Annotated in this window: 49 protein-coding genes (2 of these 49 cut by a window edge); 34 read left to right on the top strand and 15 right to left on the bottom strand. The window is 41.0% G+C overall.

The annotated features are described in order from the left end of the window. The 3 genes from PR709_RS16460 to arnT all read left to right on the top strand — a co-directional run. Positions 1-1,205, top strand: the 3' portion of a protein-coding gene (locus PR709_RS16460) for an aromatic amino acid transport family protein (RefSeq protein WP_004925994.1). It extends 43 nt beyond the left edge of the window; only the last 1,205 of its 1,248 coding nucleotides appear in the window; its start codon lies off the left edge, out of view; the stop codon is at positions 1,203-1,205. A gap of 608 nt (positions 1,206-1,813) precedes the next feature. Continuing rightward, the gene (locus tag PR709_RS16455) at positions 1,814-3,088 is read left to right on the top strand and encodes a bifunctional O-acetylhomoserine aminocarboxypropyltransferase/cysteine synthase (protein WP_004925996.1); all 1,275 of its coding nucleotides are present in this window, start codon (positions 1,814-1,816) and stop codon (positions 3,086-3,088) included. 480 nt (positions 3,089-3,568) lie between these two features. Then, on the top strand, positions 3,569-5,218 hold the full coding sequence (gene arnT / locus PR709_RS16450; protein WP_004925999.1) for a lipid IV(A) 4-amino-4-deoxy-L-arabinosyltransferase: 1,650 nt from the start codon (positions 3,569-3,571) through the stop codon (positions 5,216-5,218). 56 nt (positions 5,219-5,274) lie between these two features. Here the strand turns inward: arnT and PR709_RS16445 are convergent, their stop codons facing one another. Genes PR709_RS16445 through PR709_RS16430 form a run of 4 tightly spaced genes read right to left on the bottom strand, consistent with a single transcriptional unit; the run spans position 5,275 to position 10,113 of the window. Continuing rightward, positions 5,275-5,451, bottom strand: a complete 177-nt coding sequence (locus PR709_RS16445) for a hypothetical protein (RefSeq protein ID WP_004926002.1) — start codon at positions 5,449-5,451, stop codon at positions 5,275-5,277. Next, positions 5,448-8,552 (bottom strand): MexW/MexI family multidrug efflux RND transporter permease subunit, encoded by a 3,105-nt coding sequence (locus PR709_RS16440; RefSeq protein ID WP_004926005.1) that lies wholly within the window; start codon positions 8,550-8,552, stop codon positions 5,448-5,450. Before PR709_RS16440 ends, PR709_RS16445 begins: the two co-directional genes overlap by 4 nt. Positions 8,553-8,562: 10 nt before the next feature. Next, entirely contained in the window at positions 8,563-9,672 is a 1,110-nt protein-coding gene (locus PR709_RS16435; RefSeq protein WP_004926007.1) for an efflux RND transporter periplasmic adaptor subunit, read from the bottom strand. A gap of 12 nt (positions 9,673-9,684) precedes the next feature. Next, on the bottom strand, positions 9,685-10,113 hold the full coding sequence (locus PR709_RS16430; protein ID WP_004926011.1) for a DoxX family protein: 429 nt from the start codon (positions 10,111-10,113) through the stop codon (positions 9,685-9,687). Positions 10,114-10,272: 159 nt separating this feature from the next. On the opposite strand from PR709_RS16430, the gene soxR reads away from it, so the two are divergent. From soxR to PR709_RS16370, 12 genes are all read left to right on the top strand, one after another. Further along, positions 10,273-10,770, top strand: a complete 498-nt coding sequence (gene soxR / locus PR709_RS16425) for a redox-sensitive transcriptional activator SoxR (RefSeq protein WP_004926014.1) — start codon at positions 10,273-10,275, stop codon at positions 10,768-10,770. Positions 10,771-11,325: 555 nt separating this feature from the next. Beyond that, positions 11,326-12,972, top strand: coding sequence for a Na+/H+ antiporter (locus tag PR709_RS16420; protein WP_004926020.1), 1,647 nt, complete (start codon positions 11,326-11,328; stop codon positions 12,970-12,972). A 65-nt stretch (positions 12,973-13,037) separates the two neighbouring features. Next, positions 13,038-13,712, top strand: coding sequence for a hypothetical protein (locus PR709_RS16415; protein WP_102780966.1), 675 nt, complete (start codon positions 13,038-13,040; stop codon positions 13,710-13,712). A gap of 1,035 nt (positions 13,713-14,747) precedes the next feature. Further along, complete coding sequence (locus PR709_RS16410) at positions 14,748-15,017, top strand: helix-turn-helix domain-containing protein (protein WP_004926025.1); 270 nt, start codon at positions 14,748-14,750, stop codon at positions 15,015-15,017. A 197-nt stretch (positions 15,018-15,214) separates the two neighbouring features. Continuing rightward, positions 15,215-15,766, top strand: coding sequence for a fimbrial protein (locus PR709_RS16405; RefSeq protein WP_004926028.1), 552 nt, complete (start codon positions 15,215-15,217; stop codon positions 15,764-15,766). Between the two features lie 60 nt (positions 15,767-15,826). Beyond that, on the top strand, positions 15,827-16,408 hold the full coding sequence (locus PR709_RS16400; RefSeq protein WP_223854619.1) for a fimbrial protein: 582 nt from the start codon (positions 15,827-15,829) through the stop codon (positions 16,406-16,408). 58 nt (positions 16,409-16,466) lie between these two features. Beyond that, positions 16,467-18,983, top strand: a complete 2,517-nt coding sequence (locus PR709_RS16395) for a fimbria/pilus outer membrane usher protein (RefSeq protein WP_272571004.1) — start codon at positions 16,467-16,469, stop codon at positions 18,981-18,983. A gap of 53 nt (positions 18,984-19,036) precedes the next feature. Beyond that, positions 19,037-19,774, top strand: coding sequence for a fimbrial biogenesis chaperone (locus PR709_RS16390; protein WP_036942049.1), 738 nt, complete (start codon positions 19,037-19,039; stop codon positions 19,772-19,774). A 39-nt stretch (positions 19,775-19,813) separates the two neighbouring features. After that, positions 19,814-20,221 carry a hypothetical protein gene (locus PR709_RS16385; protein WP_040132733.1) on the top strand — a complete coding sequence of 136 codons (408 nt, stop codon included), beginning with the start codon at positions 19,814-19,816 and terminating at the stop codon, positions 20,219-20,221. After that, complete coding sequence (locus tag PR709_RS16380) at positions 20,214-20,741, top strand: fimbrial protein (RefSeq protein ID WP_004926035.1); 528 nt, start codon at positions 20,214-20,216, stop codon at positions 20,739-20,741. The genes PR709_RS16385 and PR709_RS16380 overlap by 8 nt, the downstream gene beginning before the upstream one ends. Continuing rightward, complete coding sequence (locus PR709_RS16375; RefSeq protein WP_061064659.1) at positions 20,741-21,262, top strand: fimbrial protein; 522 nt, start codon at positions 20,741-20,743, stop codon at positions 21,260-21,262. The genes PR709_RS16380 and PR709_RS16375 overlap by 1 nt, the downstream gene beginning before the upstream one ends. Before the next feature lie 47 nt (positions 21,263-21,309). After that, positions 21,310-22,380, top strand: coding sequence for an adhesin (locus PR709_RS16370; protein ID WP_272571003.1), 1,071 nt, complete (start codon positions 21,310-21,312; stop codon positions 22,378-22,380). A gap of 511 nt (positions 22,381-22,891) precedes the next feature. Here the strand turns inward: PR709_RS16370 and chiP are convergent. Further along, positions 22,892-24,277 (bottom strand): chitoporin ChiP, encoded by a 1,386-nt coding sequence (gene chiP, locus PR709_RS16365; protein ID WP_169342291.1) that lies wholly within the window; start codon positions 24,275-24,277, stop codon positions 22,892-22,894. Between the two features lie 314 nt (positions 24,278-24,591). Here chiP and PR709_RS16360 point away from each other — a divergent pair, with 314 nt between their 5' ends. From PR709_RS16360 to PR709_RS16335, 6 genes are all read left to right on the top strand, one after another. Further along, positions 24,592-25,908, top strand: coding sequence for an MFS transporter (locus PR709_RS16360; RefSeq protein WP_040132737.1), 1,317 nt, complete (start codon positions 24,592-24,594; stop codon positions 25,906-25,908). A 2-nt stretch (positions 25,909-25,910) separates the two neighbouring features. Next, positions 25,911-27,683, top strand: a complete 1,773-nt coding sequence (locus PR709_RS16355; RefSeq protein WP_004926047.1) for an SDR family NAD(P)-dependent oxidoreductase — start codon at positions 25,911-25,913, stop codon at positions 27,681-27,683. A 10-nt stretch (positions 27,684-27,693) separates the two neighbouring features. Then, entirely contained in the window at positions 27,694-29,364 is a 1,671-nt protein-coding gene (locus PR709_RS16350) for an amidohydrolase (protein WP_151207882.1), read from the top strand. A 63-nt stretch (positions 29,365-29,427) separates the two neighbouring features. Beyond that, positions 29,428-30,567 carry a class II histone deacetylase gene (locus PR709_RS16345; protein ID WP_014656896.1) on the top strand — a complete coding sequence of 380 codons (1,140 nt, stop codon included), beginning with the start codon at positions 29,428-29,430 and terminating at the stop codon, positions 30,565-30,567. Positions 30,568-30,627: 60 nt separating this feature from the next. Next, the gene (locus PR709_RS16340; RefSeq protein ID WP_014656895.1) at positions 30,628-31,680 is read left to right on the top strand and encodes a RidA family protein; all 1,053 of its coding nucleotides are present in this window, start codon (positions 30,628-30,630) and stop codon (positions 31,678-31,680) included. A gap of 20 nt (positions 31,681-31,700) precedes the next feature. Next, the gene (locus PR709_RS16335; protein WP_004926053.1) at positions 31,701-32,489 is read left to right on the top strand and encodes a MoaF C-terminal domain-containing protein; all 789 of its coding nucleotides are present in this window, start codon (positions 31,701-31,703) and stop codon (positions 32,487-32,489) included. Here PR709_RS16335 and PR709_RS16330 read toward each other — a convergent pair. After that, a complete protein-coding gene (locus PR709_RS16330; protein ID WP_004926055.1) occupies positions 32,477-33,532 on the bottom strand; it encodes an AraC family transcriptional regulator in 1,056 nt (351 codons plus the stop codon). The genes PR709_RS16335 and PR709_RS16330 overlap by 13 nt on opposite strands. Positions 33,533-34,004: 472 nt before the next feature. On the opposite strand from PR709_RS16330, the gene PR709_RS16325 reads away from it, so the two are divergent. Then, complete coding sequence (locus PR709_RS16325; protein ID WP_014656892.1) at positions 34,005-34,427, top strand: DoxX family protein; 423 nt, start codon at positions 34,005-34,007, stop codon at positions 34,425-34,427. A gap of 56 nt (positions 34,428-34,483) precedes the next feature. Here PR709_RS16325 and PR709_RS16320 read toward each other — a convergent pair whose 3' ends face one another. From PR709_RS16320 to PR709_RS16300, 5 genes are all read right to left on the bottom strand, one after another. Next, complete coding sequence (locus PR709_RS16320; RefSeq protein ID WP_014656891.1) at positions 34,484-35,083, bottom strand: glutathione S-transferase family protein; 600 nt, start codon at positions 35,081-35,083, stop codon at positions 34,484-34,486. 50 nt (positions 35,084-35,133) lie between these two features. Next, a complete protein-coding gene (locus PR709_RS16315) occupies positions 35,134-35,832 on the bottom strand; it encodes a helix-turn-helix transcriptional regulator (RefSeq protein WP_004926059.1) in 699 nt (232 codons plus the stop codon). Between the two features lie 117 nt (positions 35,833-35,949). Next, a complete protein-coding gene (locus PR709_RS16310) occupies positions 35,950-36,741 on the bottom strand; it encodes a nucleotidyltransferase domain-containing protein (RefSeq protein ID WP_036942019.1) in 792 nt (263 codons plus the stop codon). Between the two features lie 9 nt (positions 36,742-36,750). After that, the gene (locus tag PR709_RS16305) at positions 36,751-37,977 is read right to left on the bottom strand and encodes an RtcB family protein (protein ID WP_004926062.1); all 1,227 of its coding nucleotides are present in this window, start codon (positions 37,975-37,977) and stop codon (positions 36,751-36,753) included. 3 nt (positions 37,978-37,980) lie between these two features. Then, complete coding sequence (locus PR709_RS16300; RefSeq protein ID WP_272571007.1) at positions 37,981-39,102, bottom strand: slipin family protein; 1,122 nt, start codon at positions 39,100-39,102, stop codon at positions 37,981-37,983. A gap of 476 nt (positions 39,103-39,578) precedes the next feature. On the opposite strand from PR709_RS16300, the gene rtcR reads away from it, so the two are divergent. Both rtcR and rnz read left to right on the top strand, forming a co-directional pair. Further along, positions 39,579-41,159 (top strand): RNA repair transcriptional activator RtcR, encoded by a 1,581-nt coding sequence (rtcR, locus tag PR709_RS16295; RefSeq protein ID WP_004926065.1) that lies wholly within the window; start codon positions 39,579-39,581, stop codon positions 41,157-41,159. 99 nt (positions 41,160-41,258) lie between these two features. Continuing rightward, positions 41,259-42,173, top strand: a complete 915-nt coding sequence (gene rnz / locus PR709_RS16290) for a ribonuclease Z (RefSeq protein ID WP_040132740.1) — start codon at positions 41,259-41,261, stop codon at positions 42,171-42,173. A 93-nt stretch (positions 42,174-42,266) separates the two neighbouring features. Here the strand turns inward: rnz and deoR are convergent, their stop codons facing one another. Both deoR and deoC read right to left on the bottom strand, forming a co-directional pair. Next, complete coding sequence (gene deoR / locus PR709_RS16285; RefSeq protein ID WP_004926067.1) at positions 42,267-43,046, bottom strand: DNA-binding transcriptional repressor DeoR; 780 nt, start codon at positions 43,044-43,046, stop codon at positions 42,267-42,269. Between the two features lie 46 nt (positions 43,047-43,092). After that, complete coding sequence (deoC, locus tag PR709_RS16280) at positions 43,093-43,761, bottom strand: deoxyribose-phosphate aldolase (RefSeq protein WP_141173199.1); 669 nt, start codon at positions 43,759-43,761, stop codon at positions 43,093-43,095. 171 nt (positions 43,762-43,932) lie between these two features. Between deoC and rbsK the strand changes: the two genes are divergently transcribed. After that, the gene (gene rbsK, locus PR709_RS16275) at positions 43,933-44,853 is read left to right on the top strand and encodes a ribokinase (protein WP_272571002.1); all 921 of its coding nucleotides are present in this window, start codon (positions 43,933-43,935) and stop codon (positions 44,851-44,853) included. 90 nt (positions 44,854-44,943) lie between these two features. Here the strand turns inward: rbsK and PR709_RS16270 are convergent, their stop codons facing one another. Beyond that, complete coding sequence (locus tag PR709_RS16270; protein WP_060560915.1) at positions 44,944-45,348, bottom strand: DUF2750 domain-containing protein; 405 nt, start codon at positions 45,346-45,348, stop codon at positions 44,944-44,946. A gap of 190 nt (positions 45,349-45,538) precedes the next feature. Here PR709_RS16270 and PR709_RS16265 point away from each other — a divergent pair, with 190 nt between their 5' ends. The 6 genes from PR709_RS16265 to dusA all read left to right on the top strand — a co-directional run bounded on the left by PR709_RS16265 (position 45,539) and on the right by dusA (position 52,639). Continuing rightward, on the top strand, positions 45,539-46,558 hold the full coding sequence (locus PR709_RS16265) for a mechanosensitive ion channel family protein (protein ID WP_004926073.1): 1,020 nt from the start codon (positions 45,539-45,541) through the stop codon (positions 46,556-46,558). A gap of 271 nt (positions 46,559-46,829) precedes the next feature. Next, positions 46,830-48,989, top strand: coding sequence for an ornithine decarboxylase (locus tag PR709_RS16260; protein WP_014656883.1), 2,160 nt, complete (start codon positions 46,830-46,832; stop codon positions 48,987-48,989). 102 nt (positions 48,990-49,091) lie between these two features. After that, the gene (uriH, locus tag PR709_RS16255; protein ID WP_004926079.1) at positions 49,092-50,027 is read left to right on the top strand and encodes a uridine-preferring nucleoside hydrolase UriH; all 936 of its coding nucleotides are present in this window, start codon (positions 49,092-49,094) and stop codon (positions 50,025-50,027) included. A 78-nt stretch (positions 50,028-50,105) separates the two neighbouring features. Then, positions 50,106-50,585, top strand: a complete 480-nt coding sequence (locus PR709_RS16250; RefSeq protein WP_036942011.1) for a DUF6882 domain-containing protein — start codon at positions 50,106-50,108, stop codon at positions 50,583-50,585. Between the two features lie 50 nt (positions 50,586-50,635). Further along, complete coding sequence (locus PR709_RS16245) at positions 50,636-51,430, top strand: inositol monophosphatase family protein (protein ID WP_014656881.1); 795 nt, start codon at positions 50,636-50,638, stop codon at positions 51,428-51,430. Between the two features lie 198 nt (positions 51,431-51,628). After that, positions 51,629-52,639 carry a tRNA dihydrouridine(20/20a) synthase DusA gene (gene dusA, locus PR709_RS16240; protein WP_004924554.1) on the top strand — a complete coding sequence of 337 codons (1,011 nt, stop codon included), beginning with the start codon at positions 51,629-51,631 and terminating at the stop codon, positions 52,637-52,639. Between the two features lie 42 nt (positions 52,640-52,681). Here dusA and PR709_RS16235 read toward each other — a convergent pair whose 3' ends face one another. Next, positions 52,682-53,665, bottom strand: a complete 984-nt coding sequence (locus PR709_RS16235) for an NADPH:quinone reductase (RefSeq protein ID WP_036942008.1) — start codon at positions 53,663-53,665, stop codon at positions 52,682-52,684. Positions 53,666-53,994: 329 nt separating this feature from the next. On the opposite strand from PR709_RS16235, the gene dnaB reads away from it, so the two are divergent. The 3 genes from dnaB to PR709_RS16220 form a co-directional block, all read left to right on the top strand. Further along, positions 53,995-55,404 (top strand): replicative DNA helicase, encoded by a 1,410-nt coding sequence (gene dnaB, locus PR709_RS16230; RefSeq protein ID WP_004924545.1) that lies wholly within the window; start codon positions 53,995-53,997, stop codon positions 55,402-55,404. 141 nt (positions 55,405-55,545) lie between these two features. Continuing rightward, positions 55,546-56,628: an alanine racemase gene (gene alr / locus PR709_RS16225; RefSeq protein ID WP_060560917.1), complete on the top strand. Its 1,083-nt coding sequence runs from the start codon at positions 55,546-55,548 to the stop codon at positions 56,626-56,628. Between the two features lie 69 nt (positions 56,629-56,697). Continuing rightward, positions 56,698-57,671, top strand: the 5' portion of a protein-coding gene (locus tag PR709_RS16220; protein ID WP_060560918.1) for an amino acid aminotransferase. The gene runs 223 nt beyond the window's last position; only the first 974 of its 1,197 coding nucleotides appear in the window; its start codon is at positions 56,698-56,700; its stop codon lies off the right edge, out of view.

Raw genomic sequence — 57,671 nt, 5'->3', positions numbered from 1 at the left:
ATTTTACATGGGTCTTATCTTTATTCGGCACCGCGGTTGGTGCGGGTGTGTTATTTCTACCGATTAAAGCAGGAAGTGGCGGTTTTTGGCCGCTGGTAATACTTGCATTGATTGCGACGCCAATGATTTGGTTAGCACATAAAGGATTGGCTCGTTTTGTTTTATCCGCGAAAAATCCCAATTCAGATATTACGGATACGGTAGAAGAGCATTTTGGTAAAACGGGGGCGAACATTATCACGTTTGCCTACTTTTTCGCTATTTACCCAATCGTTCTGATTTACGGTGTGGGTATCACTAACACGGTTGACTCCTTTTTAGTTCACCAGTTACACATGGAGCAGATGCCACGTTGGCTACTGTCTGGGATATTAATTGGTGCGATGACGGCGGGTGTGTTGTTTGGGCGTGACTTGATGTTACGCCTGACTTCCGTGATGGTTTATCCTTTAGTTTTCATTTTGTTAGCTTTGTCCATCTACTTTATCCCTAGATGGAATACCTCTATGCTAGAAGTGAGCCCCGATTGGGCCGCAATGCCAGTCGTTATCTGGATGGCGATCCCGCTTATCGTGTTCTCATTCAACCATAGCCCGATTATCAGCCAGTTTACAAAAGATCAGCGTCAGCAATTCGGTGATAATGCGGTCATTAAAACGGATATGATCACAGGCGGCGCAGCATTGATGCTCACTGGATTTGTGATGTTTTTTGTTTTTTCGGTGGTCTTGTCATTAAGTCCTGCTGAGCTTAAAACCGCAAATGACAAAAACATTAGTGTGTTATCTCATATGGCGAATATTGACTCATCGTCGATTATCTCTTACCTCGGGCCGATTGTTTCTTTTACCGCTATCGTATCAAGTTACTTTGGACACTTCTTAGGGGCCCATGAAGGCTTAGTTGGGTTAATTAAATCTCGTACTTCTTTCTCAGTGAGAAAAATTCAAACGGTATCCATGCTGTTTATTGTTCTCACAACATGGATTGTCGCTATCAAAAACCCAAATATTATCTATATGATTGAGACGCTGGGTGCGCCAATGATAGCTGCTATTTTGTTTATTCTGCCAGTCGTTGCGATGCGTATTGTGCCGGCGATGAAAAAATTCAGCACATCAATTGTTGCGCAGATCTTCACCATTATTTGTGGTTTAGCGGCTATCACTTCCGTCCTTTATGGTCTATTGCAACAATTACTCTAACAACTCCCCTCCTGTATGAGGGGGCTCACCCTAATAGGTACATAACGCTCTGATATTTAGGCCCGTAAACGGGCCTTCAGATAGAGGAGCGTTCACTACGCAAAGATGCGTCTCGTATTCTTACTCACCATATCGACAGCGTTCCCTCTACATCAAAATGCGCTATAGCGATATTTAAATTGCCAAAGCGTTCACTTTTCTTTCAGATATTCTGTCGAATGTGTGCCTTCTGCATTTCGGTGAAAAATAATAGGATATTCACACTTCCATCTAGTAAACGCTAAGCTTTTCGCGTTCTCCATTAGGGGCCTTTTTGATTTCTTTTTTAATCTTTGTGATTGCTAGGTCGCGGCTGTTTTAACAAATTAAAAGAGGCTTTTTATATTTTAAAGTTATGATTAAGCACTTAATAAATCACGAATGACACGGCGTTACTCCTTCGCCCTTGTTAATCAATAGGATATTCAGCTATGTGAAATAATTTCACATTGAGATGGGTTGTCTGCTTAATACAATTAGATAATATCTATTGATATAACAGATACGTAGTAAATACAGATATGCTATATCAGGTCATATTGTTTACTGCGGCATAATAAGGATAACAAATGAAATTAGAAACATTATCGATTCATGCCGGCTACTCACCCGATCCAACCACCAAAGCGGTTGCTGTTCCTATCTATCAAACAACGTCTTACGCTTTTGATGATACACAACATGGCGCAGATCTGTTTGACTTGAAAGTCGCAGGAAATATTTATACCCGTATTATGAACCCTACCAATGATGTTTTAGAGCAACGCGTTGCCGCCTTAGAAGGCGGGATTGCTGGGCTGGCTGTAGCATCTGGGATGGCGGCAATTACGTATGCTATCCAAACTATCGCACAAGCGGGCGATAATATTGTTTCGGTTGCCAAATTGTACGGTGGTACTTATAACTTAATGGCGCATGCACTACCTCGTTTTGGTATCGAAACGCGTTTTGCAGAACATGATGATTTAGCCGCTTTGGAAGCTCTGATTGATGATAAAACCAAAGCCGTATTTTGCGAATCTATCACTAACCCTGCTGGGTTTATTGTCGATATTGCGGCATTAGCGGAAGTGGCTCATCGCCATGGTGTGCCTCTAATTGTGGATAACACGGTGGCAACGCCTTATTTATGCCGTCCATTTGAACATGGTGCTGATATTGTCGTGCATTCCTTGACTAAATATATTGGCGGTCATGGCACTTCTATTGGCGGAATGGTCGTAGACTCAGGTAAGTTCCCTTGGACTGAGCATGCAGATCGTTTTTCGTTATTGATTGAGCCAGATATTGCATACCATGGAGTTAGCTATACTGAGCATTTTGGTGCGGCAGCTTTTATTGCTCGCTGCCGCGTAGCACCATTACGCGGAACGGGTGCCGCGCTTTCTCCATTTAATGCCTTTTTGATTTTACAAGGGCTAGAAACGTTGGCTTTACGTATGGAGCGCCATACAGAGAATGCGTTGAAAGTCGCACAGTTTTTGGAAAAACACCCTCAAGTGGCTTGGGTGAAATACGCGGGGCTGCCTAGCCACCCTGAGCATGCGTTGGCGCAAAAATATATGAATGGCAAGCCTGCCAGTATTATGTCGTTCGGTATTAAAGGTGGGCAGGACGCTGGGGCGCGTTTTATTGATGCTTTAAAATTAATCGTCAGGCTGGTCAATATTGGTGATGCTAAATCATTGGCGTGCCATCCAGCTTCAACAACTCACCGCCAGCTTAACGATGCTGAATTAGCGAAAGCGGGTGTTTCACGTGATATGATCCGCCTTTCTATTGGTATTGAACATATTGATGATATTTTGGCGGATCTTGAACAAGCGCTGCATGCTGCGCAATAAAGCCATCTACTGAATCAAGCTACTTAATATGTGCGATTATTGATAATACAATATTTATCGATAATCGCTTTTTTGTATCGCTTTATTTTATTTAAGTCTATTACTCCATTGATGGGTATTTGTCATCGTTAATTGATGTTATCGAATTAAGAGAGTAATTAAACGAATGATTATGTCTTAAATATTTTATGGAATAATGTTTTAACGTTGAACTATTTTAAACCACTCCAGTCTTACATTACCGAAAAGCTTGAAATGTGCGTTAACACTTTATTTTATATTCATTTATTGATTGTTTAAGAACGGCAAATTAATTTTTTATTTGTTTATATGAGGTTTACTCACACTGATGATAATAGTGTGATTAACCTGATTAAAGCTAAATAATAGCCCGATGTTATGTCACTTTAAGGTGAACAATAATATTCAGGTTTATATCTAATTATTATTAAACATTTATCGAAAGAATGGTTGAGAAACATGATTATGGCAAATAATAAGGTTGCCTACCTTAAGTGGTGCCTGCTATTTGGGTTTGTATTACTCACTTATTTTATTCCTCTTCCGGGGCGGCTTCTTTGGCAACCTGATGAGTTACGTTATGCTGAAATAAGTCGAGAATTGATTCTAAGTTATAACTGGAGCGTACCTGAACTTCTCAATATTCGTTATTTTGAAAAGCCCATTTTTGGGTATTGGGTAAACGCATTTTTTCAAATGCTGTTTGGTGAGAACAACGTTTCCGTTAGGCTTGGTGTTGTTTTTAGTACCTTAATCAGTGCATTGTTTGTTTATCTCAGTGCAAAAAGGGCATGGCAAAAAGCCGATCTTGCATTTAATGCCACACTGATTTACCTCTCAATGCTCATGATACTCGCGATGGGAACATACAATATCCTTGACCCGATATTGACCGCGTTTATCACGATGGCGATTTTCTTTTATCAGTGGGGGCTAACAACACAGGTTTTTTCACAAAAGCTAACCGCCTTTATCTTATTAGGTATCGCAGGTGGATTGGGGCTGATGACAAAAGGCTTTTTGGTTTTAGTCATCCCAGGCTTAGTGATTTTTTTAACGTCAATTTACTATAAACAGTTTAAGGAAGTTTTCTGCTTTGCCTTTGTGGCTTTGTGCAGCATGTTTATTGTCTGCTTGCCTTGGGCCATCATGATTGCTAGTCGCGAGCCAGATTATTGGCGTTATTTCTTTTGGGTGGAACATGTGCAGCGCTTTATGTCAGAGAACGCCCAAAACCGTTCACCTTTCTGGTTTTATATTCCAATAATGCTTGCAGCAGTATTACCTTGGCTGGGCTATTTTTTTGCTTCACTGATAAACAGTGTTCGCCAAAAAGGGCTACATCTCTATTTCTTGCTGTGGTTCTTAGTTCCTTTCATCTTTTTTAGTATTACGAAAGGGAAGCTACTGACCTATATTTTGCCTTGTATTGCCCCCGTTGCGATCTTAATGGCCGCGTATATTGATAAGATACAGCAACAACAACAGACTGGCGCTATCCGCCTGAATGCCATTATCAATATTTGTATTGGCTTATTTACGGCAGCGGCAATCTTCTTTTTACCTTACTTTGGGCAACTCGATATTTATGCGGCAGATGAAGATAATAAGCGGTTACTTGCAGCAAGCGCATTTTTATTTTGGGGCGTGATTGGCATCATTTCATATCGCAGACGTTTTTGGGCGTGGGCAGCGGCATGTACTTTGGTATTGAGCCTCAGTGTGGGGTATGTGATCCCAAATCATATCGCCAGCAATAATACGCCACAAAAGCTCATCGAAAAATATCGCCCTCAGCTATCGAATAAAACCTATTTATTGACGAATAATGTGGGGTTAGGTACGGCACTCGCATGGGTCTTAAAGCGTAGTGATATTACGATGCTCCATCAAAGTGGTGAATTGAGTTATGGGTTGAAATACCCAGATGCAGCAAACCGCTTCTATCGGTTAGATCAGTTACCTACCTTGTTAGAGCAACATAATTATCAGGATGTTGCGGTCGTTGTTGAAGGCACGCAAGATAGGATATTAAATTCGTTACCGGGGAAGCCGATTATTATTCGAGAGGGGAATTTAGTTTTAGTCCTCTATGAGGGCCGAAAATAATCGCATGCTCAACAAAAAAGCCGCATAGTGACTATGCGGCTGATTATGTATTTAGGCTATCTCGTGGCCTTATAGAAGGTTGGTACCTCTTTTTCATGCGAGGATTTAGCTTCGCTACTTGTTAGCCCATGATAAATCATTAGCATAGCAAAGCTATTGTTCATCGTACTCATTTCGTTGCCACTGATACCTCGACTATTTTTCGAATGACGATTCGTTATGCTGTGGTTCATGATGCTTTCTCCTCATCTTCTTTTAGCAGGCGGTTCGCTTCGGCAAGCTCATAACGCCTTGGTGTTAATGCGGTTGCACTGTGATTACGTGCAAGCAATGAGTAAATGGTTGGTAAAACGAACAGTGTGAACAGGGTTCCAACTAACATACCTGTGACAATCACTAAGCCCAGACCGAAACGGCTGTTTGCGCCTGCACCTGTCGCAAATAACAGGGGAACTAAGCCAATCACCATCGCGGCAGTTGTCATCAAAATGGGGCGTAAACGAATTTGAGCGGCTTTCAAAATAGCTTGGCGCTTGTCGAGGCCCTCGTGAGCTTGTAATTCGTTAGCAAACTCCACCATCAAAATACCGTGTTTACTGATGAGGCCAATGAGCGTCACCAAGCCAATCTGGGTATAAATATTGAGGGTGGCATATCCCAAGGCGAGAGGAATTAATGCCCCACAAATTGACAACGGTACGGTGATTAAAATAATCAGTGGGTCGACTAAGCTTTCATACTGTGCAGCAAGAACCAGATAAATGATGATGAGCGCCGCCATAAACGCAAAGGCGAGGGTATTGCCTTCTTGCTTATATTGGCGCGAATCAGATTGCCAGTCATGGCTGAAACCTGCGGGTAGTGCACTAGCAATACTCTCTAAGTAAGAAACGGCTTGTCCTAATGTGACGCCCGGTGCAGGGATAGCTTGGAAAATCGCCGCATTTTGCTGATTGAACTGAGTTAACTTGTTCGGTTCAATTTGCGTATTGATCTCAACAACTGTTGATAGCGGGATCATTGTGCCATCTTGTGCTTTGACATAGTGACGAGCAAGCGCATCGGGTGTTAATCGTTGGCTGCGTACACTTTGAGGGATCACATCATATGAACGTCCGTCCATACCAAAGCGGTTAATATAGTTTTCACCAACCAATAATGTGAGTGATTCACCGATATCTTGCATGCTGATACCAAGACTATTGGCTTTGGAGCGGTTAATTTTGACTTCAACCACAGGGTTGTTGTAGTCAAGATCACTGTCTACGACCATAAACAATCCACTTTCGCGAGCTTGTTGCTTGATCTCTTCCATGGTTTTATACAAAACGGGGTAACCTTGTGGGCTACGCAGCACCATTTGTACTGGCAAACCGCCTGTAGAGCCAGGTAGAGCCGGTAACTGGAAGACAAAGATACTGTTACCTTCAACGTCACCTACTTTAGCTTGTAAGTCTGATTGAATGGCAGAAGCAGGGCGATCTCGTTTCTCCCATGAGGTGAGGTTAGTTCCCCCAAAGCTTGATGAGATACCGTCTGTGCCATTGATGATCCAAGTACTTTCCGTCTCAGGCAATTCCATCATCACATCATGCAGTTTATGAGAAAAACGCTCTACATACTCTAAGTTAGCGTGTTGGGGTGACTTAATTGCCGTCAATACGGCAGACTGGTCCTCAACCGGCGCGAGTTCACGGGGGGCTGATTGGTACAGGAGAGGTAAGCTGATGAAGACAAATACCGCGATAATGCCGGTGATCCAACGATGCCTCAGTGAGAAATTCAGCCCTTTGGTATAGTAATGAGCGAGGAAAGCGAAGAACTTTTCCGCCATATGTGCCATGCGGCCTTCATTCTGTTTTGAGTTCAACATAAACGAACTCATCACAGGTGATAAAGTTAAGGCCACAATACCTGAAACAATCACGGAGCCTGCGAGCGTCAAGGCAAACTCTTTAAACAACGCCCCTGTTAGACCAGACATCAAGCCAATCGGTGCATACACCGCTGCTAATGTGATGGTCATGGCAATCACAGGCCCTGCCACTTCACGAGCGCCTATCAGTGCAGCGAGAACTGGCGATTTACCTTCCTCAATATGACGATGGACGTTTTCCACGACAACAATGGCATCATCCACCACCAATCCGATGGCAAGCACCATGGCAAGTAACGTTAATAAGTTGATACTAAAGCCAAACGCCATCATTAGTGCGGCGGCCCCTAACATTGACAATGGGATCGCCAATATAGGAATAATAACGCTGCGAATAGAGCCTAAGCATAAATAAATAACAGCAATAACAATCAATAATGCTTCCACCAACGTATGGAATACCTGATCGATTGAGGCTTTGATAAAGCGAGAAGTTTCAAATGCCATCTCTACTTTAACGTTCGGTGGTAACGTTTTAATGATATCAGGCATCAATTTATTCATACCATCGACAATCACCAACGGGTTCCCGGTTGGGGTTGCAAATAGGCCTAAATAAATTGCAGGCTCTCCATTCATCAAACCACTGGTTTCAGTGGCTGCGGCACCTAGCTCTATAGTACCAACATCACGTAAACGAACTAACCCATTACCATCGTTGCGTATGACTAAGTCTTGGAATTCAGAGACGTTAGTCAGATCTGTATTCACATAGACGTTAGAAATCACATACTCGCCTTTCACTTTACCGGGCGCCGCTTGGTAGTTATTTTGGCGAACCGCTTGCGCAACATCTGCGGCAGATAATCCTCGACCCGCAAGTTTATCGGCATCTAACCATAAACGCATGGCTAACTGTTGACCACCAAACACTTGTACTTTTGCTACACCTTCGATGGAGGAGTACATCGGCTCAACAACCCGAGATAAATAGTCCGTCAGTGCCGGAATAGAAAGGGTTGTACTGGAAAAACCGATATATGCAACAGCGGTAGATTCACCGGAAGACAGCTCTATAACTGGGTCATAAGCTTCTTTTGGAAGCTTGTAGCGAACCTGATTAACTTTCGCCATGACTTGTGCAAGTGCTTGCGTTGAATCACGGTTAAGCTCCATTCGCACGGTCACTAAGCTACTGCCCTGTACAGAGGAAGAGGACAAGTAATCGACCCCTTCGACAGAAGAGACAGCTTGCGCAATAGGCTGAGTCACAAAGCCCTGCATCAACTTAGCGGATGCGCCGGGGTATTGTGTAGTGATAGTAATGGTAGAACTTTCCAATTGTGGATACTGGCGAATAGGCAATTTACTTAATGCAAACAACCCTATCAATACAATCAATGAACTCACAACCAGCGCCAAAACGGGTCGGCGCACAAAAACATCAGTAAATTTCATTGCGCCTTCCTTATGAATCCTGAGCGGTCTTAACCGGTGATTCTGCTAATGTATCTTGTGCGACAGGGGTGATGGCGGAGCCATTGTTAAGACGTAATTGCCCTGAGGTGATCACTTTGTCACCCAATTTTAGCCCTTGCTCAATTTCGATTTTGCCATCCCAGCGTTGGCCCGTTTTCACAGAGACTTGTTTTGCCGTCATTTTTTCGCCGCTGCCTTCAGCGATGAAAACTGTGTCACCATAGGCCGTATAAGTCACTGCCGTTTCAGGTATTGTTAGTACCTCACTGTTTGCTTGGCGTACGACATTCACATTGGCATACATACCCGCCTTTAACTCCCCGTCACTATTTTCAAGCGTGGCTTGTAATTGGATGGTACGCGATTTACCTACTAATGGGTCGATGGCACTGATACGTGCAGGGAAGGTTTTACCTGGATAAGCATCGACATGAATATCAACAATTTGGCCAACATGTAACTCTGGCGCAGCTTGCTCATCAAGGGAAAAATTAAGTTTTAATGTTTTGGTATCGACGAGGCTTGCAATGGCTTCGCCGGGGCTGAGGTATTGACCCTCGTGAACCTGACGAATACCGATAGTGCCGTCAAATGGAGCACGGATCGCCTTTTGTGCAATCAACGCTTGTGTTTGCCGGATCAAACCTTGCGCGATATCACGTTCTGCACGAGTGCTATCGACCTGTGCTTCTGCAACGAGATGTTTAGCAGCCAAGGTACGGGTTCTGTCGTACAAACGTGCCGCATTGCGCAACTGAGCCTGATAGCGAGCTAAGTCAGCTTGTTCAACTGCATCGTTGAGTTGAACCAGAAGCTGGCCTTTTTTCACTTGTTGACCCGATTCAAAATTGATTTTGGTAATGCGGCCACTGGTTTCCGCCGCAACAAAGACTTGGCTGCCAGCCTCTAATTCACCGACACCATAAAAAGTGCGTGGTGCATTGTCTTGAGTCACTGGTGCTAATGCGACTTTCACCGGTGGATATTGGTAAGCCGCCTGTTCGTCTTTTCCGTCTTGGGCGTAGGAGGTGTAAATCGCTGCGCCACCACCAGCAACAATCAGCAGTGAGCACAGCGTGACAATTGTTTTTTTATTCATTATAAATACCTACTATTTCTGTGCCTTAACAGCGAAATAAAGATCACGGAAATGACCTGCGATGGCGACAGCCATTAATCCCCCAATGACAGAGGTGTGCTCAATAGCCCAAAACATCGCGAGTTTGGCTTCTTCACCGGTATAGCTCCAAAAAGTATGAACAATCACGATGGTCAGGAATAAAAATACGGCGAGTGCGCCAGTTCCAAGCCAAAGTAGGCGGTTAAAGAGTACTAATAGCGAGCCTACTAGCAGCACAAATGCAGAGGCGATGTTGAAGAACCAGTCTGGATGTAAACCTGCTGCGCGCATTTCTGCTAGGCTATTTTCATAGTCAAAAACCTTTGCTAAGCCAGATGAAATAAACAGAATTAATATCAGCAAGCGAGCGATAATCCATAATGTGTTACTTTCTAAAATTTTGGCAATTACCGATGGCATAGCCTATCCCCTTTAAAATCAAGTTAGCCTGCATGTCACAAAATAAGCGCTGTCACCACCTCATGCAGAAAATAGAATGGAATAATCTGAATTGACAAATTCAGTGGCTAGAACTATAAAACCTTAAGTTAAGTTGAGGTCAAGAGCAGGTAGTCAAAAATGGCTGAGAAAAACACGAAAACGACAAAAAGGCGTGGAGACGGTGAACATAAGATTGATTTCACAAGGGCATTGACTGTCGGAGAGGTTGCTAAACGCTCTGGTGTTCCCGTTTCTACCGTGCATTTTTACGAGTCAAAAGGATTGATCCAAAGTACGAGAACACAAGGCAACCAACGACGTTTTCCGTCGGTGGTATTACGTTATATTGCGATTATCAAAGTGGCACAGAGCACAGGGATACCTTTAAAAGAGATCCAAGATGCGTTAGGTAAGTTTCCGGCTAACAGTAAACTGACTTCAGAGCAGTGGAAAGAGATGTCGACGGAGTGGAAAACCTCGTTGGATAGGCGGATCCGGCAACTGACTCGCTTACGTAATGAGTTAGACCATTGTATTGGTTGTGGCTGTTTATCTCTGAGTGAATGTCCACTGCGTAACCCTGATGATATTTTAGGGCGTAAAGGGCCGGGGGCTCGAATTTTAGAACGCCCATAACAAGTGGCGTGATGACTGGTGAAGTGAAATGTTATCGACTTGACCAGTCAACCCGCTTTGCGGGTCAGGGAAAGAGTCACTGAAAAATAGCACATTGAAAGATGAAAGCAGTAATAGGTAATTTAAATGATTTTAACGTTTTATGTGTTTGTTGATTTTTGAACAATAAAGTAATAGTGAGTATGGCAATGATGATTGTGACAACTTTTATTGTCAGTACCCTTTTATATGACTTAAATATAGCCTTAGGTGATTACGACAGATGTAAGTGAATACAAGATGGTATAAGAAAAATAGCAAAACAGATAAAACCAACGAGTTATTGATAATTTATCACGAATAATCGTTATAACTATTTAATTATCATCATAATAGGATTTTATTAAGCTCGGCTCGATAAAGTTTGTAATATTCTGTAACAGAATGATTGTACTGATAGTTTTCTGAAAATTCTGTTTTTTTATTTTCTAGTAAATAGATACTTTACATTGATTCAATTTATCTATTTACTTCACTACTGATAACTTCTGCTTAGCTTAATACTGGAGCAAATCCATGTCAGTTGTGACCCTTGTGTTAGTTTTTTTATTGGCCGTTATTGTGAGCGTATTTGTCTCTCGGCTACTTAAGGATATTATTCCTTTACCTATTATTCAGATAGCGCTAGGTGCAGCGTTGTCAGCTTTTGGTTTTGTGGTTGAATTTGAACCGCATCTCTTCTTGTTTTTGTTTATTCCTCCATTACTGTTCTTGGATGGCTGGCGTATTCCTAAGGAAGCGTTATTCCAAGAGATTAAGCCAATTATGTCATTGGCGATAGGTCTTGTGGTGGTGACAGTGGTTGGGATGGGCTTCTTTATTCATTGGTTGATCCCTGCAATTTCATTAGCCGTTGCTTTTGCGCTGGCGGCGATTTTGTCACCAACCGACCCCGTGTCTGTTTCTGCAATGACAGTCAATTCACCACTCCCTTCACGTATGGCACATATTCTTGAAGGTGAATCTCTGCTCAATGATGCGACAGGCTTGGTGTGTTTTAAATTCGCTGTAGCGGCAGCATTAACAGGTACCTTCTCTTTAACATCCGCAACAGGAGAATTTGCCCTTGTCGCGTTTGGCGGGATCTTAATTGGTTTATTAGTGGCTTGGGTTATTGGCTGGTTAAACCAATTTTTGGTGAAACGTACCGGTGAAGAGCCGGCAATCCAAATCATGATCAGCCTATTGATGCCATTTAGTGCTTACTTATTGGCTGAACATCTTCATGTCTCTGGGATCCTAGCCGCAGTGGTTGCGGGTATCGCTATGCACTATGAAAAAATTGCAGGGCGCATGCAGGCGGCAACTCGTATGCAAAGTAAAGCGGTATGGGATACGGTGCAAACGGCACTTAATGGGATGATCTTTATCTTATTAGGGGAACAATTACCAGGTATGTGGAATAACATGCCGCAAGTCGCGGAAGCGGCGGGAGCAAGCCACCCTTGGATGCTATTTGTGTATGTGATTGTTATCACCGTCGCATTAGCGATTTTACGTTTTGCTTGGGTTTGGATCTCAATGACCTTAACCGTATTTAACAACCGTCGTCGTGGTAAAGAAGCGGATGTTTTACACATTCGCATGATGGCGGTAATGGCAACAGCGGGGGTTCGTGGTGCGATTACTTTGGCGGGTATCCTAACATTACCACTGCTAATGCCGGATAATAGCCTATTCCCAAATCGTGATGTGGCTATCTTCTTGGCAATGGGGGTGATTTTGTGTTCATTGTTAATCGCTAGCGTTGCATTGCCTATTTTGACGAAAGGGTTGGTACAGGATTTACCGTATGATAATGATGAGATCCGTGCTCGTATGGCTCTCAATGAGGCTGCAATGGCACATTTACGTGAATTGATGAACCATCCTTCAGAAGATGTTGATGAAATTGCAATGCGCACCGAAGTAGGCTCTCAATTATTGGAAATCTATGGCAGACGCTTAGATAATACTGATGAAACTGAGTCTGATGTCTATGACCTACACAAAATGATTGATATGGAACGGGAAATGTCTCGCTCAGCTTTACAAGCGAAACGCGATGCCTTGTATCTCATGCGTAAAGGTAAGAATATCAGTGAGCGCGTATATCATCGCTTACGTGATGAATTAGATCTTAAAGAAGAAACGCTCAATCATCATAAAAGCAAAAAACACTAATTAAAATAGCGGCTAGAGTTTCGATTCTAGCCGTTTTTTTAATGTCCAATAGGAGGGAATAAGGCATGGAAAATAAGCAATTTTCAGATCAAGAATTAGATGAGCTATGGAAAAAAGCGTTATTTATTTCCCGTGATAATGAAGGAAAAGGCTTCCGCAAGGATGAACAGGGAAACTGGATCTGTCGTCATGAATATGGCAATCGGAAAAGTGAATATGGTTGGTTTCCAATGAAAATAGAACACAGCCAAGGTACCAATCAGCTTAATGATTATACCCCCGTGCATTGGAAGGTCGTTGACAAGTTAGGTCAGCCTTCTGAGCCGAAATATCGTTTAAAAATGCTACCAATAGAAAGTATCAGTGCTGAGCGGATTAACCAATTATGGCAAATGGCAGTAAAACACTCCGCGGATAATGAGCAAAAAGGGTTTCGAGTAGATATTTTTGGTCAGTGGGTTGGTCATAAGAACTATGGTGAGCAAAATAGCCCATATGGTTGGGCCGCGGTGTTAGTTGATGATATTTCCAATAAAGGCGCAGATAAAAAACTCGGCGTACTCCCCATTAACTTACAACTTCTGTTGACGTTGCAAAATGAGATGAATAAAGATGAAGAAGGGTGGACAGTGTGGGATACAGCTTGCTTAAGCGTTAATGCCTTACAGTTTGGTTTTGATTTTATTGGCGCTTCTTTTAGTGCCGCTTTCTCGGCTCCATTTTCTTTTTTTGACATATAGCACTCGTCGTTTCATAGACTCTATTTAAGCGGTTAGTTGGTATCGGCTAGATATGCTAAACGTTGCAGCTTGTACTATCTCTGAGTGGTAGAAATAAGTTGCACTCATCGCCCGCCAGATAAAGCGGGTTTTTTTGTTGTATTAAAGAGGGAAGCCCATGAATGGTCATACGGAGTGAAGTGAACATGGTGGAATAACATTATGGAATTTCTTCGATAAATGGGGCGTGCTTAAATTGAAATTCATGTTATATGCTTAAAATAGAAAAGCGCAACAGTTAATTTCAGTCAGATTATGATTGGTTTTGGTTTTCAGTAGTAAAATAAAAGTTTAAATAGAGCATAGTCATACTATGGTTCTTTATTAAAAATTATTTGATATAAAATGGATAATGCCATGGTTGAAATATAATTAAATAATTAGTTTCTATATAAAAATACATCTTAATAATAATGGTGTATTTTAAATCAACGATAGTTTTATTTTAATTATTCTATTTTTATTTAATATTTTTCTATCCTGACTTTACTCTATAATGGTGTAATTTCAATTTCTTATGTTGTAAGTGTTTTTTATTTAGTTTTCTTGAGTGGGATTATTAATTTTCTTAGCTTTAATATACTGTTTTATATCCTATAGTTTTGATTTAAATAATTACTTTAGATAAGTGTATTTTTATCTGTTTATTTTCACTATTTTTATTGAAATAGCAAGAAAATTAATTGCAAAAAACATTATTCAATATTGAAGCACATTTTTTAACTATTTGATAATAATGATTTTATATTATTATCCCATCGTGATAAACGATCGATTTGCTTATTTTTGATAGGATTTAACTATTAATAATTAGGTGTTTGATCGATATAAACGTATTTACACATTTAATTGATAAATCTATATTTTAATAAAATTATATTTTTATTTATTATCAGTGAATCCATTTGCTAATTTAATTATTAGTAATAAGAGAAGGCTATTTGAAAATAGTGACTTTATTATGAAACTTAAATATCTGACGATTGGTTTTTTAATATGAGCAAAAATAGAATTTTATTAAGACAAGATATTGGTGATTTTTTAAGAGCAGCGAGAAGAGGTAAATCTTTAACTGGTCTTCAACTTGGAAAAATGTTGCATATTAGCCAACAACAAATTTCCCGTTACGAACGAGGAGAAACAAGTATCAGCATTGAAACATTAGATGTTTTATTAAAAGGATTAGATATGGATTGGTCAGACTTTTTTTTCAAAGTGATGGCAAATTATTCGGCTGAAATAGCGGAATTAAAACTCTACAGATAGCCTCCAGTAGCAGAATTTAACGACGGTAATTTATACGCGAAGCGCCATTGCGTATACAAGGAGACGAAAGCGGTTTGATCAGGGATGATTTTTTTATTGTTACCTATTAAGAATCAATTAGTAAATTCCATCATATCAATGCCTTATGATGAATTTATAGCAATTTAAGTCTTATTTTATATTGAAAGGAAAAACACATGAAACTAGTAAAATTCACGCAAGTGGTTGTTGTTGCTACATCTGTTGCCTCTTTCAACACGACTGCGGATAACTTAGGTACAGTGGATTTTATCGGTACAGTCGTCAGTACCCCCTGTAATATCGCCCAATCATCATTAAAACAAACTATTGATTTCGGACAGCTTTCTCGTCGTGCACTTGAGAATGGTAGGGTTGCCGAGGTGGATTTTAATATTGAATTCACGGGGTGTGATTTTACAGACTTCGATAAAGATGCAGAAGGAAAGCCAATGGCAGTGAAAACCATGGAATTGGTGTTTACAGGTAAAAGCTATGCTGACGCTGCAAGCACATTACTCTCAACATCGGTGGGCAACACGAATAATGTCGGTGTTGGTATTGAGGGTTTTGAGTTCGGTAAAGCGAAGGATGTTTTATCGCGGATAGCGAACAAAAAAGGAGATAATACATTAAAATTCAAAGCATTTGCGAAAGCCGTAGACACAACAAAAGATGTTGTTGAAGGGCAGTTCAATGCAACCTCCAACTTCCGAATTACTTACCAGTAAATAGGATAGCCGTCCGCCAGCCTTTTGCTGGCGGAACCATCAAGGCATGCGGAGGGTGCTGTGAGTGCTTACAAACATTTTAGTCGCCACATTATACAATTCATGATGCTGTGGGTACTTGGTCACGCTACCGTGTATGCAGCGATTGATACACAGCGCCATTCTTTCAATGGAATGACCCGAATAGTAGGAACAGTGATTGCCACTCCCTGTTCAATAGCCATGACTGATCGTTACCAAACAATCAATTTTTCCCCGTTGACCTTACCGCTATTATCCACAGCCAGCGGTCGTGAGCGCTATAGCCAACCCTTTATCATTGAGCTACATGGTTGCGGCAGCATGCACTCGACAATCGACAGTAAAACATGGTCAATACGTTTTTCCGGACATACAACTCAAAATATAAATGCCTTTGTATTACAGGGGCCTTCACACGGCTTAGGCATTTCCGTATTGGATGAACAACGAAAAAGATTGGTTCCTGAGCAGCGCTATTTTTTGTCTAACCACGTGTTACGACAAGACAAATCTGGGGAGACTCTTTTTTTACGTTACTTCTTACAACTAGAGCTGACAGGGCAACCGATTCAAGCAGGTAGCTATCAAGGTTTGGTTCGTTTTTTCATCGACTATCAATAAGAAACAGAAATAAGGGCCTCATCACTTATTTTTGAGGTGCTTCTTTGTCGTATTAGGGATGGAACAGAGCATGGTGTTTAAACATAGCAAACTACGGCGGGTTATTTTATTGGCGTTTGGCCTGACGACATGGGGCGCGAGTGCTGCTGAATTCAATACTGATGTGCTGGATGCAGAAGATCTGCAAAATATCGATATAAGCCGATTCTCTGTCGCCGGATATGTACCGCCGGGAGATTATGTTTTAACTGTGTGGGTTAATGGGCTGCGCTTAGGCGCCCCACGTGATATTTCCGTATATGAGAAAAGCCCTTCTGCCGAGCAACGCTCTCCATTTGTTTGTATACCAACAGATATGCTGCAATTAATAGGATTGACGCATTCTGCAAAGCGCAAATTAACCACGTTAAACGAAGGGCGATGCCTAGATTTATCATTGTTATCCGGGGCTCAAACTCAAGTTGAGCTATCAACATTATCATTAAAAATAACTATCCCTCAAATGTGGATGGAGTACAGAGATCCCTACTGGATACCGCCAGCATTATGGGAGGAAGGTGTAAACGGGGGATTTATTGATTTCAATGCGAACGCGTCAGCAACAAAAGAAAAAGGCGGCACTAAACGAGTTTATTTATCAACCAATGGAACGATGGGGATAAATACCGGCGCTTGGCGCTTTCGCGGGGATTATAATGGAAGCTACCAAAAACAGCGTGGAGGATACTCGCCACAAGAAACACATCAGTTTGATTTCAGCCGGTTATATGCATTCACTTCATTAACAGAGTCAGCCGCTATTTTGACGTTAGGCGAGAATTATTTTTATTCTGATATTTTTGACGCTTGGCAATATAGCGGGGTGTCATTAGAAAGTGACGATAGAATGCTCCCTCCCAAGCTGGTTGGTTATGCGCCTGAAATTATCGGCGTAGCCAATACCAATGCGACGGTGATCGTCCGTAGCCAAGATAGGGTTATCTCTGAAACGCTTGTTCCACCAGGGCCTTTTCGTATTCAAACATTAGAGAGTGGGATTCGAGGTATATTGGATGTCACCGTGAGAGAAGAAAATGGCGAAGAGAAGATATTTACGGTTAGCACAGCGTCACTGCCTTATTTAACGCGACCGGGACGCCTTATTTATAAGTTAGTCGGTGGAAAAACGCGTTATGATAGCCATCATCTTACAGGTAAGCCCGTTATTGGTGGCGAGTTTTCCTATGGCGTCTCTAATGCTTGGTCATTGTACGGAGGCTCTCAGTTAAATGGTTATTATCAGGCGCTAGCGGTAGGTTTAGGGCGTGATCTTTTTTCCATTGGCGCTATTTCCGTTGATATCACTCAGTCCTTTGCTGATCTTGAAGATAAGAAGCGACGAGGGCGCTCTTATCGAGTCAACTATGCTAAATCCTTTGATGATTTGCGTACGGATATTACATTTGCAGGCTACCGTTTTGCCGATAAAGACTACCGGACGTTGACACAATTTTCTGATGAGGCGCGTACAGGTATTACCCCCTATGCGCCGAAAACGAATTATCAAATTTACCTGAATAAGTACTTTGAAAACTTTAATATTTCCTTAAATTATCAATACAGTACTTATTGGCAAAACGATCCTCAAACACAATATGGGATGTATGCAAGTACCCATCTCAACTTGCCAGCCTTATCTCAACATGGGGCGAGTTTATCGCTGTCTGCTACGCGAACAGAGCGGGATAATGGTTTTGAAGATGATGCAATTAATCTATACCTAACGGTTCCTCTTTATACAGGGCATAACTTAACGTTTTCAGAGCTTTACTCTCGCTCATCCGGTCATAATCAATTCAATCACAACGTGGGTTATAGCGGCTACAACACGACCGATAATTACAGCTTAAATATGGGTTATCACCATGGCCAAAACATGGATAACCAAACCAGCCTTAGTGGTTTCTATTCTCGAGACTTATCGCAAGCGAATATCTCAGCAAATGCCAGCTATGTACCGCATGAATATCGTAGTGTGGGAGCCTCCATAAACAGTGGAATAACCGCGACCGCTAAAGGTGTTGCATTACATCGTTCAGCAAATGGTGACACGCGATTAATGATAGATACGTCGGGGATCAGCGGCGTGCCTTTAGATAATGGCGTGATCAAAACCAACGCTTTTGGGTTAGCGGTGATCCCAAATGTGAATAGCTATCGTAAGTCTACTGCATCCATTAATACCAGCAAATTACCCGATAATTTAGAGACGTTAACGTCGACAACCGATATTACGCTCACTAAAGGAGCGATTGGTTATCGCCATTTAACGGTGATGAAGGGAGAAAAACTCTTTGCCATTTTGTCATTAGAGAACGGCAAGAAACCGCCTTTTGGTGCCAGTGTACGCAATGCTGATAATCGTGAATTAGGTATTGTCGGGGAAGATGGAGTGACTTGGTTAGTGGGCGTTTCGGCACAAGAGTCGTTATTTGTTTATTGGGATAACCAAAAGCAATGCGGGATCAAATTGCCAGAGACGTTTGTTGTGTCGTCGGACATGTTGTTACTGCCATGCCTACGGGGGAAGTTGTAGTTTCATTCATCATCTAGGTAAAAAATAATTAAATTAGGTTTATGAGGTTAGGTATGTTGAATTTATATTTACGTCATGGGCTGTTTGTCGGTTGTTGTTTATTTCTGTTGCTAACCACGCTATATGCGCATAGTGCCGTCACATTAGATAGAACTCGGATCGTTTTTCCCGGAGATGAACGCGCGATCAATATCAGGATCACGAATGATAATCCTGAAGAAGCTTATTTGGCACAAAGCTGGATAGAAGATTTACAAGGAAATAAATTAACCAAAGGGGCGATTTTAGCGACACCACCTTTGCAGCGAATTGAACCCAATAGCGATAGTTTAGTGCGATTAAGTGTGACACCGCTGCTGGAACAATTACCGCAAGATAGAGAATCGGTATTTTATTTTAATTTACGGGAAGTACCTCCTAAATCGACAGAAGGAAATACATTACAAATTGCGTTGCAGTCTCGCGTTAAGTTGTTTTATCGCCCTAAGAATATTTTGTCAGAGTCGCAGACGCAATGGGCACATAAGATCACACTGGCGAGAACGGCAAAAGGTTATCAACTGAATAATCATACGCCTTTTCATTTAACTGTTATTGGCTTAGGTAACAGCAAATCTCAATCTGAACAAAGTCGCTTTGATGTTGTTATGGTTCCACCTAAATCAACGCACGACATTATATCACCTTCATTATCAACTCCTTATCTTACTTACATTAACGACTACGGTGGCAAGCCAACTCTGGCATTTCGTTGTATTGATGCGATTTGCACCGTGAGAGAGGAGCTGTGATAGCCATCTTGGCAGCAAACAATAAAAAGGAAGGAAATAATGAATTCAAAAATTGTATTGCTATGTCTACTTGCTCTGATTGGCGCTATAGGTAATTGGGCAAAAGCCGCGCCATTGATTTCCAATACATTGATAACGGGAGACGATGATGGGCAGCTATTACAAGGATGGGTAAGGGTTAATGCTGTTTTATTTCATGCTCCTTGTAATTTAATCAGCCACACTGAGGCTATTTTGACAGGATGTGGAAGTGGTGGGCTATTTCGTGACAGTGCCCTTTTGAAAGGGGCTGCGAAAACGCCAGTCAAAGTACAATTTATTGATATGCGGCAAGGCGTTGTATTGGAATATTTTGAGATGAGCTTAGGTAATGGCAATAACCCAATACCGCTTCCTGAACTCAATAAGAATCAAAATAGAGTGGGGCTAGAGGTGAGTTATGAATAAAGCATTTATCTTAATTGCCATATGCTCTTTCAGCCCATTAAATGCGTTGGGTAAAAATCATTTAGATGTTGAATTTAAAGGTGAACTTATTCATCACGATTGCCAAATTGCAGCGGGATCTATTAATAAACAAATTCAATTAGGTTATTTGCGTAAACAATATCTTAATGAACATAGCGTCAGCGACGTGTTTCCCTTTTTTATTGAAATTAATAAATGTAGCCCATCTGATCTGAATAAAATAATCCGTCTAACATGGCAAAGCCATCAATTAATCGACATTGATGGTAACCATTATCTAACGACGCAAGGCGCAAGCGGGGCGTTACTTGGATTGATAGAAATGGATAAAGACAAGCAGCCTGTTATTTGGAATCAACCCATTAAGGTTGGTGTCGTGTCAGTCGTAGATAATCGCCAACAATTAAACTTTGGGGTATTTGTTCGTAAACCTGCAAGCGGTGAAATTAAAACGGGGGATTTTAAAGGCACGGCGACATTTGTGGTGGAGTACGAATAATGAAACAACACAAGACACTGATCACCGTGTTGATGCTATTTGGCTCGTTAGTTCACGCAGATGTTTTAGTGGAGGTCAGTGCAACTATGGTGGCGCCTAGCTGCAATATTCACAGTGAACATCATGGCTCTACGTTAAAAATAGATTTCGGTACGGTAAAGTTTGATGAATTAAATAGCGCTTCGCACCATAGAGCGTTTGCGATTCAACTTTCAGGGTGTGACTTTAATAAAGATTTAGCGATTATGCTGGCGCCGAAAGGGAACAATACATTCATTCATAATGGGCAAACAGTATTAGCGACCTCAACTTCTGGATTAGGGATCTCTTTCAATGAAGTCATCGACGGGGGCATCCGTCCTTTGGCGATGAACAAGCTGCAACGAATTAACCCACAACGGCTTAGCGCTACCGAATACCAAACTGATTTACAGGCTCGCCTTGTTAATCGCATTCCTGCTGAACAATTAGCGGCAGGTAAGTTCACTTCTGCTATGACAATTTTAGTCGCGTATGACTAATAAGGGCTAAAGCGATGTGTGATTTTAAAGATGATGGTCGTAGGTATATGACAGCTAAAAATTATGCGTGGATGATAGGTTTATCTTTAATGATAAATAGCTTAGATGCAACGACTGATTACGCAGCTCAAATTGTCGACCCCAACACAGGGTATGTGATCAAATTAGAGCGTAACAGTGAATTAGTGGCGACGCCACTTGTTGGCTCTAATGGAAAAAATTATTACCGCATTGGCAATACGATGCTAATTGATAGTGCCAGTAAAGATGTGAGTGTATCCGGTTATGTTAAATGCTTAGGTCGGCAATGGGGAGAGAGCAGTGTAGGCATCCCATCGGAAAACGCATTTCATCGCTTATTTATGTATGCGCCAATGGCTGGTGTCTATATTGAAGGGAGACCTGCCTATCAAATCAACAGTAATTTAGTCATGACGGTTGAAACAAACTTGATGAGTTGGGTCAATATTGACGCTGCGGTTTGTTCTAATGGCTTTGATGGAGACATTTTTCCTTCGGGGCAGTTCTATAGCCAATTTCCAATCAAATTAACCTTCTATATTAATGAGCGAATTATTGATGGGCAATTAGTGATAAATGCTATGGATTTAGGTGGCTATGTTCGCGCTTATACCGCCAAGAAAACGGTACCGCCTTACGACAGCTGGCCTATCAATGAGACAACGGTTCCATTACGGCTGGCTGCTTCACAAATTCATATTGGCTCTCTGTGCACGACCATGACTAGCACAGGGCAAGCAGAAACCGTCAGCCTACGTCATGGCAAACTCAGTAGTGTGAATTACGATAGTACAGTGGTAGAAAAAGTTACTTACAGTTGTAAGTTTAAATCATCGACTAACATCCGATTACGTTTGGATTACACCAAAGATGATGACCCTCAAAAGCGCTTGCCATTAAAAAGCCAGTTAAACCATCACGATGTCATTTATAGTGAATTAACAATGACCGATGAAGCGACAGGGCAAACGGGGCAAAGTTTAAACCTTGAGATCCATCAACTCGATACCATCAGCATTACCAGTCGCATTCAAGGGCAAAATGCAGCTGCGGGGGATTATCGAGGATCTGCGTGGTTGATTGCGACTTATGATTAACTTGTCTTGCTGACAATAAGCTATTCGGTTGAGCCGTAAGAGCCAGTTATCTTGAAACAGGTTTGGGAAGCGTGCCTTGGTCTGTTTTTGTTAGATAATCATCTCGCTGGCTTCATTTATTGCACTAGGAGGAAAATGGCGGCTCAACCCATCCTCTGTTATTGATGAATACGCTGAATAAAATTTGAAGGTGTTTTGCTCAACCATTTTTTAAACATGGTCGAGAATGCACCCACACATCGCGTTTTATGCTATCGACGCGATTTAGAGGGATATTTCGCATAATGGCTCGCATTAACTCAGATGGAAATATCATTTCTATTTTTGGCAGCTTGGCTAGCCTTGTTTGTTTGCTATTGCCATTTTTAGCGATAATGGATAGGGGCTATCCGTGGTTATGAGTGAAATACCGGTCATAATTATGACCGGCATAAATGAAAAGATAACGATCATTTGCTATTAAAAAACCTAAGCATCCAAGAAAAATAAATTTAATAAATTATTGTGTGAATTAAAAAATCGTAAATGGGGCAGTCACAATAAATTTGATATCTTTTTCATCTTGGAAAATGTTATTAAATCCTCCACCCCAGCTTGGGATATCGCTGTGGTTATCAAAACGAGTGTAATGTAATTTAAAGGTAGTATCCTTAGCTTTACCAGTTTGAATGGTGTAGAGAATATCAAAATTCCATGCACTTTCTCTGACGCGTTGGCTTTGGTCATAAATTGGATTATTACTCGGTTTTGCATCCCAAGCATAAACATAAGAGGTGCCGATTTTCCAACCTGCGAGATCCCAACTGGATAAATCATAGGTCACACCAGCAAATAGCGCTTTTTCATTGTCGGAGTTGAAATCTGAACGGGCATCCCACCAAACATCTATACGACCATTTGAAGTGCCGTAAGCCGAGGTCATGCGCTGTAAAAAGTAACCTTGTTGACCAGGAGAGTGCACCATCGTTCCTTCAACTTGGAAGTCTAAAGCATCGTAGGTATAGCCTAAAGTGAACGCCTGTAACCAAGCTAATCCATCATAGACATCATTAACACCACCACTATTATCTTTATCTTGTGCGCCGTAGAATTGATACGATACTCTTAAATCACGACCAGCGAGCGGGAATGCGTAAGAGATCTTGGCAAGATATTGATCCATATAACCTTCAGCTTGACCAACCGCACCCTCTAGCACCAGCTTGTTTTTGGCATCATATTTCACACCCAGTGAGTGTAAATAATCAATCGTGGTTGTTGAGTCGGCTTCGCGGAATTCATACATTTCACGATACCATGGCGCTTTATATTGATCCGTCCACATATAGGAAATATTAAATTTCCCACTGTCCTCGGTATCAAATTCAGCCCCCACTTCAGCACCACGGTAAGTACCGGGTAAAAAGCTCCAGTTGGTGGCTAACAAAGTTTGACCACTTGGTTGTATATAGCCTGCTTTACCCCAAAATGGCCCTAATTTTAATTTTGTTGCAGCGGTCGTGAAGGTAAACCCATTGCGGTCGCCTGTACCTTTCTCATCCCAAACATTTTTGGCATCACTAAAGCCAATTTCATTCGGTGCGGCAGGGCCGCCGTTTGATAATTCGACAGCGGTATACCCGGCAAAATCAAAGCCAATAAAATCTTGAATATAACCAGAAGAAAAGTCGAGAGCTATATTTAATGATGAGTGTTTAAGATTATCTGTATATTGACCATATTTATCACTGCCGGGTGTTAATTCTTTTCTTGATCTATCCCTTTGCCAATAATAGATACCACCTTTCAATGTTGCATCATCAAAAAATGGTTGAGCATTGATTTTAGGAATATAACAACTTGCGGTTAATATAGAAAATATCTCTAATGCTAATAGTTTTTTAGTATGCTTAATCATGGAATTAGCCATTCTTTATTCCTCAATATTGATTGAATTAATTAATTGATTTTTATTTTTTATAAATAATGAAGGGCAAAGTGATAAATAAAACACTAAGCCAATAACATTTATATTTTGTGATTAATATTAAGCAATCTGAAAAGTAGGGTTTTATGAATTTAAGAGAATGTCATTTGCCAATAGGGAGCATGGTAGCTGTTGATATCGAGATATTATATAAGGTTGGGTTTTTATACTGATTGTTCCTGTTTTTTTGGATTAAATTTCGGCGCTGGATTTCTAAATGCTGTTTTTAAAAGTGAAAACCTTTAATGCATTATCCAGTATTTTATTATGTGACGTATAAAAACAAAAAAATGTCACCTTTAGCTATTAAAAGTTTTTTAAATTTATATTTATATTATGAAAAATGGAAAATAAGAGGGTTTGATATGAGTGAATCAGTCGGATCTATGAAGTCTCAAAAAATGCAGTTATCAACATGGCGAGTTTATCTTTCACCTATTATAGGTGGAATATTTATTCCGATGATGTTCTTGTGGGCACCATTAATTACTATTCAAATGGATAAGGAACTTGGTTTTTCGCCAGAAAAAGTAGGTTTTATCTATATGATAGAAATTTTAACCGGGATGTTAGCAAACGTTATTGCCTTCTTTTGGTTAAAAACAAAGATAAACTGGTATCATATTTATGTGGCTATGATCCTACTTACCGCGGTATTAAACATTATCTCAGGTTTTTTAATTAAAGATCATTTTAATCTTTATATTGCTATCAGAATCCTCTCTGCAATATCAGGATCGACTATTTTTATCATAACCAATTCGTGTATGGCGTTATTGCCAAACTCGTATCGAGCGTTCAGTATCTCCCTATTTAGCCAAATTATATTAGGGAGTTTAGGGCTGTTTATTTTACCGTTATTCCTTGAAAGTTATGGCATATTTTCAGTTTATGTTTTCGTGTCCATACTGTTAGTTTGTGTTTTACCGCTAACTAAAGGTATAGATGCTATTTGGCGAATGAAAGAGGAAAATATTTTTAAAGAACAAGCCCAAGGAGCGGTAAAAAATCGTACGGTAAAAAATGAGATGTATCTATGCTTAGCAGGTATCTTCTTATTTAATGTCGTGGTTGCTGGTGTTTGGACATTTATTGGAGGTTATCTTAGTGCGTTAAAAGTCGATCTTTCTGTCGTGTATAACATTTTAGGTTCGGCAAGTATGGTCGGTATATTGGGCGCGGGAACTTCAATTCTATTTAGTAAAAAAGTAAATTTAGTTTTTGTTACTTGCTTTATATTTTTAATCGCATCTGTGCTAGCAATGTACTTAAATACTAGCATCATGCTTGTGATTATCAGTTGTTACGCTTTTAAATATATATGGACACTAATATTACCATTTACGATGAGTATTGCTGCAGAATATGAAGTCGATGGAAATGTTATGAACCTTACATCACTTACATTGGGGCTGGGTATCGCGTTAGGGCCGATGTTTAGCGGAATGTTAATTGAACGTGTTAGTTTTTCTGCAATGTTTTTATTCAATTTATTATTACTTGTTGCCTCCATGGTAATCATTATGAAAATAATTTTTAAAAATAATAAAGATAAGGCTTAATAATGACAAAAAATTTAAATCATTATCATGTGCATACTACGTGGAATGAAGTACTAGACGGAATATCGTTGAAGAATAAAAAGTATTTAATCACAGGTGCTAATATTGGATTAGGCAAAGAATCTGCTAAGGCAATATTAAGCCATGAAGGATATGTTGTTCTTACCGTCAGGACAGAGGAAAAAAAACAACAACTTTATACGGAGCTTTCTTCACAATTTGATGATGCTTTATTTGAAATTAAATTGCTTGATTTGTCATCGTTAAATGATATTCGGCGTTTCGTAAAGCAAATTATTCTAGAAGATGTGAAACTTGATGGGATATTGGCTAATGCCGGGGTAATGGCCACTGATTTTAAATTAACCGTCGATGGATTTGAACAGCAGTTTGGCATTAATCATTTAGGGCATTTTCTATTAATTAACAAACTGACACCTTGCTTATTAAAAGGTGCAAGGGTTGTTATGATGACATCGGGGGCGCATCGCTTAAGTAATGTCGATTTAGATGATCCAAATTTCAATCATCGACCATACAGCCGTTGGACTGCGTACGGGCAATCTAAATCAGCAAATGTATTATTTGCATTTGAGTTTGATAGGCGCTGGAAAGATTATAATATTCGAGCTTTTGCGGTAGCTCCCGGCATTGTTCTTGATACAAACCTACATCTGCATTTGCAGCACGATGATTTTAAAGAGTTAGCAGAGAAACAGGACACCAATAAAGTGCCTGTAAAATCATTATCAGCCGGTGTTGCAACACAGATTATGGCATTGTGTCACCCTGAATTTGCGGATAAAGGGGGGATTTTTTTAGAACATTGCAGTTATTCTCAAATTAATGAGGATACGCGGCAGGGAACGGGGGTTATTCCATGGGTACTGGATGTCGCTTTCGGTCAAAAATTATGGCACCTCTCGGAAGAAATGGTGAATGAAACATTCACAGAATACGCCAAACTGAAATCTGAAGTGAGTTATGGGGAGTTGGCCCATAATCGTTTACCTCAAAGCAAAAAAATTAGCCTGACAGGGATAGAATTTAAAACAGAAAACGCAGTGATTGAGATCTTTTTCGATCAAAAGAGCTGCACGATAGAAGGTTATCACCAACAAGGTATTTTTATCCCGAAAGAGGCAAATTATGAAGCGGTTGAGGTGAGAAATAATCTGTTTTTTGTGGATCTTTTATTTCCAGAGCATACGGAAATTACGCTATCTATTGCACTCGATTTTACCACAAATAAAGCGCTATTTATTCTTACACAATATCAGCCTAAAAGTTTGCCTGATCACAGCAAGCCAATACCATTAAAGTTAGCGTCTAATTATCAGCAATATTTTACACCAGCAATAATACTGACTGGAAACCATAAAGTTAATGAATGCCGGTATCCTTTTATTACGAGTGATTTGATTGGCAGTCGGGCGTTATATTGTTATTCGAATTTACCACCGACAGTGTATGAGCATATTTATATCAATTCACATTGGTATTGCTATAACGTCATTAATGGTATCAGAAAAGGTGATGGGGGATGCGATCAAGTGAGTTATTATAAGTTTGACGATTCTACTTATGTGGTGACTTGGCGAGAGCTATTAATCGACCTATCCTTTGTTTTTGTTTATGACTTGGAGAATAAGACGACAACAGGGAAAGGCTGGGGAAATCTGTCTGAAGTGAATAAAATGATTAATATTCCAGCCGGTGCAAATATTATTTCTCTTAACTCATTAAATTACCCATTAAATTATATTCCAACATAAGGTGTTTATAATGAGTCAAGATGCTGATTTAGTCATTATTAATGCCAAGGTTGCAACGGTAGATAAAAACTTCTCTTTCTATGAGGCGATAGCGATTGCAAAAGAGAGAATTATTGCTGTTGGTGATAATGATGATATTTTTAAAAAAATAGGTTTTCATACTCAGATAATTGATGCAAAAAATAAGCTTGTGTTACCTGCTGCACATGATGCGCATATCCATGCGACACACACGGGCATGCTGATTTCTGGTGATTTCCTAAATTTGTTTGAGAGTAAATTAAAAAATGAGTTTGAAAGTCAGTTGGAGACTCATTTAACCGCTAAAAAAAACAGGGACTGGATCTACGGCATTGGATGCCCCTTTGAACTCCTTGATGATAACGACGAAAAAATCGCGGTTAACCAAGCTTACTTATCCCAAAAAACGAATGGGAAATTAGCAAGCTTTAGTGATTTTAGTTTACATAACCTAATTGTTAATCAGGAGGTTATAGAATTATCAGGGTTAAATTCTAAATCCATAGAGCTACCGAAAGAGGTCGGACGAATAGGTATTGATCAGCAAGGTGAGCCTAACGGTATTATTTCTGAATGGGGAGCCATGAACCTTGTTGGGAAATATTTACCTCAGCTATCTGATGAAGAACTTAAAAACTATATTTTACTTATCCAATATCATTTACTGCAAAATGGCATCACAAGTTACACCGATATTTTAGGGCCAGGAGGCGATAATCTATTTCATGGTGCTTGGAGTAGCAGAGTCATAAAGCTCTATAAGGCGCTTTATGATGAAAATAAGTTATTAACTCGGGTTAGTGTTAATTTATTTGCGGCAAAAGAAGGTGTGCACAGTTTTAAAAATATTATTTCTGGTGCCGAAGCGTTTTCATATCCACTTCATACCGATAAATCATGGTTAAAAGTCGATACGATAAAGTTATTTGGTGATAGTTCACCTTGTATTCGAAGATCATGCAATGGTTATCAAGGAGAGCTAACCTTTGCTGGTCATAGTGTTGAAGAACAAATTGCCGAACTTAATAAAACCATTGTTGAATTACACCGCTTAGGTTGGCAGGTTGGTATTCATGCAATTGGTGGAAAAACGATTGATGCAGCAATAGATGCCTTTTCTTATGCAGAAAAGATCATGCCAAATAAAGACTTACGCCATTTTATTATTCATGGTGATGATCTCACGATTGAGAATGCGAAAACAATGGCAAAAAATAATATTTTGCTATCCTGCCAACCAATCGCAGGCTATAGCATGATCAATGATATTAAGCAGATTATACCCGATGAGTACAACGCTAAGTTATTTGACTGGCAGTCTTATATTAATGAAGGCGTTGTGGTTGCTGCTGGCTCTGATGCCTGTTGCTTCCCATTTAATTGGTTAAAAGGACTTGAATTTACGCTGACTAGAAAAGCTAAAAACAATCAAATTTATCAATCTGACCTAGGTTGTAAGATTGAGGATGCCATTCGTATGTACACCATTAATGGTGCCATTCAGGAACATCTTGAACATGAAAGAGGTTCGATAGAAGTAGGGAAATTGGCTGACTTACAAATATTAAGTCATGACCTATTTACTATTCCGGCTGAGCAAATAGGGAAAACCAATGTCATTATGACCATTTGTAATGGAAAAGTTGTGTATCAACGGTAATGGAATACCAGATGTGCTCGCGATTATTGAAGCTACACCAGATTATCTACTTAGGGGAATAATATGTTTTGCAGCATGAAAGACTCCACGATTAAAACTGGTCTTTTTTATCATGAATATTGTTTATGGGGGCGGAGTTATAAATCATCACCGCTAGCTTATAATCAAATGAATTGGATGCAACCTTTCGCGAATAATGAATTTGGGGCTAGCTCTGCAAGTTGCGTACGTCGTTTTAAATCCTTAATTGATGTGAGTGGCATGAATGAATTTTTATTTTCATACAGTGCACCCCCCATTACTTATAATGATGCGGCGCGTGTTCATACCCAAGAGTATTTGAATGATTTTATTGAACTGAGTAAAAATGAAGGGGGGGAATTAGGTTTACAGGCACCATTTGGACCGGGGGGGTATCAAATAGCACTATTATCCGCAGGCCAAGCAAAAGCCGCTGTTCATCAAGTGATGGACGGTTCTTTAAATAGGGCTTATGCCGTATGTGTGCCAGCAGGCCATCATGCTTTGCCAGATAAAGCGATGGGGGCGACCTATTTAGCGAACAGCAGTATTGCCGCTAAATATGCCCTTGAGAATTTAGGGGCAAAAAAAGTCGCTATATTGGATTGGGATGTGCATCATGGAAATGGAACTCAAGCTATTTTTTATAACGATAATAAAGTGCTTACCATCTCTATGCATCAAGATAACTGCTTCCCAATTAACTCAGGAGGTATCGAAGAACAAGGTAACCGAGAAGGTTTAGGATTCAATATTAATATTCCGTTATTACCGGGATGTGGCCATGATGAATATTTATATGCATTAAGAACAATAGCAATCCCTGCTCTTAGGACCTACAAACCGGATCTCATTATTATTGGCAGTGGTTATGATGCAAGTACCTTTGACCCTCTAGGACATATGCAACTCCATAGCCAGAGTTATCGAGAAATGATAGAAAGTATTGTCGCGGTCGCTCAGGACGTTTGCCATGGAAAAGTGGTTGTCATACATGAAGGAGGCTATTCTGAGCATTATGTTCCCTTTTGTGCATTAGCACTACTAGAAGGGTTAAGTGGCATAAATACTCAGGTTGTCGACCCTTTTATTTCTTTTATCCAACAACAAACGATTCCTCAAGCACTCAAAGAGTTACAAGAAAATTTAATAAATCACCAAGCGATTAAATTGGGTTTGTAACAATATTCTATTAGAGCAAGCGTTACACATTAAATTGATCTATTAATTGGGTGAGACATAATGAATATATTAAAAACCAATGATAATGTCATTGTTGGGTGGCACTCTTCTTTTTCGGGAGGCGATTTTGATACTCAATTAGCAATAATTATCTCTGAAGTAAATAATGCATTAATAAAAATGGGGATTAGTTATGCGGATATGCTAAAACATACAATAGCGATTAAAAGTGATAAAGTTGATCCCATCTATGCGATTAATCAATTTCATAAAGTTAGCCACGAAATAGCACAAGGCTACGGTAATAAAAAGCCTGTTGGAACAATTATTCGGCTTCCGAATTTTAGCAATGATAATGCTCTGGTAGCCATTGAGTTTATTTTTCCTCGTCATAACAAGGCGGTTCAATGCTTACCTTTCTATAATATGGAAATGGACGTTAGCCGCTCTTTAATTTATGAGGAGCTACTTTATATTACAGGCACGGAAGCTTTGATTGTTTCCGATGATAATAGCCATGCTTATTACATCAATGATACCCTTGAAGAGCAAGTTGCGGTGATTTTTGATAAAATTAATCGTTCAATAATTGAGTTAGATTACTCAATGGATGATCTTATTTTATTAAATGTTTATCTTCGTAGTGATGTCGCATATCAGCCAGTAATAGATCTGATAAAAGACGAGATTGCTAAATATACTGGAAATATTCAAGCTATTAATTGTGAACTCAATGTCACCTATTGTGATGGGATGGCCGTTGATGAATTTTTAATAGAAATAGACGGTTTTGTAAAAAGCCCATTATCACAGTTGGCTGCACCTATTCACTATGCTTGCTTTCAACTTAACCTAGATTTATATGATAGCTTTATACATGCAAAAAAACATATAGATAATATATTGGAAAATAATTTTTCATCCAGTATTAGAGTCACAATAAAATATGTTAAGAGTAAAAATAGTAGTGAGGCTTATATTGATATTATACATGATGAGCTAATGACGAAGTTAACAAGCGCCCATGTGGAAAATTATATTGTAGAGACATTGCCAGTCAAAAAACTCATGAATAACAAGTCATTTTTAGAAATAAGCATTCATTCATTTTAATTTATATCACAGGTGATAACATGACAGAGCAAATAATTTCTGATACATCATTTGATATGTTTACGAATGAGTTAAAAAAGAATCGAATAAAGAGAAGTTATGACATTATTAATATTGAATTTAATCTTTATTTAAACAATGAAAGTTTTTATTTTCGTATTGATGAACATGACCATATTATAACGAATAGTGTTTTTTTAAGCTCTTATTTTGATAAGAAAAAAAGAAAAATCAGCGATATGACCGAAGTTGCGGATAAAGTATTTTTAATTGAATTATCAAAAGGGAGCATTGATTTTGCTCACTCAATTTTAGTACTAGACCTCAATAATAGTCATGTTGTCCTGTTTAGCTCTCAATACCAGCCAAGTAAGAAAACGACGCCGAGATTCGAACAGCATTATCATGTTGGAAAGATTATTGGCGATAACGATAATACGCTTCTCCCCGCAGAAACGCGAGATCTTATTGGCTTACATATTCTGAATGAATACAGTGAAAGTACCGCCGTTGAACATATTTATATTAATAGCCAATGGTATGCGTATCATATTTATGGAGGGGTAAGACATGGTGAATGTGATTGTGACCAAGCAACTTACCTAAAAATTAAAGATGATGTGTATTTACTTGGTTTTAGAGAGTTAGCGGTCGATGTCGCGATTATTTTGCTCTTAGACTTAAAGTCAATGCGCAACACCGGGTTTGCCGTTGGCTATACGGATGAGCAATGGTTTAGCATCCCTATTGGAGCCTATATGAAGCGGATTAATAAACGGCTTGAAGAGCACAATTTTCACGCTTTATGATAGCCCTGTTTTTTGATGTATTGAAGTGGCGGTGAGCCAGTCCAGCGTTTAAATGCTTTTGAAAAAGCGGCGCTGTCCGTATAGCCTAGTAGTTCAGCTAGGCTATCTATTCTAATCTTCTCTTCAACGAGTTTATCGATAGAAATATCACAGCGAATTTTATCCAGAATATCTGAATAATTAATATTTTCTTTTGCTAATTTACGTTGTAATGTCCTTGGTGAGATATACAGCTTTGCCGCTACCCAAGATAATGAAATGTCTTTTTGTGATAAAATATGTTGGTACATAATATCTTGCACTTTCATACTCATGGATTCGGGCATACAACTTGAGTGTTTAAGTTTATTTAGATGATTTTTTAAGAAAAAAATGAACGTTTCATCATGCTCTTTTTTATTAATACCAGCATTTAGCCACTCTTCATCAAATGAAATACCATTGAATTTAGCATTGTCTTCATAGTGAGTTGGAATGATTTTTTTCAAATTATCTTTATCTTTTCGACTTAATGCATATTGGAAATAAAATGTATCAGGTATCCAATCTTTACCAAGTCGCTCTCTTATTTGACTCACTAACCTAAATAAACTGTACTCAATGTCAAACTTATAGTATTCAGGCTTAAATATACTCACTTCATAATTGATTAAAACCTTTTTGTTTTCTATGACAATGTTAGTGTGTGTTTTGCCTTGAAATAGATCGGTATATTGGTTGAGTTCGATTAAAGCGGCATGTAATGTTTTTGCCGACATAAAAATTTCACTGATCGGTGAGTAACTATGATAGGGGGCTGCGATACCCGCTTTCGCACACCAATGCTGATCTTTTGTTTCATGAGCAATTAAACGTAGAAACTCGTTATAAGCTTGTATGGGGGCAACTTCTGTTAATTTTAGTAATTTAAATTTATTATATAAAATTTTTGATCTATATGAAAAAGGAATATCCAGTGACTGTAAATAACTCATGATCTCGGATATTTTTAGCTGATGTATATAAGAGTTATATGAATGATGGGCGTTAGTTTCAGGTTTCATTTTTATGCCTCGTATTAATGAGATGCTATTTTGCTTGAATTCATTAACCGCACATTCTTTGATATGACAAAATTACATGTTAGTAACAAAATAGCAATGAATTTATATCATTATTATTTTATATTGATGATATAAATATATCGTTATATTCTTTATTTTTGATTGAAATCTTAAATAAATAACAATTATTTTGAACATCAATTATCTTAATTCATTAACACTCTTTTTAGAATGCTCTTATTTAGTATTTTTTGTTTTTTTTAAATTTGACTTAATTGTTGTTGATTGACCTTTTATTTTTTAGTTCATACCTTAGTTTTATGAATAAATGCTATTGGTGTCACCAAAGTAAGAGTAAAAGCTATTAAATAACTACAATGCTGCTATAACAATAATAAATAAAAGACACTCTTATTGTATTGGTCTTAAACGCGTCATAGGTTGCAGTATATTTTTCTTGGAGAAGCACACAATGATAGGCACAGTAAATCGGTTATTGGCACATGACGATGCTGGAAAATTGTTATTACGTATTACTATTGGCGGATTAATGTTATTCCATGGCATGAGTAAATTGTTAACAGGCGCTAGTGGCATTAAAGCTATGCTTGCTGCATATGGTTTACCCGAATTTATTGCTTATGGAACTATTTTGGGGGAAGTTGTCGCACCGATTTTCATTATATTAGGGATACTCACTCGCCCAGCCGCGCTGCTTGTCGCTTTTACCATGTTTATTGCTTGGTTAATGGTAGGGCTTGATAAAACGTTTTTATTGGATAAAACGGGGGCATGGGCAATTGAAAGTATTGTTTATTTCTTTGTGGGATCAATTGCACTTGCGTTAATGGGAGCAGGGCGCTTTTCTGTTATGAAGAGTGCAACGTGGCGTTAAGGCTCAATACGATGAATATCAGGCCATCATAAATGGTGGCCTGTATCCTTAAAAGCTTATGATGCAATGCTTTTGGCGAACTTTGGATGAGATTTTAATGTGTCGAGATAATGATTAATGACCGCGGAGTTTTCGATAAAATTTATCTTTTCCATAAATAGAAGAAAAGCCCCGACATACACATCGATTGCGGTTAGTTGTTGGCCGCAAATATAAGGTGCAGCGTTACTAAGTCCTGTTTCTAGACAATCCATAACGCGTTTAAATGAGCCAAAACCTGACATTTTTTGCTGTGCTTCATCTAACTGTAAGCCCATTGCATGCGTTGTAAATGCCGCTTCAATAGGGCCTGCGGTAAAAAAGAACCAGCGATAATAGGCTGCTCGTTGTGGGGAATTAAACGCCGGCGCTAACCCTTTTTCTATAAATTTATCGGCTAAATAGACACAGATAGCCGCAGTTTCAGTGATAATATGTTCACCATCGACTAAAGCGGGAACTTTTCCCATCGGATTAATAGCAAGATATTCGGCAGTATGCATTTGCTCGCCATATTCAAGCTCAATTCGCTGATAAGGTACATCTAACAGTTTAAATAGCAGGTCGACCGTATTGCCGCGTGACATCGAATTTGTATATAGGGTAAGTGAGCTCATCGCCTTTTCCTTATGATTAAGTTGAGTCGCTATCATAAGGTAGCGGTGTGTCAGATTCTGTCAGTAGTCACACATAAAGTCTCTTTTCGCCATTGCTCAAATAAATAATGTTTGGGATAGGGTAATTTATCCTCCAGAGCAATATAGGATTGGATCCGATCTAAGCGAAAATGGCGATAACTTTCTCTGAGTTCGCACCAAGCGGCTAAGACTTGGGTATCTTTCATATAGCCAATTGCGATTGGCCAGATAACTCTACTGCTAAATTTCCCACTTTCATCTTGATAGTCAATTTTAGCTTTTATTTCTTTTCGTAAACTCAGTCTTAGGTTTTTCGCAATCACATTATTAATCGGTGCAATTTGTGTGCTAGGTGCAAATAATGTCGTTTGATTGATAAGGTTTTGTGACCCCTGTTTGACAACCGCATTGATTTTATTGATTGCGCGCATGGCGGATAATTTCAGCTCTTCATCGGCATTACTTTGTACCCAGCGTAAACCTAAGATCAGCGCTTCGAGTTCGTTATCATCGAACATTAAAGGGGGAAGTAACAAACCGGATTTTAGCTGATAGCCGATACCTGCTTCACCTGTAATTTCGGCACCTTGGCAGCGTAGTTCATCAATATCACGGTAAACAGACCGAATACTGATGTGCAATTGTGACGCGAGAGACTCTGCCGTAATGGGATAGCGACTTTCTTTTAATATCTGTAATAAAGTCAATAAACGTTGAGTGCGGGTCATTGGTTACTCTGTGCGTTGGCTGGAAATCGTATTATAACATTGGTGCTTAAGGCGAGAATAAAAAATAGCGGCGAGAATGGCCTCACCGCTAATTAAAAATGACTGGATTGATGGTGGCTATCTATCGTTTGCTAAGATAGCTTTTTGCAAAAACTTATCTAATAAAGCGCTATCACGGCAATAAGGCTCTGGAAGATTGAGTTTTTCTGATTTTTCAATCGTCTCAATAATCAACCTGTCGATAGCAGGGCGCCGTGAACCATATTCGCTTTCATCTACATTTTGTTTGATCACTAACAGTTCATTGATTTCCGCCAAAACGGCGTGATCGGTGACTGTTGCACTGACCAATTGTGAAAAAGCCATTGGTGGCATGATTTTTGAGTGTTCAATCCAACGCAACGCCAGTATTGCCCTTAAGATATAAAAATATTTTTTTAGGCGTACTGTTTCCCCTTTAAAATCTTCCCGCAAGTTACGTTTTGCTATGGATAAATAGTGATAACGTGCCTTTAGCGGTGAATAGAATTTTGACGCTAATAATTCAAATTGTTGAATAAATGACGCATCCTTGTGGTAAACAATTGGCGAATGCAGCCATTCAATTAACGCGGGGTTAGAATTACGCATCAATTTTAAAGCTTTTGATAATTCCCAACCGGAAACATCCAGTTCATTATCAATGGGTTTTTCAATCACATCGCGTTTTCTATCGAGTGTTAAATACCAATCTAATTGATGAACATAAATAAACCTCACATCATAATCGCTATCACAAGAAGCAAAACCCCAACCGCGGCTTCCAGACTCGCACGCAAACAGGATTTTTACCCGATGGGTTGTTTCTATTTCAGCTAATGTTTTTTGTATGCGCTCTCGCATTAATGGCGTTATGCTTTCACTCTCCATGCCATTCTCCTATCCTTTCACACACACGACCTGACGCAGTGTATGTACGATTTCTACTAATGACGATTGTGCGGCCATCACGGCATCAATATCTTTGTATGCCATTGGGATCTCATCAATGACGTCACTATCTTTTCGACACTCTACATGGGCTGTTGCTAGTTTTTGATCTGCCACAGAATAGCGCTTTTTCGCTTCTGTTCGACTCATCACACGGCCTGCACCATGGCTGCAAGAGCAGAAACTTTCTTCATTCCCTAAACCGCGTACGATAAAGCTTTTAGCCCCCATAGAGCCGGGAATGATCCCCATTTGCCCTTTTCTCGCAGATACGGCACCTTTACGGGTTACCAGTATCTCTTCACCAAAATGGTGCTCTTTTTGTACATAGTTATGGTGGCAATTCACCGCTTCTTGTTGTGTGGTGAATGGCTTCGTGATCGTTTTTGATAGTGCTTCTAGTACTCGGTGCATCATGACTTCACGGTTATGGCGAGCGAAATCTTGTGCCCAACCTACGGCTTCCATGTAATCATTAAAGTGTTGGCTCCCTTCTTCAAAGTACGCCAAATCGCGATCAGGCAGATTGGCAATATGCTGTTGCATATCTTTATGTGCTAATGAAATAAATAAGTTACCAATCGCGTTACCGACACCGCGAGAACCACTATGTAGCATCACCCATACACGATCTTGTTCATCTAAACACAGTTCAATAAAGTGGTTACCTGTTCCTAATGTTCCTAAATGGTTGTAGTGGTTTGTTCCACGCAGTTTTGGGTATTTATCACAAATACGTTTAAATTCTTCATCTAAATGCGCCCAATGCTGATCAACAATTTCGGGTGCTCGATGCCAGGCTCCTTTATCACGACCATGGCGTTGAGTTGTACGTCCATGTGGAACAGCCGCTTCAATTGCAAAACGGATATTTTGCAGGCTATCCGGTAAATCAGAGGCGGTTAGTGAAGTTCGCACTGCTATCATCCCACAACCGATATCAACGCCAACGGCAGCCGGAATAATGGCGCCTTTGGTTGGGATCACACTACCAATAGTGGAACCTTTACCGACATGTACATCAGGCATTACTGCTAAATGTTTAAAAATAAAAGGCATTTTAGCGGTGTTTTGCAGTTGTACTACGGCTTTAGGATCAACCGGTACACCGTTAGTCCACATTTTTACAGGTGCGCTATTTTCCAAAATAAGTTCGTTAACAGCGTTATTGTTCATTCTTTATTCCTTAATTTTTACCAGTCCGTTTAATACTTGATCCAATCCACCATAAACGGATATTTGGTCGATTCGATGCGCAATGCTTTCTAGTGTTTCCAGCTCTTTTAAACGTAAAGCAATGGGGTTGTTTTCCATGACTTTTGCCGTGTTTAATAATGAGCGTGTTGCCGCGGTTTCTTCTCGACGGCGGATCACGTTTGCTTGGGCGACCTTTTCCGCTTCTACCACTTGCGATAAAATAGTTCGCATATCACCCGGCAAAATAATGTCTTTTACGCCAATGCTATCGACATCCAAGCCAAATTCAGCGACACATTGGGTAATTTGTTCTAGCATCAATTCATCAATGAGTTGCTTGTTTTCCAGTAACTCATCTAATGAGCGTGTGCCGATAATTTCTCGTAAGGCAAACTGTAGCTCACGGTAGAGATAATCGACGGGTTGGCTCAACTTTGAGAAGGCCAACAAAATATCACGGTAGCGCCAGTTGGCTGACAAATTGATACGCAATGTCACTTTGTCTTTGGTTAGGATCTCTTGACCACTGACCTCAATCGCCAGTAAACGGGTATCAATAACGTCTACCTGAGGCTGGTGTTCAATACACCAGTAACCATAATTTCCGGGTTGCAATAATGTTTTGACTTCACCATCAACCTTTAATACCCCAACATGCCACGCTGGAACTTGGACCACTAAGCTGATATCTCGACCCTTAATCCATTTTTTGCTATTTAGGCGGTTGACTAATGTTTGTGGGATAGCAATATCACCAGTTTGTTGAATATCTACACGTAATGTTTCTGCAATTTTCCAATACAGGCGTCGCGTTGCCGGCGCTAAAATTTCAGTCAAATTATTATGAAGATATAAAAAAGCGATCTCGTTATCCGATAAATTAATATCTATACAATGCGCTTCCACCCAATCAGGGTGATATTGGCGCAAATGATCAGCCAACTTTGCATCAATAGGTTCATGATTAAGTGTGAACAGGCTAACGGTGAGTTTATTAAACCAATCATTGATACGGTGTTCACCTGCTAGCAAAAGATGCTGAAAATTACCGTTTTTCTCGGTCAGCGCAATTTGTCCTTGTGCCACAATTATTTTTTTCATTATTTATTCCTTTATTATTATGAGCCACCATCGAAGAAAGGTATGGAGTGATGGGGGGAAAGTTAGAGTGCCGTCAAACTGGCTGTCTAAGGTTCTGCCCATGACCCGATAAAGATCTCGGAGGGTGGTGTGTTGCCTAATTTTTATAACCCGTTGTTATATCAAGTTTTTTGTTCTGGAAGGAACAGATTAACTATCATTAAGTTATTATCTTACTGACGGCGGAATACAGACCATGTAGTGACATCATTTCGCCACCATGTCTGCACCGGTAGAACCGAAGTTCTGACAATATCCGGCAGTGGATGATTTTAATATTGCGATAAGCGTGCCAACTTTGTTTAAAATAACAAAAAAATATTTATCTTATTGATATATAATAACTTAATTTTTTTGGAATTATTCTGGTATGATTCAGATAAAAAATAACCTATGCTATTTTTTATCTTTAATTATCGTGATTTATAAATTTATATAAAATGAATAAGAAGCGTAAGGTTGTTATTGGCGTATTAGGTACGGCACTGGATCGACGTGGAAAAAGAACGAATCGGTGGACGAAATGGCGCCCTTCAGTTGGGCTATGTCAGCAACCTGATCTGGATATTCATCGCTTTGAATTAATCCATCAGGTAAATAATTATAATATGGCTCATCATGTGAAAGAGGATATTGAGCAAGTCTCACCACAGACGGAGGTCATATTACGCGAGGTGGATATTGCTGATCCGTGGGATTTTGAAGAGGTTTATACCTCGTTACTGGATTTTTCTTCAAATTACCCTTTTGACACTGAGAATGAAGAGTATTTGGTTCATATCACGACGGGTACTCACGTGGTGCAAATCTGCTGGTTCTTGTTAACAGAAGCACACTATTTACCCGCTAAATTATTGCAAACCTCACCGACAGAAGCGGGAAGAGAAAAAGATCCCGCGGGTATCTATACGGTGATTGATCTCGACCTCAGTCGCTATACGCACATCACGAGCCGTTTTCAAAAAGAGCAACAGGCTCAAGTGTCTTTTTTAAAATCAGGTATCGCAACTCGTAACGCGAATTTTAACGCGATGATTGAGCGGATCGAGCGAGTCGCTTTACGTTCAAAAGCGCCTATCTTATTAAATGGCCCTACAGGGGCGGGTAAATCCTTTTTGGCGCGTAGAATTTATCAATTGCGAGAAAGTCGCCATCATATTAAAGGGCGCTTTGTTGAGGTTAACTGTGCCACGTTACGCGGTGATAACGCGATGTCAACGCTATTTGGGCATATTAAAGGCGCGTTTACAGGCGCGATTAACCCACGTCGTGGCCTGCTTAAAGAGGCTGACGGTGGTATCTTATTTTTAGATGAAATTGCTGAATTAGGGCTGGACGAACAAGCCATGCTACTAAAAGCCATTGAAGAAAAAAGTTTTTTTCCGTACGGTTCCGATGAGGAAGTGCAAAGTGACTTTCAATTGATAGCGGGTACACATCGTAATTTGGCGCAATGGGTTGAAGAGGGTAAATTTCGCGAAGATTTATTTGCGCGTATCAATATGTGGACTTTCACCTTACCTGGGCTGGCGGAAAGACGTGAGGATATTGAGCCTAATATCGATTATGAGTTGGCTAAATTTAGTCAGGATGCACAAAGCCAAATCCGCTTTGATAGTGAAGCTCGCCAAGCTTACTTAACGTTTGCCTGTTCAGCGCAAGCGTTGTGGCGGGGTAACTTCCGTGAACTCGGAGCATCAATCAGCCGCATGGCAACCTTTGCTGAACGTGGTCGTGTGACAAAAGCGGTCGTTGATGAAGAGATCATGAGATTGCAATCACAGTGGGTCACAAAAGCAAAAGACACGTTGCCGCCAGAAGTTGGCGAAATTGACCTATTTGAACAGCAACAATTAGCCACAGTATTAGATGTATGCCGTCGCTCATCAAGTCTCTCAGAAGCGGGTAGAGTACTGTTTGCTGTTTCAAGACAGCAGAAAAAGCAGCCGAATGATGCAGATAGGTTACGTAAGTATTTGGCGCGTTTTGGATTAGATTGGGATAAGGTGAAAAAGGCTTAGTGCTTGGCGAAATTGATAAGATACTCAGTAATCTATTAGAAACATTAAGTTTATTTATTATAAAAATAATAAAAACAGTTAAGTATGGAGTGTGAAAAGATGGAGTTAACCTTTTTAGGAACGAGTGCCGGTGTGCCGACCAAAGAGCGTAACGTCACCAGTATGCTATTAAACCTAACAGGCATACGTAAAACATACTGGATGTTTGATTGTGGTGAAGGAACTCAACATCGCATTTTAAATAGCGTATTTAAGGCGCCAAGAATTGAAAAAATTTTTATTACCCATCTACATGGAGATCATATTTTTGGATTACCGGGGCTGTTATGTAGCCGCTCAATGGGGGGATCAACTGATCCATTAACGTTATATGGTCCAAAAGGTTTAAAACAGTATGTCGAAACAGTACTGACCCTGAGCAGCTCTTATATGACTTATCCTCTTGAAATGATCGAAATAGAGCCAGGGCAGTTGTTTGATGATGGTGAGTTAATCGTGACAGCCTACCCGCTTGACCATCGCGTTGAATGCTATGGTTACCGTATTGAAGAACATCCTAAACGAGGTTCATTAGATGTTGATAAATTAGCGCAAGATAACATTCCACGCGGCCCGTGGATGCAAGCGTTAAAGGCCGGTGAAACTATTATGTTAGCCGACGGTCGCCGTGTTAATGGTGCTGATTATTTAGGTAAGCCAAAGCCTGGCAAAGTCATTGCGATTTTTGGGGATACCAAACCAACGGAACAGGCTCTTTTCTTGGCAAAGAATGCCGATGTTATGGTGCATGAAACGACGCTGGAAAATGCGTATCATGAAAAAGCCAATGATCGGGGGCACAGTACCACAGGGCAAGCGGCGCAGTTAGCGCGAGACGCGGGTGTGAAACGTTTTATTGCGACGCATATCAGTGGTCGTTATAGCGCTGAAGATATGCCAATGCTGCTGGCGGAGTGCCAAGCCATTTTCCCTAATACCGAGATAGCGAGCGACTATTTAACCATTAAAATCTAGAGCGATGGCATAGCCTCTTGTTCGTTAATAGATGAACTCGGCACGTTATCATGCGTGTCGAAAAAATAGGCAGTAAATTGGGTATCACTGCTGTCAGTAAATGACTTTCACAAACCCATTGCGGCAATAGGTTTCATATTCATCAGCGAGTTGCCGATTGGTAATAATGACATCAAATTGCGAAAGTTCCCCCATATTGGCCGTGGCGACTTCATCAAACAGGTTGTATTTGGCGAGCAAAATTTTGCGGATTGATTTTTCCATCGCTTTTTTCTTCATTGCTAAATCGTCTAAGTTATAGCATGTGACGCCATAGTGACTATGAATACCGGCAGCCGAGATAAAGGCTTTTTTCGGGTTAATTGAATCAAGGAGAGAAGGTTGGGTCGGGTTATAAAATGAGTCGCTTTTAGGGCGATATTCCCCCCCACAGAGTAATGCGGTGGCATTTTTTTTCTGGCTTAGAGCCAAAAAAACGTTATGTGAATAACAAATCCCTGTAAAGCTTATCTCTTCTGGGATCAAGGCGATTAAGGTGGCCATTTCGATCCCATTATCGAAAAAGATCACATCGTCTTCTGACACCATACTCGCCGCTAAATTGGGGATATGTAGCTCTTCGGTTTGATCGGGGGTAAAGATGTCGGCTTGAGGATCATTTTGTGTCAGTGAGGAAGGTTGGGTGACAGAAACGATATAACCACCAAGCAGAGACATTGGAATAGGCCCTTCGGTCTCGGCATTCAGATCACGGCGGATCGTCATTTCAGAGACTTCAAGTATTCTTGCGGCATCTTTAAGGTGAATTCTTCCTGAGCGTTTAATACATTCACTCAAACGACGAAGGCGTTCTTTTTGTTTCGTTTCTATCACCGATCAATCCTTTCTTTATTGGCGCGGGCTAACCGCGCCCCAACATTTAGTAGCCATTAGAGGCTACACTGTTTCCCGAAACAATCGCTACACTGGCACTTGCCCCAACGCGATTAGCTCCGGCTTTGATCATTTTTTCTGCGGTTTCGCGATCACGCACACCACCTGATGCTTTAACGCCGATTTTATCACCAACGACTTTACGCATTAACGCGACATGGTGCTCTGTAGCGCCCATTGTACTGAAACCTGTTGAAGTTTTCACAAAACCAACGTTTAATGTGCGGCAAATTTCACAAACTTGGGTGATTTCATCATCGGTTAATAGGCAAGTTTCCAAAATAACTTTTAAAGTTGCCTCACCACAAGCCGCTAAAACGGCGGCAATATCTTGGCGAACGAACTCAAGGTCACCACTTTTTAGCATACCAACGTTAATCACCATATCAACTTCATTAGCACCACGGCGTACGGCTTCTGCGGCTTCAAATGCTTTGGCCTCAGTTAAGCATGCACCGAGCGGAAAGCCTACCACACAACAGACCATAACATTGCTGTTTTTCAGACATTCGCTGGCTAAAGGAACATAACCTGTGTTCACGCAGACAGAAGCAAAGTGGTGCTCTGCGGCTTCGGCACAAAGCTGTTTGATGTCATTGACGGTTGCATTGGCGGCCAACAGAGTATGATCGATATATTGTGCTATATTTTTCATGTAAATTTTTCCTATTGAGAATAGAGAGAGTCAATAATAAGGAATGAAAAAATGTGGCGGATATGACACTTGCTCATTCGTTATTCGCGATCTTAATCACGAATGATATTTATGCAACATGATAATGTTAATATAGCATCATAATGTGATTTATTTAACATGAGAGGCGTTATGGATATAGCAGTTATAGGTTCAAATATGGTCGATCTGATCACTTATACGGATCAGATGCCAAAAGAGGGTGAGACCTTGGAGGTGCCTGCATTTAAAATCGGCTGTAGTGGTAAAGGTGCCAATCAAGCGGTTGCTGCGGCAAAACTTAATTCAAAAGTGATTATGTTAACAAAAGTCGGTGATGATATTTTTGCTGATAACACCATTCGTAATCTTGAGTCTTATGGTATTAACACCCGTTATGTGGAAAAAGTGCCATGTACTTCTAGCGGTGTAGCACCGATTTTTGTTAATCCGAATTCTGCTAATCGCATTCTCATTGTGAAAGGAGCAAATAAATTTTTATCCCCTGAAGATATTGAGCGTGCGGCTGACGATTTGAAAAAATGCAAATTGATCGTATTGCAGCTTGAGGTTCAATTAGAAACGGTTTATCACGCGATTGCTTTTGGTAACAAACATAACATTCCTGTATTGCTGAATCCTGCACCAGCACAGCGTACGTTAGATCTTGATTTTGCTTGTCGTTGTGATTTCTTTGTGCCGAATGAAACTGAGCTTGAGATCCTCACTAATATGCCTGTTGATTCGATGGAAAACATCCGCCGTGCAGCCAAGTCTTTGCTCGATAAAGGGTTGAAAAATCTTATCGTCACGTTGGGTGATAAAGGTGCACTCTGGATGACTCGCGATAACGAGTTGTTGATCCCTGCCATTAAAGTGAATGCGGTGGATACCAGTGGTGCAGGAGATGCTTTTATTGGCTGTTTCTCTCATTATTATGTGCATACAGGCAATATCGCGGAAGCTTTGAAAAAGGCTGTCATGTTTTCTGCATTTAGTGTGACAGGTAAAGGAACGCAATCCTCTTATCCAAGTATTGAAGAGTTTGCTGAATTCGTGCAGCTTAAATCGTGAATCGCTAAGAGCGAGAGTGGCAATTAGGCTGATAAGCTCATAAGGCTGACTCATGTGAGAAAGTTTTATTCCTTATGGTTAATTATCAGCCTAAATCGATGAGCTGCGGTGCTTACACGCTTCAATTAAATCTTGTAATAGCGACTTCGCTTCGGCAATCACATAAGTTTGGCATTGACTGTCCACCATCATGGCAACTGTCATATTTGCGCCATCCATATCTGGCAATATTTCTGTCATAAAGTGGGTCAGTGTTAGCTTGGTTGCCGTACACTTGGTCCATTGACCATTAAGATTACGCTGTGCATAGGCTTGAGCAGGCCAAACAGGTAATAATAAGCGTCTATTATTATCTCGCATGGTAACAAGCTCCTCTTGGCAGAAAATCACCCAAACTTCCTCCCAATCGGCAACTTTACTGACAAAATAGCGGTATTTTTGTTGTAGATTTAATCGAAGTACAGTATCAATTTCTTTGGGATCAGGGGTAAACATTATGCGTTATATCCATATTAGATAGTCTAAAAAAACAGTTGATAATTGTTGAGAAAATCACGTTTAAAGTTGCTATCTTAGTAAGGTTTTTTTATTGCTGCGTTTGATCCATCAAGAGTTTATCGAAAATAGCGTAGTAGACATATAAGTTTTATTAAAAAGTAAAATGGGCAGCTTGGAGCGGTGAGATATGATTGATTCATTACTCGAAAAATATGCCATTGGCGTTACTATCGTTGCGGTGTGTTTAGCCGTGGCTATTATTTTCGAGATGATAAGTAAAAAACGTAGGCATAAGCATAAGAATAAAAGTATTTTTATTCATGTTATTCAGACCGCTGTGCTGTGTAGTATGGTGATGGTTGCCGCTCAATATTTGGATATGGCGGCAACGGATTTTAATTTAACCTTTATTTCAACTCCGCTGATTAATTTCATCACTGTTGCCATCATTGCGATCATTCTCGTGCGTAAGCTGTTTCAGCTCGTCAATAGACTTGAAAAAACGCAAATAAAAAGAGGAAGTGATCCAACCTCTGCACGTATTATCGCTCGAGTCTTTAAAACCACCATTTTTGTCGTAATGGTTTTACTATTTGGCGAACATTTCGGCATGAGCCTATCGGGGTTGATGGCCTTCGGCGGGATTGGCGGCATTGCTATCGGTATGGCCGGTAAAGATATTCTGAGTAACTTCTTCTCAGGGATCATGCTTTACTTTGATAGGCCTTTTAATATCGGCGATTGGGTTAGCTCACCCGACAGAAACATTGAAGGTACGGTGGTTGAGATTGGTTGGCGAATTACTAAAATTATCACCTTTGACCATCGACCCTTGTATATCCCTAACTCACTCTTTTCGTCGATAAGCGTTGAAAACCCTGGGCGTATGACTAACCGCCGAATCAAAACGTCATTAGGTCTGCGCTATGAAGATGCCGATAAAATCGGCGCTATTGTGAGTGATATTCGGACTATGTTGCAACAAGAGCCAAGTATTGATACTGGGCAAACATTATTAGTTTATTTTGATGAGTTTGCGGATTCGTCACTGAATATTATGGTGTATTGTTTTACGAAAACTACCGTGTGGGCCGAATGGTTAGCCGCACAACAAGAAGTCTATTTAAAAATAATTGCCATCGTCAAACAGCATGGTGCGGACTTCGCTTATCCTACACAGACACTGTATATGGAAAAAAACAACTAAGCTCCCAGTTTAGAGAAATTGGCCGACTAATATTCTGCTAATAGGCTTAATGTTAGTCGGTTAATGAATTTCGCACCCATTTTTCCTTGTTTAATGCTGATAACTTAAAAATGGCATAGAAATTTTTTATGCTATTAAACAGTAGGTTATCAAATATTATCTCCTCCCGAAAAATTAGAATTATTCCCGCACTTTATGGCAATTCCAATCTGATTTCCTATCAAGTATATTGTCGGCCTCTTTTCCTCAGCTAACTAAGAGCCAGACTGTTATGAAAAAAATCAATGTGGCATGTAGCCAGGGGGTCGCTATCTACTTTACGGGAGAATTCCAATGGGTAGATATTCGCGATGCACAGTTAAACAATATTGCTGCTGTTGTGCTATCCGAGTTGGATGCCAATCAAGGGCTGTGGAAAAGGGTTGCAGAGAGTAAACTCAGTATTCCGCTGTTTATCATTAGTGATAAACAGCTTCCAGATGATATCCCTCATCCTCCTTATTTAACGGGAATTTTACCGCCTGCACCGGCTGAGCGTAGTGAAAATAGTCGTCAATTATTTGCAGCGGCAAATCACTATCTTGAACAGCTATTACCGCCATTTTTTGCGCGAATGATGGATTATGCTGCGGGGCATAATGTCACTTTTGCTTGTCCGGGCCATCAAGGTGGACAATTTTTTCGCCGCCATCCAACTGGCGAACAGTTTTACCAATTTTATGGCGAAAACCTGTTTCGTACCGACTTGTGTAATGCTGATGTCGCGATGGGAGACCTGCTGATCCATGAAGGGGCTGCGAAAGAAGCACAGAAATTTGCGGCTCGCGTATTTAATGCAGATAAAACCTATTTTGTACTAAACGGCACCTCTTCTTCCAATAAAGTCGTGTTAAATGCCTTGCTAACACCGGGAGACTTGGTTTTATTCGATCGCAATAATCATAAATCAAACCACCATGGCGCCCTGATCCAAGCGGGCGCAACACCGGTTTACCTTGAAACGGCACGTAACCCATTTGGTTTTATCGGGGGAATCGATGCGCATTGTTTTGAAGAGGACTACTTGCGTTCATTGATTAATGACGTCATGCCTGAAAAAAATACGCGTGAACGTCCATTCCGCTTAGCGGTGATCCAGCTCGGTACTTATGACGGCACGGTTTACAATGCAAGGCAGGTTGTCGATAAAATTGGTCATTTATGTGAGTATATTTTGTTCGATTCTGCGTGGGTTGGCTACGAACAATTTATCCCTATGATGCGCCAATGTTCGCCACTATTACTTGAATTAAATGAAAATGATCCTGGTATTATGGTGACTCAATCGGTGCATAAACAATTGGCAGGGTTCTCGCAAGCGTCGCAAATCCATAAAAAAGATAACCATATTAAAGGGCAAGAGCGCTTTGTCTCGCATAAAAAGCTGAATAACGCTTTTATGATGCACGCGTCTACCAGTCCATTTTATCCGCTGTTTGCCTCGTTAGATGTCAATGCGCGTATGCATCAAGGGGATGCAGGGGAAATGATGTGGATGGAGTGCGTAAGACTTGGCATTGAGGTTAGAAAAGCCATTATCAACCACTGCCATTATTTTAGACCCTTTGTGCCTGAATTTGTCGACGGAAAACCATGGCAAGAGTACCCAACGGCGCAAATTGCTTCTGAACAGCGCTTCTTTAATTTTATTCCTAATGAACGTTGGCATGCGTTTGAAGGGTATGCGGAAAATCAATATTTTGTTGACCCTTGTAAGTTGATGCTAACAACGCCGGGTATCGATGCTCAAAGTGGTGAATACGAATCCTTTGGCGTTCCGGCGACTATATTGGCGCATTTCTTACGTGAACATGGTGTGATCCCCGAGAAATGTGACTTAAATTCCATCCTATTTTTACTCACCCCCGCAGAGAGTAAAGAGAAGTTAGAGCTACTAGTTACCCATTTGGTTCGTTTTGAACAATTACTGGATGAAGATGCTTCACTGGAAGAAGTGTTACCGTCCGTTTATCAACGCTACCAAGAGCATTATCAAGGCTACACATTACGTCGTTTGTGCCAAGAAATGCACCAGTTGAGTGTTCAGTACAATATTAAGCAATTGCAAAAAGAGATGTTCCGTAAGCAGCATTTTCCGACAGTGAAAATGAACCCACAACAAGCGCACCTTGAGTTTATTCGCGGCAACGTGGAGCTGCTTCCTCTATGTGAGCTAGAAGGGCGTATTGCTGCTGAGGGGGCGCTGCCTTATCCTCCGGGCGTACTGTGTGTGGTGCCCGGTGAAGTTTGGGAAGGGCCTGTCTTGCGTTACTTCCAAGCTTTGGAGGCGGGGATCAACTTGCTTCCGGGATTTGCGCCTGAGCTACAAGGGGTATATATCCCGAAAACAGAAGATGGACAAAAACGTGTCTATGCGCATGTTTTGAAGTAAACATTTTTTAAATCGGCGAAAGCTCATAGATTTTACTTTGTTAGCTGGTTACATTGGGAGCTTTAATAAAAGGCTCCCTTTTAATTCAATAAGGTAAGGTGTATGGCAAAGAAAATCATCCTTGATTGCGACCCCGGACATGACGATGCAATTGCGATGCTATTAGCTTATGGCAACCCTGAAATTGACTTACTGGCAGTGACGACCGTTGCTGGTAACCAAACGCTTGAAAAAGTGACTCGCAATGCCTTAGCCGTTGCTGAAATGGCAAAAATTCGTGGTATTCCTTTTGCAGCCGGCTCCTCACGACCACTGGTACGTGAAGTTGAAATTGCCCCCGATATTCATGGTGACTCTGGGTTAGATGGTCCTCAACTACCTGAGCCATCGTTGACTTTGGAAAACTGCCATGCGGTAGAATTGATCATTAAATTGATCATGTCGCACCCACCCAAAACAATCACTTTAGTGCCTACTGGGGCGCTAACTAATATCGCATTAGCCGCAAGGTTGGAGCCACGTATCGTCGAACGCGTCAAAGAAGTCGTGCTGATGGGCGGAGGCTACCATGTAGGAAATTGGAGTCCTGTGGCTGAGTTTAATATCAAAATTGATCCAGAAGCGGCACATATTGTTTTTAATGAAAAATGGCCACTAACGATGGTTGGTTTAGATCTCACCCATCAAGCGCTTGCCACCACAGATATCGTTGCTAACATTGCTGACGTGGGAACACCCTGCGCGAAATTTGTCGTCGAATTACTCGATTTCTTTGGCAAAATGTATAAACAAGCACAAGGATTTGATGCTCCACCAGTGCATGATCCCTGTGCCGTTGCCTATGTTATCGACCCTTCCGTCATGACGACACAGCGCGTACCTGTAGATATTGAACTGACAGGAACTCTCACCCTTGGAATGACTGTGGCCGATTTCCGCCATCCGGCTCCTGAAGATTGCCATACTCAGGTTGCCGTCAAACTCGATCATGCTAAGTTTTGGCAATTGGTTGTCGATGCATTAAAAAATATTGGTTAGTGAATAAGACAGTTTATAGGATAAATAAGATAAAAAACTGACGTTCGATAATCACGCTGTAGTTTAAGGAATATATGAATGAATCAAGAACTTGAAGATTTACCTTACGATACGTTAATCGAGCGAAGTATGAATGCTCTACAGCATAAAAGCCAATTCCACTGTGATACTTGGCATCTTGATCAGGCAAGTTGGTCAGTCGATCAAGAAGAGGGCACAATTGTTTTTCATGCTCCAGACGGTCTCGTTGCTGTTGCTCCCGTGCAAATCATTGGTACTTATGATCAAAACCAAGGGAGTTGGATGTGGGGATGGGCAAATAGCTCGATTGAGGAGCCATTGTTACAAGACGCATTGGCTGTACAAGAATTTGCTGAACGCAAAGGTTATGAGCAGCTTACCGATGCGATGTGTGACATCTCGGAAAATGAAGCATGGCTATTTACGGCACTCGCTTGCGAATTGAATCAGCAACAAGGGGCTTATCGTGGGGTCGCAGGAAGCACATTGATTTTTATGACCTTTGGTGAGGTCAAACTGCATAAAACCCAAGCATAATCATGGGTTATGATTGCCATAATGTTATATTTTAAATAGGAGCCCACAGTATGCTGGCGATTGCGCTTGAAGCGGCAAAATCAGTCAGAGCGATGACCGTAGAAGCATTTCAAGGTGCGGGCAGTTTTGACTATAAGCCCGACCGTTCAGTGGTCACGGAAACAGATTTACGTGTTGAGTCGGCATTGCGTGAGCACTTTGCCCAACACACACCGGATGTTCCGATCCTTGGTGAAGAATTTGGCCTTGAAGGCGATACTGTTTTCGAATCTGGATGGGTGATTGACCCGATTGATGGCACGCGCGCCTTTATTTATGGCATTCCACTCTTTAGCACTTTGATTGCTTATGTTGAAAAGGGGGAGCCTATCGTTGGGGTGATCAGCTTCCCTGCCATTTCAACGGTAGTTTACGCAGCAAAAGGGCAAGGTTGCTACTTGGAAACACATAACGGTTTATCTCGGCGGCTAACATTAGGTACTGATGCGCCTAAAGAGGTCGCTAATGCCGTCATTTCCGCATCGGGGATCCACAGTAGCACTTACAATCAACGAGAAGGTACAACGATTTACCATCTTGACCGTGTTGTCAGTTGCGCTCGCGACTTTATTTTTGCCAACGATGCTTACCAGCATGCCATGGTGGCAACAGGGCGTCTACATGGGGCCATTGATACGATTATGAAACCGTGGGATAGCGCAGCATTGATACCATGTATTCGTGAAGCGGGGGGTGATGTGTGTTCGTTAAGTGGTGAACGCGATAACGTCATGTTTAGTGGCAGCCTATTGAGTGCTTCAACGCCTGAACTTGCCGATCAACTGGTTAAGTTAATGAACCCGTAAATAGGGTAAACTCGACCGTAGGTAATGAAAGTTTCTACTCTAAAAAAATCGGCGTGCTTTATGGCAGCAAATCAGTTTTACGGCGGGGAGCCGTCATTTGTTGAGGACACCAAAGCCATGGTGTCCTTAGTCGTGTTTCCAATACAGCAAAAACAGATTAAATAGGTTAAGATACACCGAAACACGTCAAATATAAAAATGACTGAAAACAAGGTTTTTCAAGGTATGACAGGCTATAAAAACATAAATCGATTTTCCGTTGCTCCTATGCTCGACTGGACTGACCGCCATTGCCGATATTTTCATCGCTTATTGAGTAAAAATACGTTGCTCTATACTGAAATGGTTACAACAGGTGCCATTATTCATGGTAAGGGCGATTATCTGGCATTTAGTGAAGAAGAGCAGCCAGTAGCATTACAGCTGGGGGGGAGCGACCCTGAGGCATTAGCGCAATGTGCAAAGTTGGCGCAAGAGCGTGGTTATGATGAAATCAACCTCAATGTTGGTTGCCCTTCAGACCGCGTACAAAATGGTCGTTTTGGCGCTTGCCTAATGGCGGATGCTCAGCTTGTGGCTGATTGCGTGAAAGCGATGCAGGATGTTGTGTCGATACCTGTCACAGTGAAAACACGCATTGGCATTGATGAGCAAGATAGCTACGAATTCCTGTGTGATTTTATTGATACCGTCTCAACTAAAGGCGGTTGTGAAATGTTTATCATCCATGCGCGTAAGGCGTGGTTATCCGGCCTAAGTCCGAAAGAAAACCGTGAAATTCCTCCATTGGACTATCCGCGCGTTTATCAGCTAAAACGGGATTTTCCCCACTTAACCATGGCGATTAACGGGGGAATAAAAACACTGGAAGAGGCAAAAGAGCATTTACGTCACCTTGATGGCGTGATGGTAGGGCGTGAAGCCTATCAAAATCCTTCTATTTTGACCGCGGTAGATAACCAATTATTCGATAGCCAATTACCTGTAGTGAATGCGGTGGATGCTGTTCGCCAAATGTTCCCGTATATCGAAAAAGAGTTATCACAAGGCACTTATCTTGGTCATATCACTCGTCATATGTTAGGGATATTTCAAGGAATACCCGGTGCTCGCCAATGGCGGCGCTATTTGAGTGAAAATGCCCATAAGAAAGGGGCTGATCTGGCGGTGGTCGAGCAGGCTCTTGCATTCGTCACCCGCGACCAATAATGTAGTGTGAGGTGCCAACCGTCGTTGGCATCTCACTCAAAATTATGGGATTAGCAGGCTAGAGCCTTGGGTTTTTCTCGACTCTAATGTGCGGTGGGCCGTTTGCACATCTTTCAAGGCAAAGATCTGTTTTTCAGGGACATCCACATTCAATTTGCCACTTAAGATCATATCAAACAGCGCATGGCTTGCCTGATCTAACTCCGCCCGATTAGTGACATAGACCCCTAATGATGGGCGAGTGACGTATAAACCGCCTTTTTGGTTTAAAATCCCTAAGTTCACGCCGGTCACAGGGCCGGATGCGTTACCAAAGCTCACCATTAAACCTCGGCGTTTTAGTGAATCTAATGAGGCAATCCAAGTTGATTGGCCCACTGAGTCGTACACGACATTCACCTTTTCACCTTGAGTGATCTCTTTGACTCGTGCCGCGATATCTTCTGTTTGATAATTGATGACTTCCCATGCCCCCGCCGCTTTAGCGCGCTCGGCTTTTTCAGCGCTGCCAACGGTACCAATCATTTTAGCGCCAAGCGCTTTTGCCCATTGGCAAGCAATCAGGCCTACACCACCCGCAGCCGCATGGAATAAAAAGATTTCATCTCGTTTGATTTGATAGGTTTGATTCAGCAGATAATAGACAGTCATACCTTTCAGGCCACAGGCGGCAGCCTGTTGAAATGAAATTCCATCAGGAAGATGGGCAACGGCATGTTCAGGAACATTATGAACTTCACTATAAGCACCTAGCGGGCCTTGAGCATACATCACTCGGTCACCTGGGCGAAAACCTGTCACTTGGGAGCCGGTTTTTACCACAATGCCCGCAGCTTCAGTACCAAGTCCCGATGGTAAACTCGCGACGGGGTATAACCCACTACGGACATAAGTATCAATATAGTTGATGCCGATTGCATGATTTTCTATCTGAATTTCGTTATCGGCAGGCTCTTTTAGGTCGAAATCGGAATAGCTGAGAACTTCTGGGCCACCATGTTGTGCAAATTCAATACGTTTTACCATGATCATCTCCGATAGGAACAGTCTGCTTGTACTTGTCGTATAATCAAATTACCGGCTGGATGATGGGCAGACAACGCCCATTTTCTCATCGCTGGCTCAATAGGGATAATTTCTTGCCTTCAACAAACAACACAAATGATTTCGCGTTTGATTTGCCTACCATATCAATCACGCAATAATAACGCTATGGTTTGATGATAGAATTATTGGTTAGTGCCACAGCGACGAAAGGCACAATACCCGTTAGAAAAACACAAAGAAAGCCAACGTCAGTAACAAGTTTGGCGTATACTAATGTGCTAGTTAATTATGGATGTGGATAAGAAAGTATGGCTAAGAAATACCCTTCAGAAAACAAGTACAGTGCGCCGCGCGATCAGCAAATGGAAGGCTTAAAACTTCCACCACACTCTATCGAAGCCGAGCAGTCTGTATTGGGAGGGTTGATGCTGGATAATGACCGTTGGGATACTGTTTCCGAGCGTGTCACCCATGCAGACTTTTACAGTCATCCGCATCGTACCATTTTTGCTCAAATGCAAACTCTGCTTGAGCAGGGTAAACCCATCGATTTGATCACATTATCCGAATCCCTTGAACAGGAAGGTAAATTGGATGATGTCGGGGGGTTTGCTTACCTTGCCGAGTTATCAAAAAATACCCCAAGTGCCGCGAATATCAATGCTTACGCCGACATCGTCCGCGAACGTGCTGTTGTGCGTGACATGATCAAAGTCGCGAATGATATCGCCGATGCGGGTTACGACCCACAGGGGCGTAGCAGTGAAGATTTACTCGACTTTGCCGAAACGAAGGTGTTCCAAATTGCAGAGTCGAGAGCGAATAAGGACGAAGGGCCAAAAGATATTGAAGCAATTTTGGCTGAAACCATTGAAAAAATAGAAAAACTGTATCAGCAACCTCACGATGGTGTGACAGGGGTGTCGACAGGTTACCAAGATCTCGATAAGAAAACGGCGGGTCTACAAGGCTCTGACCTTATTATTGTTGCAGCTCGTCCATCAATGGGGAAAACCACTTTTGCGATGAACTTGTGTGAAAATGCAGCGATGACGGAAGAAAAACCCGTGTTGATCTTCAGTTTGGAGATGCCCGGTAGCCAGATCATGATGCGTATGTTGGCCTCCTTATCGCGTGTTGATCAAACACGTATTCGTACAGGCCAGCTTGACGACGAGGATTGGGCGCGTATTTCTAGCACCATGGGGATTTTGTCAGAAAAGCGCAACATGTACATCGATGACTCCTCTGGCTTAACACCAACAGAAGTACGTTCCCGTGCGCGTCGTATCTATCGAGAGCATGGTGGTTTAAGTCTGATTATGATTGACTATTTACAGTTAATGAGAGTCCCTGCATTATCGGATAACCGTACACTTGAAATTGCTGAAATTTCTCGGTCACTGAAGGCATTAGCTAAAGAACTTAATGTGCCTGTTGTGGCGCTATCACAGCTTAACCGGAGCTTGGAACAACGCGCGGATAAACGTCCAGTCAACTCAGACTTACGTGAATCAGGCTCTATTGAGCAGGATGCTGACCTTATTATGTTTATCTATCGTGATGAGGTTTATCACGATAACAGTGACTTGAAAGGGGTGGCGGAAATCATTATCGGTAAACAGCGTAACGGTCCGATTGGTACGGTTCGATTAACGTTCAATGGTCAATGGTCTCGCTTTGATAACTATGCGGGGCCTGCCTATGACGATGAGTGATCTGTCATACTAAAAGCGGCAGTGTTGTTGACTTGGCTCATGTGGGCTAGTCAGATGCGTATGTATGCAGCAAGCGGCTTATCTATCTTTGGCGCTGAGCTGCATCTTGGATGATTTATAAGAAAGTAAAAAGAGGACATAATGAAAGCGGCAACCGCTTTAATTAACCGCCGCGCTCTGCGACATAATCTGCAACGAGTTAGAGAACTCGCACCACACAGCCGTTTAATTGCCATTGTTAAAGCAAATGCTTATGGCCATGGATTAACCGAAGTCAGCACCACCCTTGAAGATCTCGTTGATGGTTTTGGTGTCGCCCGACTTAAAGAAGCTCTGGCACTGAGGGAACGAGGGATAACGGCTCCTATTGTATTACTTGAAGGTTTTTTCGAACATTCTGATCTCCCCTTGTTAGTGGAACATCAAATCGATACGGTTATCCACTGTGTTGAACAGCTTGCAATGCTGGAAGCAACCGAATTGGCGAACCCGATTAAAGTTTGGATGAAACTCGACACAGGCATGCACCGCTTAGGCGTGTTGCCTCAAGATGCGGAAGCATTCTATCAGCGCTTGCAAGCGTGTAAAAACGTCAAACACCCCATCAATATTATCAGCCATTTCTGTCAGGCTGATGAGCCTGAATTACCGACAACAGCAAATCAAATTCACTGCTTTAAACAGTTTATTGCCAATAAGGCCGGAGAAAAATCGATTGCGGCATCGGCAGGGATCTTATTATGGCCAGATGCCCATTATGACTGGGTTAGGCCGGGGATCATCATGTATGGTGCCTCCCCTCAAGAAGGCACATCCGCCGAGCATTTTGGCTTACAAAGTGTGATGACACTAAAATCAACATTGATTGCTGTTAGGGAGCATGCTGCTGGGCAATGTGTGGGTTATGGTGCAACATGGTGTAGCCAGCGTGACACTCGGTTGGGCGTTGTTGCGATAGGTTATGGTGATGGTTATCCTCGAAGCGCGCCTTCAGGTACGCCAGTTTTGGTAAATGGGCGAAAAGTGCCTATTGTAGGACGAGTTTCAATGGATATGATCACCGTTGATCTTGGGCCAAATGCCAATGATAAAGTGGGTGATGAGGTGATTTTATGGGGGAAATCTCTGCCAGTTGAAGAAATCGCCGCACAAACAGGCATTATCAATTATGAGTTACTGACTAAATTAACCTCAAGAGTTGTCATGGAATATGTAGACGAATAGCAAACAAAGGGTTATTTTCAAAAGACGAAACAAAAAAATATTATTTTTATCTGATTATGGAGATGTACTGTGTACCAACATGTTGATTCTTACCCGGGCGATCCGATCTTATCGCTGATGGATGAATTTAATAAAGATACTCGTGAAAACAAGATCAACCTGAGTATCGGCTTATACTATGATGGGGAAGGTAAAACACCTGAGCTGAAAACTGTTGGTCATGCGAAAGCGGAATTAAACAAGTTACCAGCAAGCGCGTCACTGTATTTACCGATGGAAGGTCTCAAAGATTATCGTCTAGAGATCCAAAAATTACTCTTCGGTGCTGATTGTCCTCTTATTGCGCAAGAACGTATCGCGACAGTACAAACTATCGGTGGTTCAGGGGCACTAAAATTGGGTGCGGATTTCCTCAACTATTACTTCCCTAAATCAGAGGTGTGGTGCAGTGACCCTACATGGGAAAACCATGCATCAATTTTCTCTGGAGCAGGTACTAAAGTTCACTATTACCCTTACTTTGATGAAAAGAGCAAAGGGGTAAAATTTGCTGAAATGCTGGCAACATTTAAGACATTGCCAGAAAATAGCATCATTTTAATGCACCCTTGCTGCCATAACCCAACCGGTTCAGATCTCACGCCAGAGCAGTGGGATGAAGTGACTAAAGTGGCTAAGGCACAAAAACTGATCCCATTCTTGGATATTGCATATCAAGGATTTGCGGAAGGTATTGAAGAAGATGCTTATGCTATCCGTGCGATGGTAAAAGCAGGCTTGCCTGTGTTTGTGAGTAATTCATTCTCTAAAATTTTTGGTATCTATGGTGAACGTGCTGGTGGTTTGTCAGTTATTTGTGAAAGCCAAGAAGAACGTGACCGCGTATTAGGCCAATTAAAAGCAGGGGTACGTCGCCTATACTCAAGCCCACCGTCAAATGGGGCTAAAATTGTGGCGCAAGTTCTCACAAACAGTGAACAGAAAGCACAATGGTTGAAGGAAGTTGAAGAGATGCGCGTACGTATTTTAGAAATGCGTACTGT

This window comes from Providencia sp. PROV267 (assembly GCF_028477825.1).
Lineage (GTDB): Bacteria > Pseudomonadota > Gammaproteobacteria > Enterobacterales > Enterobacteriaceae > Providencia > Providencia stuartii.
The sequence above is the reverse complement of the archived record's forward strand: the minus strand, read 5'-3'. Positions and strand labels throughout refer to the sequence as shown.

Coding starts and splice junctions, on each gene's coding strand:
- PR709_RS16455 (WP_004925996.1), top strand. CDS start 1,814: ATGAAATTAGAAACATTATCGATTCATGCCGGCTACTCACCCGATCCA.
- arnT (WP_004925999.1), top strand. CDS start 3,569: ATGATTATGGCAAATAATAAGGTTGCCTACCTTAAGTGGTGCCTGCTA.
- PR709_RS16445 (WP_004926002.1), bottom strand. CDS start 5,451: ATGAACCACAGCATAACGAATCGTCATTCGAAAAATAGTCGAGGTATC.
- PR709_RS16440 (WP_004926005.1), bottom strand. CDS start 8,552: ATGAAATTTACTGATGTTTTTGTGCGCCGACCCGTTTTGGCGCTGGTT.
- PR709_RS16435 (WP_004926007.1), bottom strand. CDS start 9,672: ATGAATAAAAAAACAATTGTCACGCTGTGCTCACTGCTGATTGTTGCT.
- PR709_RS16430 (WP_004926011.1), bottom strand. CDS start 10,113: ATGCCATCGGTAATTGCCAAAATTTTAGAAAGTAACACATTATGGATT.
- soxR (WP_004926014.1), top strand. CDS start 10,273: ATGGCTGAGAAAAACACGAAAACGACAAAAAGGCGTGGAGACGGTGAA.
- PR709_RS16420 (WP_004926020.1), top strand. CDS start 11,326: ATGTCAGTTGTGACCCTTGTGTTAGTTTTTTTATTGGCCGTTATTGTG.
- PR709_RS16415 (WP_102780966.1), top strand. CDS start 13,038: ATGGAAAATAAGCAATTTTCAGATCAAGAATTAGATGAGCTATGGAAA.
- PR709_RS16410 (WP_004926025.1), top strand. CDS start 14,748: ATGAGCAAAAATAGAATTTTATTAAGACAAGATATTGGTGATTTTTTA.
- PR709_RS16405 (WP_004926028.1), top strand. CDS start 15,215: ATGAAACTAGTAAAATTCACGCAAGTGGTTGTTGTTGCTACATCTGTT.
- PR709_RS16395 (WP_272571004.1), top strand. CDS start 16,467: ATGGAACAGAGCATGGTGTTTAAACATAGCAAACTACGGCGGGTTATT.
- PR709_RS16390 (WP_036942049.1), top strand. CDS start 19,037: ATGTTGAATTTATATTTACGTCATGGGCTGTTTGTCGGTTGTTGTTTA.
- PR709_RS16385 (WP_040132733.1), top strand. CDS start 19,814: ATGAATTCAAAAATTGTATTGCTATGTCTACTTGCTCTGATTGGCGCT.
- PR709_RS16380 (WP_004926035.1), top strand. CDS start 20,214: ATGAATAAAGCATTTATCTTAATTGCCATATGCTCTTTCAGCCCATTA.
- PR709_RS16375 (WP_061064659.1), top strand. CDS start 20,741: ATGAAACAACACAAGACACTGATCACCGTGTTGATGCTATTTGGCTCG.
- PR709_RS16370 (WP_272571003.1), top strand. CDS start 21,310: ATGACAGCTAAAAATTATGCGTGGATGATAGGTTTATCTTTAATGATA.
- chiP (WP_169342291.1), bottom strand. CDS start 24,277: ATGATTAAGCATACTAAAAAACTATTAGCATTAGAGATATTTTCTATA.
- PR709_RS16360 (WP_040132737.1), top strand. CDS start 24,592: ATGCATTATCCAGTATTTTATTATGTGACGTATAAAAACAAAAAAATG.
- PR709_RS16355 (WP_004926047.1), top strand. CDS start 25,911: ATGACAAAAAATTTAAATCATTATCATGTGCATACTACGTGGAATGAA.
- PR709_RS16350 (WP_151207882.1), top strand. CDS start 27,694: ATGAGTCAAGATGCTGATTTAGTCATTATTAATGCCAAGGTTGCAACG.
- PR709_RS16345 (WP_014656896.1), top strand. CDS start 29,428: ATGTTTTGCAGCATGAAAGACTCCACGATTAAAACTGGTCTTTTTTAT.
- PR709_RS16340 (WP_014656895.1), top strand. CDS start 30,628: ATGAATATATTAAAAACCAATGATAATGTCATTGTTGGGTGGCACTCT.
- PR709_RS16335 (WP_004926053.1), top strand. CDS start 31,701: ATGACAGAGCAAATAATTTCTGATACATCATTTGATATGTTTACGAAT.
- PR709_RS16330 (WP_004926055.1), bottom strand. CDS start 33,532: ATGAAACCTGAAACTAACGCCCATCATTCATATAACTCTTATATACAT.
- PR709_RS16325 (WP_014656892.1), top strand. CDS start 34,005: ATGATAGGCACAGTAAATCGGTTATTGGCACATGACGATGCTGGAAAA.
- PR709_RS16320 (WP_014656891.1), bottom strand. CDS start 35,083: ATGAGCTCACTTACCCTATATACAAATTCGATGTCACGCGGCAATACG.
- PR709_RS16315 (WP_004926059.1), bottom strand. CDS start 35,832: ATGACCCGCACTCAACGTTTATTGACTTTATTACAGATATTAAAAGAA.
- PR709_RS16310 (WP_036942019.1), bottom strand. CDS start 36,741: ATGGAGAGTGAAAGCATAACGCCATTAATGCGAGAGCGCATACAAAAA.
- PR709_RS16305 (WP_004926062.1), bottom strand. CDS start 37,977: ATGAACAATAACGCTGTTAACGAACTTATTTTGGAAAATAGCGCACCT.
- rtcR (WP_004926065.1), top strand. CDS start 39,579: ATGAATAAGAAGCGTAAGGTTGTTATTGGCGTATTAGGTACGGCACTG.
- rnz (WP_040132740.1), top strand. CDS start 41,259: ATGGAGTTAACCTTTTTAGGAACGAGTGCCGGTGTGCCGACCAAAGAG.
- deoC (WP_141173199.1), bottom strand. CDS start 43,761: ATGAAAAATATAGCACAATATATCGATCATACTCTGTTGGCCGCCAAT.
- rbsK (WP_272571002.1), top strand. CDS start 43,933: ATGGATATAGCAGTTATAGGTTCAAATATGGTCGATCTGATCACTTAT.
- PR709_RS16270 (WP_060560915.1), bottom strand. CDS start 45,348: ATGTTTACCCCTGATCCCAAAGAAATTGATACTGTACTTCGATTAAAT.
- PR709_RS16265 (WP_004926073.1), top strand. CDS start 45,539: ATGATTGATTCATTACTCGAAAAATATGCCATTGGCGTTACTATCGTT.
- PR709_RS16260 (WP_014656883.1), top strand. CDS start 46,830: ATGAAAAAAATCAATGTGGCATGTAGCCAGGGGGTCGCTATCTACTTT.
- uriH (WP_004926079.1), top strand. CDS start 49,092: ATGGCAAAGAAAATCATCCTTGATTGCGACCCCGGACATGACGATGCA.
- PR709_RS16250 (WP_036942011.1), top strand. CDS start 50,106: ATGAATCAAGAACTTGAAGATTTACCTTACGATACGTTAATCGAGCGA.
- PR709_RS16245 (WP_014656881.1), top strand. CDS start 50,636: ATGCTGGCGATTGCGCTTGAAGCGGCAAAATCAGTCAGAGCGATGACC.
- dusA (WP_004924554.1), top strand. CDS start 51,629: ATGACTGAAAACAAGGTTTTTCAAGGTATGACAGGCTATAAAAACATA.
- PR709_RS16235 (WP_036942008.1), bottom strand. CDS start 53,665: ATGGTAAAACGTATTGAATTTGCACAACATGGTGGCCCAGAAGTTCTC.
- dnaB (WP_004924545.1), top strand. CDS start 53,995: ATGGCTAAGAAATACCCTTCAGAAAACAAGTACAGTGCGCCGCGCGAT.
- alr (WP_060560917.1), top strand. CDS start 55,546: ATGAAAGCGGCAACCGCTTTAATTAACCGCCGCGCTCTGCGACATAAT.